General features: G+C 67.9%; 53 protein-coding genes (2 of these 53 only partly in view). 27 read left to right on the forward strand and 26 right to left on the reverse strand.

Annotation, left to right across the window (positions count from 1 at the left end):
- Both G3I17_RS33555 and G3I17_RS33560 read right to left on the reverse strand, forming a co-directional pair.
- Nucleotides 1-371 carry the 5' portion of a dihydrofolate reductase family protein gene (locus tag G3I17_RS33555; protein WP_164602226.1) on the reverse strand. 190 nt of this gene lie to the left of the window's left edge, so 371 of the gene's 561 nt are visible here — the first part of the coding sequence; the start codon lies at nt 369-371; its stop codon lies off the left edge, out of view.
- A gap of 620 nt (nt 372-991) precedes the next feature.
- Nucleotides 992-1384, reverse strand: a complete 393-nt coding sequence (locus tag G3I17_RS33560; protein WP_343238506.1) for a MerR family DNA-binding transcriptional regulator — start codon at nt 1382-1384, stop codon at nt 992-994.
- A 74-nt stretch (nt 1385-1458) separates the two neighbouring features.
- Here G3I17_RS33560 and G3I17_RS33565 point away from each other — a divergent pair, with 74 nt between their 5' ends.
- The 3 genes from G3I17_RS33565 (at nt 1459) to G3I17_RS33575 (ending at nt 5060) form a co-directional block, all read left to right on the forward strand.
- A complete protein-coding gene (locus G3I17_RS33565; protein ID WP_164602230.1) occupies nt 1459-2625 on the forward strand; it encodes an acyl-CoA dehydrogenase family protein in 1167 nt (388 codons plus the stop codon).
- 73 nt (nt 2626-2698) lie between these two features.
- Nucleotides 2699-4228: an acyl-CoA carboxylase subunit beta gene (locus G3I17_RS33570; RefSeq protein ID WP_164602232.1), complete on the forward strand. Its 1530-nt coding sequence runs from the start codon at nt 2699-2701 to the stop codon at nt 4226-4228.
- A 67-nt stretch (nt 4229-4295) separates the two neighbouring features.
- Nucleotides 4296-5060 carry an aldolase/citrate lyase family protein gene (locus G3I17_RS33575; protein ID WP_164602234.1) on the forward strand — a complete coding sequence of 255 codons (765 nt, stop codon included), beginning with the start codon at nt 4296-4298 and terminating at the stop codon, nt 5058-5060.
- Nucleotides 5061-5172: 112 nt separating this feature from the next.
- On the opposite strand, the gene G3I17_RS33580 is transcribed toward G3I17_RS33575, so the two are convergent.
- From G3I17_RS33580 to G3I17_RS33600, 5 genes are all read right to left on the reverse strand, one after another.
- Nucleotides 5173-6246 (reverse strand): GTP-binding protein, encoded by a 1074-nt coding sequence (locus G3I17_RS33580; protein ID WP_164602236.1) that lies wholly within the window; start codon nt 6244-6246, stop codon nt 5173-5175.
- A 155-nt stretch (nt 6247-6401) separates the two neighbouring features.
- Nucleotides 6402-7556 carry a serine hydrolase domain-containing protein gene (locus tag G3I17_RS33585; RefSeq protein ID WP_164602237.1) on the reverse strand — a complete coding sequence of 385 codons (1155 nt, stop codon included), beginning with the start codon at nt 7554-7556 and terminating at the stop codon, nt 6402-6404.
- A gap of 39 nt (nt 7557-7595) precedes the next feature.
- Nucleotides 7596-8381, reverse strand: coding sequence for an ABC-2 family transporter protein (locus G3I17_RS33590; protein ID WP_164602239.1), 786 nt, complete (start codon nt 8379-8381; stop codon nt 7596-7598).
- Between the two features lies 1 nt (nt 8382).
- Entirely contained in the window at nt 8383-9165 is a 783-nt protein-coding gene (locus G3I17_RS33595) for an ABC-2 family transporter protein (RefSeq protein ID WP_164602241.1), read from the reverse strand.
- Nucleotides 9162-9896: an ATP-binding cassette domain-containing protein gene (locus G3I17_RS33600; RefSeq protein WP_203591122.1), complete on the reverse strand. Its 735-nt coding sequence runs from the start codon at nt 9894-9896 to the stop codon at nt 9162-9164. The genes G3I17_RS33595 and G3I17_RS33600 overlap by 4 nt, the downstream gene beginning before the upstream one ends.
- Before the next feature lie 71 nt (nt 9897-9967).
- Between G3I17_RS33600 and G3I17_RS33605 the strand changes: the two genes are divergently transcribed.
- Nucleotides 9968-10756 carry a MerR family transcriptional regulator gene (locus G3I17_RS33605; protein ID WP_164602245.1) on the forward strand — a complete coding sequence of 263 codons (789 nt, stop codon included), beginning with the start codon at nt 9968-9970 and terminating at the stop codon, nt 10754-10756.
- Here G3I17_RS33605 and G3I17_RS33610 read toward each other — a convergent pair.
- Nucleotides 10734-11732, reverse strand: a complete 999-nt coding sequence (locus tag G3I17_RS33610) for an aldo/keto reductase (RefSeq protein WP_164602247.1) — start codon at nt 11730-11732, stop codon at nt 10734-10736. The two genes, G3I17_RS33605 and G3I17_RS33610, sit on opposite strands and share 23 nt — an antisense overlap.
- A 114-nt stretch (nt 11733-11846) precedes the next feature.
- Between G3I17_RS33610 and G3I17_RS33615 the strand changes: the two genes are divergently transcribed.
- From G3I17_RS33615 to G3I17_RS33655, 9 genes are all read left to right on the forward strand, one after another.
- Nucleotides 11847-12725 (forward strand): AraC family transcriptional regulator, encoded by an 879-nt coding sequence (locus tag G3I17_RS33615; RefSeq protein WP_164602249.1) that lies wholly within the window; start codon nt 11847-11849, stop codon nt 12723-12725.
- Nucleotides 12726-12780: 55 nt separating this feature from the next.
- Entirely contained in the window at nt 12781-13695 is a 915-nt protein-coding gene (locus G3I17_RS33620) for a hypothetical protein (protein WP_203591123.1), read from the forward strand.
- A gap of 111 nt (nt 13696-13806) precedes the next feature.
- The gene (locus tag G3I17_RS33625; RefSeq protein ID WP_203591124.1) at nt 13807-15567 is read left to right on the forward strand and encodes a proprotein convertase P-domain-containing protein; all 1761 of its coding nucleotides are present in this window, start codon (nt 13807-13809) and stop codon (nt 15565-15567) included.
- A gap of 272 nt (nt 15568-15839) precedes the next feature.
- Nucleotides 15840-17048, forward strand: a complete 1209-nt coding sequence (locus G3I17_RS33630) for a GNAT family N-acetyltransferase (protein WP_164602251.1) — start codon at nt 15840-15842, stop codon at nt 17046-17048.
- A 25-nt stretch (nt 17049-17073) separates the two neighbouring features.
- Nucleotides 17074-17823, forward strand: coding sequence for a DUF4129 domain-containing protein (locus G3I17_RS33635; protein WP_203591125.1), 750 nt, complete (start codon nt 17074-17076; stop codon nt 17821-17823).
- A complete protein-coding gene (locus tag G3I17_RS33640; protein WP_164602253.1) occupies nt 17820-18353 on the forward strand; it encodes a hypothetical protein in 534 nt (177 codons plus the stop codon). Before G3I17_RS33635 ends, G3I17_RS33640 begins: the two co-directional genes overlap by 4 nt.
- 8 nt (nt 18354-18361) lie before the next feature.
- A complete protein-coding gene (locus tag G3I17_RS33645; protein ID WP_164602255.1) occupies nt 18362-19339 on the forward strand; it encodes a MoxR family ATPase in 978 nt (325 codons plus the stop codon).
- A gap of 52 nt (nt 19340-19391) precedes the next feature.
- Nucleotides 19392-20651, forward strand: coding sequence for a DUF58 domain-containing protein (locus tag G3I17_RS33650; RefSeq protein WP_203591126.1), 1260 nt, complete (start codon nt 19392-19394; stop codon nt 20649-20651).
- Nucleotides 20648-21214, forward strand: a complete 567-nt coding sequence (locus tag G3I17_RS33655) for a hypothetical protein (RefSeq protein WP_164602260.1) — start codon at nt 20648-20650, stop codon at nt 21212-21214. The genes G3I17_RS33650 and G3I17_RS33655 overlap by 4 nt, the downstream gene beginning before the upstream one ends.
- On the opposite strand, the gene G3I17_RS33660 is transcribed toward G3I17_RS33655, so the two are convergent.
- Nucleotides 21194-21730 (reverse strand): TetR/AcrR family transcriptional regulator, encoded by a 537-nt coding sequence (locus tag G3I17_RS33660; RefSeq protein ID WP_164602261.1) that lies wholly within the window; start codon nt 21728-21730, stop codon nt 21194-21196. The genes G3I17_RS33655 and G3I17_RS33660 overlap by 21 nt on opposite strands.
- A 93-nt stretch (nt 21731-21823) precedes the next feature.
- Here G3I17_RS33660 and G3I17_RS33665 point away from each other — a divergent pair, with 93 nt between their 5' ends.
- Together G3I17_RS33665 and G3I17_RS33670 are read left to right on the forward strand one after the other, a co-directional pair.
- The gene (locus G3I17_RS33665; RefSeq protein ID WP_164602263.1) at nt 21824-23242 is read left to right on the forward strand and encodes a DHA2 family efflux MFS transporter permease subunit; all 1419 of its coding nucleotides are present in this window, start codon (nt 21824-21826) and stop codon (nt 23240-23242) included.
- A gap of 56 nt (nt 23243-23298) precedes the next feature.
- Nucleotides 23299-23634, forward strand: coding sequence for an MmcQ/YjbR family DNA-binding protein (locus G3I17_RS33670; RefSeq protein ID WP_164602265.1), 336 nt, complete (start codon nt 23299-23301; stop codon nt 23632-23634).
- Here the strand turns inward: G3I17_RS33670 and G3I17_RS42335 are convergent.
- Both G3I17_RS42335 and G3I17_RS33680 read right to left on the reverse strand, forming a co-directional pair.
- Complete coding sequence (locus G3I17_RS42335) at nt 23627-24817, reverse strand: Maf family nucleotide pyrophosphatase (protein WP_343238507.1); 1191 nt, start codon at nt 24815-24817, stop codon at nt 23627-23629. The genes G3I17_RS33670 and G3I17_RS42335 overlap by 8 nt on opposite strands.
- Nucleotides 24818-24837: 20 nt before the next feature.
- Nucleotides 24838-26529, reverse strand: a complete 1692-nt coding sequence (locus G3I17_RS33680) for a DUF885 domain-containing protein (RefSeq protein WP_203591128.1) — start codon at nt 26527-26529, stop codon at nt 24838-24840.
- Between the two features lie 114 nt (nt 26530-26643).
- On the opposite strand from G3I17_RS33680, the gene G3I17_RS42340 reads away from it, so the two are divergent.
- Nucleotides 26644-27864, forward strand: coding sequence for a neutral zinc metallopeptidase (locus G3I17_RS42340; RefSeq protein ID WP_164602269.1), 1221 nt, complete (start codon nt 26644-26646; stop codon nt 27862-27864).
- Between the two features lie 85 nt (nt 27865-27949).
- On the opposite strand, the gene G3I17_RS33690 is transcribed toward G3I17_RS42340, so the two are convergent.
- From G3I17_RS33690 to G3I17_RS33705, 4 genes are all read right to left on the reverse strand, one after another.
- A complete protein-coding gene (locus tag G3I17_RS33690; RefSeq protein WP_164602271.1) occupies nt 27950-28300 on the reverse strand; it encodes a hypothetical protein in 351 nt (116 codons plus the stop codon).
- A gap of 52 nt (nt 28301-28352) precedes the next feature.
- Entirely contained in the window at nt 28353-28562 is a 210-nt protein-coding gene (locus G3I17_RS33695; RefSeq protein ID WP_164602273.1) for an acyl-CoA carboxylase subunit epsilon, read from the reverse strand.
- A gap of 26 nt (nt 28563-28588) precedes the next feature.
- On the reverse strand, nt 28589-30178 hold the full coding sequence (locus tag G3I17_RS33700; RefSeq protein ID WP_164602275.1) for an acyl-CoA carboxylase subunit beta: 1590 nt from the start codon (nt 30176-30178) through the stop codon (nt 28589-28591).
- Nucleotides 30179-30253: 75 nt separating this feature from the next.
- Nucleotides 30254-30724: an SCP2 sterol-binding domain-containing protein gene (locus tag G3I17_RS33705; protein WP_164602277.1), complete on the reverse strand. Its 471-nt coding sequence runs from the start codon at nt 30722-30724 to the stop codon at nt 30254-30256.
- Between the two features lie 68 nt (nt 30725-30792).
- Here G3I17_RS33705 and G3I17_RS33710 point away from each other — a divergent pair, with 68 nt between their 5' ends.
- The 3 genes from G3I17_RS33710 to G3I17_RS33720 all read left to right on the forward strand — a co-directional run bounded on the left by G3I17_RS33710 (nt 30793) and on the right by G3I17_RS33720 (nt 34969).
- Nucleotides 30793-31431 (forward strand): TetR/AcrR family transcriptional regulator, encoded by a 639-nt coding sequence (locus G3I17_RS33710; RefSeq protein WP_164602279.1) that lies wholly within the window; start codon nt 30793-30795, stop codon nt 31429-31431.
- A gap of 89 nt (nt 31432-31520) precedes the next feature.
- Complete coding sequence (locus tag G3I17_RS33715; protein ID WP_164602281.1) at nt 31521-34160, forward strand: phosphoenolpyruvate carboxylase; 2640 nt, start codon at nt 31521-31523, stop codon at nt 34158-34160.
- Nucleotides 34160-34969: a biotin--[acetyl-CoA-carboxylase] ligase gene (locus G3I17_RS33720; protein ID WP_164602283.1), complete on the forward strand. Its 810-nt coding sequence runs from the start codon at nt 34160-34162 to the stop codon at nt 34967-34969. Before G3I17_RS33715 ends, G3I17_RS33720 begins: the two co-directional genes overlap by 1 nt.
- Nucleotides 34970-35065: 96 nt before the next feature.
- On the opposite strand, the gene G3I17_RS33725 is transcribed toward G3I17_RS33720, so the two are convergent.
- Nucleotides 35066-36466 carry an OFA family MFS transporter gene (locus G3I17_RS33725; protein WP_203591129.1) on the reverse strand — a complete coding sequence of 467 codons (1401 nt, stop codon included), beginning with the start codon at nt 36464-36466 and terminating at the stop codon, nt 35066-35068.
- A gap of 144 nt (nt 36467-36610) precedes the next feature.
- Between G3I17_RS33725 and G3I17_RS33730 the strand changes: the two genes are divergently transcribed.
- A complete protein-coding gene (locus G3I17_RS33730) occupies nt 36611-37231 on the forward strand; it encodes a PH domain-containing protein (protein ID WP_164602284.1) in 621 nt (206 codons plus the stop codon).
- A gap of 9 nt (nt 37232-37240) precedes the next feature.
- Here G3I17_RS33730 and G3I17_RS33735 read toward each other — a convergent pair whose 3' ends face one another.
- Both G3I17_RS33735 and G3I17_RS33740 read right to left on the reverse strand, forming a co-directional pair.
- Nucleotides 37241-38449 (reverse strand): GNAT family N-acetyltransferase, encoded by a 1209-nt coding sequence (locus G3I17_RS33735; protein ID WP_164602286.1) that lies wholly within the window; start codon nt 38447-38449, stop codon nt 37241-37243.
- Between the two features lie 69 nt (nt 38450-38518).
- Nucleotides 38519-39085: a GtrA family protein gene (locus G3I17_RS33740; protein ID WP_164602288.1), complete on the reverse strand. Its 567-nt coding sequence runs from the start codon at nt 39083-39085 to the stop codon at nt 38519-38521.
- A 162-nt stretch (nt 39086-39247) separates the two neighbouring features.
- On the opposite strand from G3I17_RS33740, the gene G3I17_RS33745 reads away from it, so the two are divergent.
- The 3 genes from G3I17_RS33745 to G3I17_RS33755 all read left to right on the forward strand — a co-directional run bounded on the left by G3I17_RS33745 (nt 39248) and on the right by G3I17_RS33755 (nt 42228).
- Nucleotides 39248-40420, forward strand: coding sequence for a 5-(carboxyamino)imidazole ribonucleotide synthase (locus G3I17_RS33745; RefSeq protein ID WP_343238508.1), 1173 nt, complete (start codon nt 39248-39250; stop codon nt 40418-40420).
- A 9-nt stretch (nt 40421-40429) separates the two neighbouring features.
- A complete protein-coding gene (gene purE / locus G3I17_RS33750) occupies nt 40430-40927 on the forward strand; it encodes a 5-(carboxyamino)imidazole ribonucleotide mutase (protein WP_164602290.1) in 498 nt (165 codons plus the stop codon).
- Between the two features lie 80 nt (nt 40928-41007).
- Nucleotides 41008-42228 carry an MFS transporter gene (locus G3I17_RS33755; RefSeq protein ID WP_164602292.1) on the forward strand — a complete coding sequence of 407 codons (1221 nt, stop codon included), beginning with the start codon at nt 41008-41010 and terminating at the stop codon, nt 42226-42228.
- Here the strand turns inward: G3I17_RS33755 and G3I17_RS33760 are convergent.
- On the reverse strand, nt 42225-43571 hold the full coding sequence (locus G3I17_RS33760; RefSeq protein WP_239063173.1) for a UDP-glucose/GDP-mannose dehydrogenase family protein: 1347 nt from the start codon (nt 43569-43571) through the stop codon (nt 42225-42227). The two genes, G3I17_RS33755 and G3I17_RS33760, sit on opposite strands and share 4 nt — an antisense overlap.
- Before the next feature lie 33 nt (nt 43572-43604).
- On the opposite strand from G3I17_RS33760, the gene G3I17_RS33765 reads away from it, so the two are divergent.
- Both G3I17_RS33765 and G3I17_RS33770 read left to right on the forward strand, forming a co-directional pair.
- A complete protein-coding gene (locus tag G3I17_RS33765) occupies nt 43605-44798 on the forward strand; it encodes an acyl-CoA dehydrogenase family protein (RefSeq protein ID WP_164602294.1) in 1194 nt (397 codons plus the stop codon).
- A 1175-nt stretch (nt 44799-45973) separates the two neighbouring features.
- On the forward strand, nt 45974-46525 hold the full coding sequence (locus G3I17_RS33770; RefSeq protein WP_164602296.1) for a hypothetical protein: 552 nt from the start codon (nt 45974-45976) through the stop codon (nt 46523-46525).
- A 27-nt stretch (nt 46526-46552) separates the two neighbouring features.
- Here the strand turns inward: G3I17_RS33770 and G3I17_RS33775 are convergent, their stop codons facing one another.
- From G3I17_RS33775 to G3I17_RS33790, 4 genes are all read right to left on the reverse strand, one after another.
- Nucleotides 46553-47059 carry a hypothetical protein gene (locus G3I17_RS33775; protein ID WP_203591130.1) on the reverse strand — a complete coding sequence of 169 codons (507 nt, stop codon included), beginning with the start codon at nt 47057-47059 and terminating at the stop codon, nt 46553-46555.
- A 186-nt stretch (nt 47060-47245) separates the two neighbouring features.
- Nucleotides 47246-47776, reverse strand: a complete 531-nt coding sequence (locus tag G3I17_RS33780; protein WP_343238509.1) for a GNAT family protein — start codon at nt 47774-47776, stop codon at nt 47246-47248.
- Between the two features lie 118 nt (nt 47777-47894).
- Entirely contained in the window at nt 47895-48620 is a 726-nt protein-coding gene (locus G3I17_RS33785) for a DUF998 domain-containing protein (RefSeq protein WP_164602300.1), read from the reverse strand.
- Nucleotides 48621-48723: 103 nt separating this feature from the next.
- Nucleotides 48724-49848: a hypothetical protein gene (locus G3I17_RS33790; RefSeq protein WP_164602301.1), complete on the reverse strand. Its 1125-nt coding sequence runs from the start codon at nt 49846-49848 to the stop codon at nt 48724-48726.
- Nucleotides 49849-50498: 650 nt separating this feature from the next.
- Between G3I17_RS33790 and G3I17_RS33795 the strand changes: the two genes are divergently transcribed.
- Nucleotides 50499-51260 carry an NAD(P)H-binding protein gene (locus G3I17_RS33795; protein WP_164602303.1) on the forward strand — a complete coding sequence of 254 codons (762 nt, stop codon included), beginning with the start codon at nt 50499-50501 and terminating at the stop codon, nt 51258-51260.
- A 303-nt stretch (nt 51261-51563) separates the two neighbouring features.
- On the opposite strand, the gene G3I17_RS33800 is transcribed toward G3I17_RS33795, so the two are convergent.
- From G3I17_RS33800 to G3I17_RS33810, 3 genes are all read right to left on the reverse strand, one after another.
- Nucleotides 51564-52475, reverse strand: a complete 912-nt coding sequence (locus G3I17_RS33800) for a DUF5937 family protein (RefSeq protein WP_164602305.1) — start codon at nt 52473-52475, stop codon at nt 51564-51566.
- Between the two features lie 71 nt (nt 52476-52546).
- On the reverse strand, nt 52547-53572 hold the full coding sequence (locus tag G3I17_RS33805) for a DUF5937 family protein (RefSeq protein WP_343238515.1): 1026 nt from the start codon (nt 53570-53572) through the stop codon (nt 52547-52549).
- A gap of 261 nt (nt 53573-53833) precedes the next feature.
- On the reverse strand, nt 53834-55960 hold the full coding sequence (locus G3I17_RS33810; protein WP_203591131.1) for a phospholipase C, phosphocholine-specific: 2127 nt from the start codon (nt 55958-55960) through the stop codon (nt 53834-53836).
- 116 nt (nt 55961-56076) lie between these two features.
- Between G3I17_RS33810 and G3I17_RS33815 the strand changes: the two genes are divergently transcribed.
- Nucleotides 56077-56755: the 5' portion of a hypothetical protein gene (locus G3I17_RS33815; RefSeq protein ID WP_164602309.1), read on the forward strand. Its footprint extends 11 nt past the window's final position; 679 of the gene's 690 nt are visible here — the first part of the coding sequence; it begins with the start codon at nt 56077-56079; the stop codon falls past the right edge of the window.

Raw genomic sequence — 56755 nt, forward strand, 5'->3', positions numbered from 1 at the left:
ATCAGCAGGTTCTGCTCCTGCTTGAGCTTGGCGACGTCCTCCACCCCGACAACGGTCGAATTGGCCCAGGACAGCGGCTCGGCGAGCGTCGACGACACGACGTACTTCCGCTGCCGATCGAGCGCCTCGGTATAGGGATTCGGCGGCTGCTTAGGCCAGAACTCCGCAAAGTCCTCGAAGGTAACCCGCCCAAGCAACAAGGCCGCCGGCTCCGCGCCGTCATCAGCCAGCACCCTCCCCATCGCGTCCTGGCTATAGGGAGTAGCCCACCCGCCATACCGAAACCCGTCCCGCGTGTCCTCATCGACCCGCCCCGGCGCCTGCATCACACCATCCAGCGTCACATTACAAAGAACCACAACCCTGCCCATAACCAGCTCCTCCGCTCGTCGACCTCTCACCACCTACACGAACGGCATGAGCTCAGATCGACAACCAACGACCCCACGCCTGCACGGCGGCGCCGGAACACGGCATTCGCGGTCGTTGGTGTGTGGTGCAGGTCCGGGGCGCTGGACAACCGGCTCCGCAGTCGCCCGGAACTCGCCAGAGTTAAGCCATCCCGGTAGCGATCGAGGTGCTATGGGAGCGAGGCTGGAGCTCGGCCGCCGGTCCGCATCCGGCTCATGAGGCTGGGCGTCACCGTCGCGGACTGGACGCGAGACGGGCGAAAGCCCCCATCGGAGAGGGGCCCTTGGGCCTCCCGGCCGGCGCGCGACCGGCTCGTGACGCTGGGCGTCACCTCGTGAACGGGACGCGGGACGGAGGAGAAAGAACCCCGCACCGTGGAGAGGTACGGCTAGGTGTCCGGGCCAACCTAGGTGCGGCTGACGCCGTCAGCCCGTCGTGCTGCTACTGATCGGCAGGTCATGGTGCCGGCCTCGGACCGCCATCACACACTAACCTCGCCGCCGTCTGGTCGGGCAGGCTCACGGTGGCGCGGGAATGCGGCGCTCGCGGGCGTTGGTGTGTGGTGGCGGTCCGGGAGTTCTTACTTGGTGCGGAGGGTGTTGAGGTCGGCTTGGCAGCGGGCTTCTACCTCGGCTAGTTCGGCGAGGGTTTCGTCGATGTCGCGGCGGCGTTGTTCGAGTTCTGCGCGGCGGGTGGTGATCTGGTTGAGGAGGTAGGCCAACTGGCCCGCTTCGCCTGGTTCGGCGTCGTACATGTCGACGATGGTGGCGATCTCGTCGAGGCTGAAGCCGAGGCGTTTGCCGCGCAGGATGAGGCCCAGGCGGACCTTGTCGCGGGCGTGGTAGACGCGGACCGTGCCGCGGCGTTCGGGGGTGAGCAGGCCGCGGTCCTCGTAGAAGCGGATCGTGCGCAGGGTGACGTCGTACTCGGCGGCCAGTTCGGCGATGGTCCAAGTAGCTGATTCGACGGGCACCGGAATATTGTGCACACAGGCCATCGTGCTTTACGTTTACGTAAGCGTCAATCACAAGAGGCCTGGGAGCTGGCATGTCGTACGAGCTGTCCGAAGAGCACCGCGAGTTCGCCCACAGCGTGCGGGACTTCGCCCAGGCCGAGATCGCGCCGCATGCCGCGGAGTGGGACCGCAAGCACTACTTCCCGGTCGAGGTGGTCCACAAGATGGGCGCGCTCGGCCTGTTCGGGCTGACCGCGCCGGAGGAGTTCGGCGGGTCCGGTGGCGACTTCACCAGCCTGTGCGTCGCGATCGAGGAGATCTCCAAGGTCGACCAGTCGATGGGCATCACGCTCGAGGCGGCGGTCGGGCTCGGGATCAACCCAATCCTGACCTTCGGTACCGACGAGCAGAAGAAGCAGTGGCTGCCCGACCTGATCGCCGGGCAGAAGCTGGCCGGTTTCGGCCTCACCGAGCCCGAGTCGGGGTCCGACGCGGGCGCGACCAAGACCAAGGCCGTACTCGACAACGGCGACTGGGTGATCGACGGCTCGAAGCAGTTCATCACCAACTCCGGCTCCAGCATCACGTCGCTCGTCACCGTGACGGCCCGGACGGGTGAAAAGGCGGATGGGCGCCCCGAGATCTCCACGATCATCGTCCCGACCGGTACGCCGGGATTCGTGGCGGAGGCGTCGTACGACAAGCTCGGCTGGCACGCCTCCGACACCCACCCGCTCTCGTTCGCGGGCTGCCGGGTCCCCGAGGCGAACCTGCTCGGTCAGCGCGGCAAGGGGTTCGGCCAGTTCCTCGCCACCCTCGACGACGGCCGGGTCGCGATCGGCGCGGTGGCGCTCGGCTGCATCAAGGCGTGTCTGGAGATGTCGGTCCAGTACGCCGCTGAGCGCAAGACGTTCGGCGTACCGATCGGTCAGAAGCAGGGGGTCGCGTTCCAGATCTCCGACCTCAAGGTGATGGCCGACGCGGCCGAGCTGCTCGTGTACCGGGCCGCGGCGCTCAAGGACGCCGGCGCTCCGATGAAGGAGTTCAAGCAGGCCGCCGCGGTCGCGAAGCTCTACTCGACCGAGGCCGCCGTCACCGCGACCCGGATCGCCACCCAGGTCTTCGGCGGCTACGGCTTCATGGAGGAGTACCCGGTCACCCGGTTCTACCGCGACGCCAAGATCCTCGAGATCGGCGAGGGCACCTCCGAGGTCCAGCGCATGCTGATCGCCCGCGGCCTCGGCCTCCCCGTCGAGTGACAGGCTTACGTCCGAAGAACTGTTGTAGACGTCCCTCCGCTTCTTCGGACGTAAGCAAGGTAGAAAGGGCGTTATGAGCAGGGATCACTGGACCGAGTTCAAGGTCGCGCGCGAGGCGACGCTGGCACCGCCCGAGAAGGCGGCCGCGAAACTCGAGAAACAGAACAAGCTGTACGTCCGGGACCGGATCGCGCTGCTCATCGACGAGGGCAGCTTCGTCGAGGACGCCCAGCTCGCCAACGCGCTCAACCCCGGCCTGCCCGCGGACGGTGTCGTCACCGGCCGTGCGCTGGTCGACGGCCGGCCCGCGCTGCTGGTCGCGAACGACCCGACCGTCAAGGCCGGCTCGTGGGGGGCCCGCACGGTCGAGAAGATCGTCCGGATCACCGAGGTCGCGTTGCGTGACGAGCTGCCGATCTTCTGGCTGATCGACTCCGCCGGCGCCCGGATCACCGACCAGGTCGACCTCTTCCCCGGCCGACGTGGCGCGGGCCGGATCTTCCACAACCAGGTCGCGCTGTCCGGCAAGGTGCCGCAGATCTGCTGCCTGTTCGGCCCGTCGGCCGCGGGTGGCGCGTACATCCCGGCCTTCTGCGACCTGGTGATCATGGTCGACGGCAACGCCTCGATGTACCTCGGATCGCCGCGGATGGCCGAGATGGTGGTCGGCGAGAAGGTGACGCTGGAGGAGATGGGCGGCGCCCGGATGCACACCAGCGTCTCCGGTTGCGGCGACCTGCTCGCCAGCGACGACGCCGAGGCGATCGAGCTGGCCAAGCAGTACTTCTCCTACCTGCCCGGATCGTGGCAGGCCCAGCCGCCGTCGTACGACGCCTCGCCGGCCGGCCGCGATTTCACCAGGGATCTGGTGCCGGTCGAGGAGAGCGTCGGGTTCGACATCCACGACGTGATCGACGCGATCTCGGACGCGGACACCTTCTTCGAGATCAAGCCCGCGTACGCGCCCGAGCTGGTCGTCGGGTTCGCGCTGCTGGCCGGTCAGGTGGTCGGCTTCGTCGCGAACCAGCCGGCCGTCAAGGGTGGCGTGCTGTTCGTCGACTCGGCGGACAAGGCCGCCCGGTTCATCTGGTTGTGCGACGCGTTCAACGTGCCGCTGATCTATCTGTGCGACGTACCGGGCTTCATGATCGGCTCGGAGGTCGAGCGGGCCGGCATCATCCGGCATGGCGCGAAGATGATCACCGCGGTGTCGGAGGCGACCGTTCCGACGGTGTCGGTGATCGTCCGGAAGGCTTATGGCGCGGGGCTCTACGCGATGTGCGGGCCGGGCTTCTCGCCCGACGCGTGTATCGCGTTGCCGACGGCCAAGATCGCCGTGATGGGTCCGGAGGCCGCGATCAACGCGGTCTATTACAACAAGATCCAGGAGATCGCCGACGAGGTCGAGCGGGTCGAGTACGTCTCCAAGCTCCGCGAGGAGTACGAGACCGATATCGACATCCTCCGGCTCGCCGCCGATCTGGTGATCGACGCGATCGTCGAGCCGGAGAACCTGCGCGACGACCTGATCGCCCGGCTCGCCGCGGCCCAGACGAAGAACCGTCACTTCAGCACCAAGCGGCACGGAGTACCGCCGGTATAACCGCCGGCTGCCCGAACTCTGGACGCGCTGTTCGGTCCGGGGGCGGGCGATGTGATCCAGTGGGCAAATGACTTCGAAGGATTTTGCCGATCGGCTCCGCAGCCGCGAGGCCACTCTCGGGTACTGGGTGATGCTGGACGCGCCCGCGGCGACCGAGCGGATCGCGCTGACCGGGTACGACTACGTGGTACTGGACGGTCAGCACGGGCTGATCGACCAGCGGGGGTTGCTGGACGGGCTGATGGCGATCGATGCCGCAGGCAACGGTACTGCGGGGCTGGTGCGCGTCGAGGCGAACAACGAGACGCCGATCGGGCGAGCGCTGGACGCCGGGGCGGCGGGGGTGATCGTGCCGCTGATCGACACGGCCGAGGATGCGTTGCGGGCTGTGCGGGCGGCGCGCTATCCACCGGTCGGCGTACGGTCGTACGGGCCGGCGCGGTCGGGGTTGCGGATCGGCCCGGTTCCCGCCGAGGCCGACGCGGCGACCGTCGTACTGGCGATGATCGAGACTCGGCAGGGGCTGGAGAACGTCGCCGGGATCTGCGCGACGCCCGGGCTGGACGGGATCTACATCGGGCCGTCTGACCTGCGGCTGGCGATCGGTGGCAAGTATCCGGGGGATCCGGACGTTGCCGAGACGTTCGACGCCGCGGTGGCGTTGATCGCCCGCACTGCGGCCGCGGCGGGAGTTGCCGCGGGCATGCACACGCACAGCGGCGCCGAGGCACGCCGCTTGCTGAGCGAAGGCTTCACCTTCGCCTCAGTCTCCTCCGACCTGGACCACCTCCAAGCAGCAGCCGCTGCCCATTTGGCGGCGGCGCGCGCCTGATGGCCGGGGCTGCAGCACACACCAATGCGCGAATCTGGTGTATCCAGTGGGCGAGCTGAGCGTGCGCCGGTCGGCCAACGCAAGGTTGGTGTGTGGTGGCGGTCCGGGGTGCTCAGAGGACTCCGGCGAAGGGGTCGTCTAGGGACTGCCAGTCGAGGGTGGCTAGTTCGGATTCGGTGAGTAGGCAGTTGTCCAGGATTGTTTGCAGGCGGGCGGGGTCCAGGCCGACGCCGGTTGCGACGACTGTGCACTCGGCTAGGTGTTCGGTCTCTGACCACTCGCCGAGTGTGCCGAGGGAGGCGCTGTAGCCGGCTGACTCCCAGCGCACTCGCTGGGTCGGTCGGTTGGCCAGCCAGACGATGCCCCGGCTGCGGACGACGCCGTCGACGATGTCTTCCAGAGCTTCGTTGAGGCGCGCGGGGTGTAGCGGGCGACTTGAGCGCCAGAGGACCGTGGTGACTCCATCGCCACTTGGTTGCAGCCGGGAGTCGGCCGCCAGTTCGCCGGCCCACGCCTCCGCCGCCTTGAAGTCGAAAAACCCGAGCCGCGCGACCGCCGCGACCGGTACGCCGCTGGGGTCGGCGTTGACGACCATGGTCCGCGGGTTCAGGTGCTGGAGCAGGTGGTGCAGCCGCTCCGGCGCCTTGCCGCGATGCGCGTTCGCGAGCACGCAGACATCCGCGTACTCGATCTGCCGTGCGGTCAGCTCAGCCACGTTTCGCCGGTCGGGAAGCCCGAGCGCGAGCCCACGCTCGGCCAGCAACTCGTCGCCGGACAACTGCTCGACCAAGAGCACGGCGTCGACCACACAGGTCACCGTGTCGACCCGGACTTCGGGCATCGTCGCGACCAGAGCACTCGCGAGTGACCGCGCCTCCATCGCCGGCGGAGCGGCCAGTACTACGTGTTGCCAGTGCCTGCGCGCGACCAGCGTCTCCAGGAGTGGCAGGAGCGACTCGATCAGCTGGCAGGCGCCGCAGTCGTCGTCGGCGCCGAACTCGCCCGCGTCGATCTGACCGCTCTGGTCGAACACCCTCCAGGTCAGCACTCCACGACCGAGGAGCTCGTCCTGATCCACCACGACGGCCACTGTGGTGGCGTCGACCATGGCGTCCAGTACGGGCTCCCGAAGCGTCGTCGAGAGTCCGGTCAGCAGGGTCAACGGGGTCTTCCGAGGGGCGGCCATACCCCCACTATATGAAAACCGTTTTCATCAGTAAAGAGCTGGGGGTGCACCACTTCTTCGTCCGGACCGGGAGATTTCCGCGCAGTGCCGGGGATTAGTTGCTCTAAATCCATAGTGCGCCCCGGCGGACACTCTCGCTCGCCTTCCGCGCGTCGTCAGGCGGCCCCGAGCAGCTCGTCGAGCGTGCGCCAGAAGTGCAGGATCGGCTCGGCCAGCGGCGGCAGGTGCTGCGTCAGCAGGACGGCGGTCACGCCGTGGTCGGGGAAGTTGTACCAAGTCGTGCCCAGCCCGCCTCCCCAGCCGTAGCGACGCGGGAGGCCAGGGTCGAGGCGGACCTGTACGCCGTGCCCCCAGCCCTCGCCGTCGAGGAAGATCGCCGCAGACGGGCCGTTGCGTTGCTCCTCAGTCAGCTGGTCAGTGCTCAACTCGGCGATGGCTTCCTCGGTGAGCAGCCCCGCGCCGCCATCCAGCAGCAGCCGCCCGAACCGCAGATAGTCCGTTGCCGTCGACACCAGGCCGCCAGCCGCGTGGGGGAACACCGGCGGCGCCAGCCAGTCGCTGTCGTCAGTACCGTCGAACAGGACCGGCCCGTCGTCACCGCTCATGAAGCACGGGATCAGCCGGTCGCGCGCGTGCTCCGGTACTGCGAAACCCGTGTCGGTCATACCCAGCGGTTGGAGCAGGCGCTCAGCCATCAACCTGGGCAGCGGCATCGCGGCGGCACGCGCGAGCAGGACCCCGAGGACCGGGTACGCGAGCTCGTACCGCCAATGACGACCGGGTTGCTCCATCAGCGGGAGAGTGGCGAACTGCTCGATCCACTCGTCTGGGGTGTGCCGCACCCCCGACGGCAAGGGCGGACCCATTCCGAGACCGCGGGCGACGGCAAGCTCGGCGACCGGGCAGGAGTCCACCTCGAAGGCGAACCCGAACCCGAGCCGCATGGTCAGCAGATCCTCGACCGTGATCTCCTGCTCGGCCGGAACGGTGTCGTCGACCGGACCGTCCAGCCGACGGACCACCCGGCGATCGGCGAGCTCGGGAAGCCAACGGGTAATCGGATCGGTCAGCGCCAGCACGCCGTCCGCGGCAAGTTGGTGCGTGAGGGCGGCTGTGATCGGCTTGGTCATCGAGCTGATCCGGACGACCGCGTCCGGCCGCAAAGGCCCGCCATCCGGTCCGGTGCGCCCGACCGCCTCGACCCAGTCGCCCGCCGTGGAGCTGATCGCCATCACGGCACCGGGCAACGCACCGGACGCGACGAACCCGGCCATCGCCTTGCTGAGAACCAACTGCTGATCAGGCGTCATGGTGCCAAGGTAGCCGAGGCTCCGGACACTTTCGCCTGGCTAGCTGGTCGCGCTCGTGTAGCGGCGGAGGCCCGCTCGCCAAGCCAATCCGGTCACCGCGCAGGCAGCGCCGGCGACGCCGAGAGCAACCGGTACTGCGACCAGCCCGCCTCCGCGCGCCAGCACGTCGACGGGCACGGTTGCGATCAGGGCGACCGGGAAGACGTACGTGAAGATCAGCTGCAGCGGGGCCCCATACACCTGGACCGGATACCGGGCGAACTGCCAGATCGCCTCGTAGACAACGTCGAAGCTGAGGCCGAGAGCCCAGAAGACGACGGAGGCGAAGAGCACCCGGGTCGCCCACATCGTGACCGTGGCCGCGAGCAACAGGGCCAACCAGGCCAGCGTTCCCACCAGTGTGATGGCGATCGCGGCGTGGGTGAGGCCGAAGACGACTATCCCGAGGCCGAGGGCGACCTGGATCAGGGCGAGCGGTGCGGAGGTACCGAGGCTGGCCAGCAGGATCGTCGGTGCGGGCTGGAGCAGCAGCGCGTCGAAGCGGCCGTTCTTGATCTGCTCGCCGAACCACTGGAGATTCGGTTCGACCAAGGCTGCCCGGAGTCCGTTGATGGTCTGGAAAGTGCCGAGCAGGGCGATCGCCTCGCCTGCGGACCAGCCGCCGAGCGAGTCCGTCCGGGTGTAGACGACACCCAGCGCGGCCAGCGAGGCCGCCGCCGCGACGATGGTCACCACGAGCTCGAAGAGCAGGTCGGCGCGGAACGTCACGCTGCGCCGGACGGACAGCGAGAACAGCGTCCCGAAGAGTTTGACGGTCTTGAGCATCTCAACCTCCGACAGCAGTGAAACGACGGACACCCAATCGCCAGACGAGCGTCGCCAGCGCAGTCAGAACGACCAGCCAAGCGACCTGTACGCCGTACGTGGCCGAGACGCTCGAGAGGTTGCCGGCGGCAATCTCGGCCGGGGCGCCGAGCATCGACCAGAAGGGGAGGAGTCGGCCGACCTCCTGCAGCGGCTCTGGCAGGAAGGTCAGCGGCGCGGCCGTACCGCCGAGCAGGAAGATCAGCGTCTCGCCCATGCCCACGGCGCCGTGCGCTCGCTGGGTCCAGATGGCCGACAGCGCGAGCGTGTACGTGAAGGCGAAGCGAATCGCGGCCGCGAGCAGGATGGCTGGGATTGCCAGGAGAAGGTCCGTGGCCGTCAGGTGCACGTCCGCGAGGAGCCCGACGATCAGGATCAGGGGGAGTCCGAACAGCAGGTGCCAGAGTCTGATGGCGAGGTTGGTCGCGAGTAGGTCGATCACGACCGGCCGCGGCTTCACCAACTCGGCCGCGAACTCGCCGCCGTAGATGTCGTTGGCCAGCGTGTGGTGCTCGTACGAGACGGTGAGTAGTTGCACGGCGAGCAGGACTACGTAGTACGAGGTGATTCCGGAGTCGCCGGGCAACGCTGATGACCAGACGAGGAGGCCGAGCAGCGGGGTGACCGCCTGCCCGACCACGAGCGTGATCACGAAGGAGCGCAGGCTCCACCACTGCACTGAGCTACGCCAGATGCCCAGTCCGAGGAGGCGGATGATCCGGTCCGCCTGTGCGACCGCGGTCACCGGTTCCCGTCCCGGTCGAAGTAGTCGAGTGACGCGAAGTCGCCGTCGTAGCGGACGCGGCTGTGCTCGATCAGGATCACTCGCCGGCACAAGGCTTCCACATCGGCCAGGTAGTGGCTGGTCAGCAGGACGGTCGCGCCGCTCTGGACGGCGTACTCGGCGATGAATCGGCGGAGCGAGGCCGACGCCGTGACGTCGAGGCCGATCGTCGGCTCGTCCAGGAAGAGCACTTTTGGCCGGTACACCAGGGTGATGGCGAGTCCGGCGCGCATCCGTTCGCCCAGGCTCAATGCGCGGACCTGCCGGTCGAGCAAGGAGCTGAGGTCGAGCAGCTCGACCAGCTCGTCGAGGTTGGCGCGGAACTCGGGTTTCGGTACCTCGTACAGGAGCTGTTGGTAGCGCAGGGAGTCCATGACGGTGAGCTCGGCCGGGCCGCCGATGGGTTGGCTGCCGCGGACCAGCGCGATCTGCTTGAGGTATTCGTGCTGCCGGCGCCAGGGGACGTGGCCGAGCACGCGAGCCTCGCCGACGGTCGGGTGCAGGATGCCGGACAGGATCTTCATCGTGGTGGTCTTGCCTGCTCCGTTGGGCCCGATGAAGCCGACGACCTCACCGGCCTGGAGGTCGAAGGACAACTCGCTCACGGCCTCGATGTGCCGGTACTGCCGGTGGACGACGGAGCGCAGGGCGGCTCGGAGTCCTGCCTCGCGGACGGGGGCTCGGTAGGTCATACCCAGGCCTTTGACAGATACAGCTGGTCTCATGCACCTCAAACTAGGAGGTTGATGCAAGATGAAGGGTTATGGAGGAGATCACGCAGGAGGATGCTCTCGAGGGGGATGAAACCCTGCGTTGGCGGTTCAAGCAGCAGGACTACCTGAGGCCCGTCGACCTGGCCCGGATGGCCGGTTTGGGGGTCACCCAGATCCGGACGTACGAGCGGGTGGGCTTCCTCCCGCCGGCCGAGCGGGGCGAGAACGGCTATCGCCGCTACACGCCCGACCACGTCGAGGCGCTGCGCGTCGCGAGGATCCTGATCGCGGGCTATGGCTGGCAGAACGCGCTCGACGTGATGCGGGCCGTGCACTCCGCTGACAGGCTTCAGGTGTTCGCCCTGGTCAACGCCCGGCATACGGCGCTCGATGGGCAACGCGCCCGGATCATGGTCGCGCTGGAGACCACTGAGGCCGTACTACGCCGCCCGGCTGAGGCCAAGCCGGCCCGCGACCGGCCGTTCGTGCAGATCCAGGAGGCGGCGCGGACCGTCGGCGTACGGGCATCCGCCGTGCGGTTTTGGGAGCGGGAAGGGTTGTTGCAACCACTGCGGCAGGCGTCGACCGGGTATCGCCTGTATGACGCGGAACAGTTGGGGCGGCTCAACGTCGTCGCGTTGCTCAGGGACGTCGACTATCGCTTCGACGCGATCCGCGAAGTACTCGATGAGCTTGCCGTCGGCCGCCCCGACCAGATCCGGCGTGCGCTCGAAGGGCGGCTCGAGACGCTGAATCGCACGTCCTGGGATTGCATCGCCGCGACGGCCGCACTACACGGTTATCTGGCGAGCGGGGCTACTCGCGGCCGGACGAGATGAAGGACGGATCGTGCCAGCGGGCGCCGGTGACCTCGGCGGCGATCGGCTCCAGTACTGCGAGCTCGGAGTCGTCGAGGGTGAGGTCGAGGGCCTTGAGGTTCTCCTCGACGCGGGTGCGGCTACGAGTGCCGGGGATCGGTACGACGGAGGTCTGCCAGACCGCCGTGCGCTGGTGCACCCAGGCGAGCGCGACCTGCGCCACCGTGGTGTTGCGGACCGCGGCGATCTTCCGTAGCGGCTCGAGCAGTGCCTGGTTGGCCTCGCCGTTGGCGCCCTGGAAGCGGGCCATCGTGTTGCGGACGTCGTTGGCGGCGTTCGGGTCCACCTGGTTGACGCCGGTCAGCAGGCCGCGGCCGAGCGGCGAGTAGGGCACCATCGCGATGCCTAGCCGGGCGGCGGTCGGTACGACCTGGTTCTCGATGTCGCGGCTGAACAGCGACCACTCGGACTGGACGGCCGCGATCGGGTGGATCGCGTGGGCGGCGGCGAGCTCGTCGCCGGTGACCTCGCTCAGGCCGAGGTGCTTGACCTTGCCCGCGGCAACGAGCTCGGCCATCGCACCGACCATGTCCTCGAGCGGTACTTCGGGATCGCGGCGATGCATGTAGTACAGGTCGATCTCGTCGACGCCGAGCCGTTGCAGGCTGGCGTCCGCGGAGGTACGGACGTAGTCGGGGTCGTTGCGGATGTCCAGCGTTCCGTCCTCCAGGCGGCGAAGCCCGAACTTGGTGGCGATCACCAGCTCGTCGCGATGCGCTGCGAAGAACGGGGCGAGGAAGCGTTCGTTGTCGCCGAATCCGTAGGCGTCGGCGGTGTCGAAGAGGGTGACGCCGAGCTCGAAGGCGTGCTCGAGCGTCGCCCGGGCCTCGGTCAGGTCCGTATCGCCGTAGGCGACGCTGATGCCCATGGCGCCGAATCCCTGGGCGCTGACGACCGGGCCGTCGGTGCCGAGCTGAAGTTTGCGAAGTGTGCTCATGTCTTCAATCCGACCATCGGCGGGCGGCCGACCGTTAGAACGATGGTCGCGCATCCTTGCCTGATTCTGCTTCTGGTGAGACTCGGGGTGCGAAGGGGTGTTTCAATCGGAGGCATGGCCCGACTGGATGAGTTGCGTGCGCTGATGGCGCGGCACGCGCGGGCGGACTGGGGTTCGGAGATCGACGGTGTGATGATCTCGCACTCGGACCACCCGACCCCGCCGACGGCGTCGATGACCGGGACCGTGCTCGCGGTGATGGCGCAGGGGCGCAAGACGCTGGCGCTGGGCGACAAGGTGTTCGACTACCAGGCCGGCCAGTTCCTGATCTGCTCGGTGGACATGCCGATCACCGGCCGGTTCACCGTGGCCAGCCCGGATGAGCCGGCGCTGAGCTTCGGATTGCAGTTGGAGCCGGCCGAGATCGCCGAGTTGTTGCTGCGGGCGGGGTTGGCGGATCTGCCGCCTTGCACGAAGGGCCCCTTGCCGGGGCTCGCCGTGTCCGAAGCGCCTGACGAGTTGCTGGACGCCGTAGTACGGCTGCTGCGGTTGCTGGATCATCCGCGCGACCGCGAAGTACTGCTGCCGTTGGTCAAGCGGGAGATCCTCTGGCGCCTCATCACCGGCGAGCAGGGCGCGATCGTCCGCCAGCTCGGTCTCGCCGACAGCAGCCTCAACCAGGTCTCCCGGGCGGTCAGGTGGATCCGCGACCACTACCGGGAGTCGTTCAAGGTCCAGGATCTCGCCAGTACGAGCGGTTTGAGCGTCTCCGCTTTCCACCGCAACTTCCACGCGGTCACAGCGATGAGCCCGATCCAGTTCCAGAAACAGATCCGCCTCCAGGAGGCCCGGCTCCTGCTGGCCACCCAGCCCAACGACGTCACCCGGATCAGTTTTGCGGTCGGCTACGACAGTCCTTCCCAGTTCTCCCGCGAGTACCGCCGCCAATTCGGCACTGCACCCAGCCAGGACGCCGCCCAACTCCGCAGTTAACAGTTAAGGGCCTGGAGGGTTCCGTGGGTTGGGGATGGTAACTAGTGTGCGGACTATGCCGGAGCTGGTGGAGCAGGCGGATAGTGAGTTCGCGCGGGTTCTTCGCGGGGCCATCAGGGCTCGTGGTTTGGGGCTCGAGCGGATTCGGGATCGGCTGCGGGGGCAGGGCGTTTCGGTGAGCCTGGCGACGCTGAGTTATTGGCAGTCGGGGCGCTCGCGGCCGGAGCGACGGGATTCGCTGGCGGCGGTTCAGTTGCTGGAGAGTGTGCTGGAGGTTCCGGCCGGGACGTTGGTGGAGTCGCTGGGGCCGCCGCGGCGGCGGGGGCGCTGGTTGAGCACCGTGCCGGTACCGCCGGAAGTGGCCGCGTACTGGGCTCGGCCGGATGCGGTCGAGGACGCGGTCAGCGGGGTCGACATCAAATGGGACGAGCGGCTGACCAGGATCAGTCAGCACGATCGCGTGTTCGTCGGTCCCGAGGGCGGTGAGCGGTCCTATCACTCTCGCCAGGTACTGCGCGCGGAGGCGGACGGGCCCGATCGCTGGGTGGTGATCATGCATCTCGACGAGCACGATCGCGCGTTGCCCGAGATCCGGCCGTTGCGGCATTGCCGGCTGGGTCGCAAGGTACTTCGTCCCGCGGACGGGTTGCTCGTCGCCGAATTGCTGTTCGATCGCCCGTTGCGCAAAGGCGAGACGGTGATCACCGAACACGAGCTGGTGAATTCCGCGCCTTATCCACCGGCCACGAACTACGAGCGGAAATTCCGGTTGCCGGTCCGGGAGTTCGTGCTGGAGGTCAGTTTCGATCCGGCCGCGTTGCCGATCGACTGCGTGCGCTATTCCCAGCTGGACGACGCGGACGAGGCCGGTGTCCGGATCGAGCCGCGGGAGTCGGTCCATGGCGTGGCGCTGAATTTCGGGCCCGGGCGGTACGGGTTCCGCTGGAGCTGGCCGAATCAAGTAAAGTGAAGTGTTAAGGCTATAGCCTTAACTGTGAAAAGTGTGCAGCGGATATCAGTGGCTTGAATTCGTCCCTAGGGTCGGCCCAACCTCCCCCGGAGAATTCAAGGAGAACCACTGATGAAAATGCGCAGAAAATCGGTCGCAACCGTCGGCGGAGCCGCGGTGCTGACGGCGATCGCGGCACTGGTCACCGTCGGCGGCCCGGCCAGCGCGGACCAGCAGCAGTCCGCGGCAGGCCCGCAAGCCGTTCTGCAGCAGCAAGCCGTGCTGCACCAACTGTCCGGCAAGTTGTCCCCCTCCCCGGCGCAGGCCGGCCGGTGGATCGCCGACGGCAAGTTGAATGTCGCGGTGACGACCGCGCAGGAGGCGGCCAAGGTCAAGCAGGCCGGGGCCACTCCGAAGCTGGTCAGCCGCAGCCAGGCGGACCTCGATGCACTGTTCGCCAAGGTGGACAAGATCGCCACGGCTGACCGTGCGAAGGGCTTGCAGAGCTGGGGGATCGACCCGGTCAGCAACAAGGTCGTGGTGAAGGCGCACGGTGCGTACGGCGCGCTGAGCGGACTCGGTGACGGCGTCCAGGTCGTCCAGGTCAGCACGACCTTCGAGCAGCAGGCCGGCGAAGTCCACCCGGGTGACCCCTGGTGGCCGGGCGGCGAGACGTACTGTTCCGTCGCGTTCCCCGCGACTGATGCCCAGGGCAACAAGCACTTCATCACCGCCGGGCACTGTACGAACGACGCCAACCAGGCGGCGTACGGCGCGATCAACCAGGTCAACAAGCTCGGTACGTCGAACGTCGGCGGCAGTCGCAGCATCAACGCCCGCGAAGGCGACATGGGCGTGGTGGCCGTCACCGAGAGCGGCTGGACGATCTCCCCGAACGTCAACACCTGGGGATCGCCGGCCGTCACGGTGACCGGCTCGGCCGAGGCGATCGTCGGTGACGCGGTCTGCCACTCCGGCAACACCGCGCCGAAGTGGGAGTGCGGAACCGTCACGGCGGTCAACCAGTCGATCAACTACGGCAACGTGACTGTCGACGGGCTGAGCACGACCAATGCCTGCTCCGAAGGCGGCGACTCCGGCGGCGCCTGGCTGCGCGGCAGCGAGGCTGTCGGCCTGCACTCGGGCGGCAACAGCAGTTGCGTCTCGGGCGACGCCGGCAACTCGATCTTCCAGCCGATCAAAGAGGCGCTCACCAAGTGGAACCTCACCCTGCTGACTGGCATCATTGACCCGGACGACGACGAGGCGCCGACCACGCCGGGCAACCCGCGTTCCACCGGTACGACGTCCGACAGTGTCTCGCTGGCCTGGGACGCCTCCACCGACAACATCGCTGTGATCGGGTACGACGTCTACAACGGCGGCACCCTGGCCACGAGCGTCGCCGGTACGACGGCCACGGTCTCTGGTCTGACCGCGGACACCAGCTACTCCTTCACCGTCCAGGCGAAGGATGCCGCAGGCAACAAGTCGAAGGTGAGCCCGGCCGTGACCACACGGACCCAGCCGGGTGGACCGAGCGGTGGCCGGACGTTTGCCAACGGCGCCGACTTCCCGATCCGCGACTTCCAGACCGCCATCAGCCCGATCCGTTCGACCGCGACTGGCAAGGCCGCGAGCCCGTTCAAGGTCACCGTGGAAGGCAACCACACCTGCTTGGAGGACCTGAACATCTCCGTGGTCTCCCCAAGCGGCCGCTGGTACTACCTGCAGCGCACCGGTGGCACGACCTGCCACCCGCTGCCGGCCAGCAAGACCTACACCGTGACGCCGACCGGCGCTGAGAACGCCGCCGGCACCTGGAACCTCCGGATCGGGGACAACGGCCCCGGCGACACCGGAAACCTCACCAACTGGTCGATCACCCTCTGATCACCTCCTAGGTGGAGCGCCGGCCGGCATGGGGACAGCCGGCCGGCGCCTTTCCCGTACCCCCCAACGCGCCTCCTCCATCGCCCCACCCGGCGACGTCTGAGGGGTTAACCCCCGAGATGGCTGGTTGCCCTACCCGGTGCTGAGGGGGCAACCCGCCGTCTGAGGGGTTAACCCCTGAGACGGCGCCGGGGAGCGGGCGATGGGGGAGGTGCGCGGGGAGGAAACTGCCAGCGGGTGGGGTGGGGGTGGGGGTCTGGTAGGGAAGGGGTATGACGATTGAGATCGGGACGTATGGCGGCGAGTGGGATGAGTTGCGGGGGATGATTGAGCTGGCGTTCTCGGCGCCTTGGAGTGAGGCTCAGTTGGAGACTGAGCACAAGGTGTGGGAGCGGGAGCGCAGTGTCGTCGCCACGGCCGGGAAGCAGTTGGTCGGGCATACGGGGGCCTTCTCATTCGAGCTGACCGTGCCTGGTGGGCAGGCGGCGGCGGGTGGGGTGACGATGGTCGGGGTCGTGTCGACGCATCGGCGGCGGGGGATCCTGCGGGACCTGATGCGGCGGCAACTGACCGACCTGTACGAGGCGGGGGAGCCGTTGGCCGTGCTGACCGCGAGTGAGCCGGTCATCTACGGGCGGTTCGGTTATGGCCTGGCCTCCGATCATCAGGAGGTCACCATCAAGAAGTCCTCCCGCGAGCTGCGCAAGGTCGCCGGGGTCGAGGACGTCCAGGTGCGGTTCGCCGATCCGCAGGAGTCCCTCCAGCAGACGACTGCGTTCCACAACGCCGAGGCGCTGACCCGGCCAGGGATGTTCCAGCACAGCGAGAACTTCCAGTACTACGTGACGCACGACAACGTGACGACCAGCCTGCAGGGGGCCTCGCCGCTGCGCTGCGTGCTGGCCGAGCGCGATGACGAACTGGTCGGCTACGCGCACTACCGCACCCGGCGGACCGACAAGGGTTTCGTCGACGTCGTCCGGGTGCACTCGAGCGACCTGGCCGCGCACGCAGCGCTCTGGCAGTTCCTGCTGGATCCGGACCTGCTGAGCCAGACGACATACGAGCAACTCCCGTCCGACGACCCGCTGCTCTATCTCCTCGTCGACCCGCGCGCAGCGAACGCGACGACGCTCGACGGACTGTGGGCCCGCCTGGTCGATGTCCAGAAGGCGCTCACCGCAAGGACCTACGCAGAAGACCTCGATGTCGTCCTGGGCATCGAGGACGACTTCCTCCCCTGGAACGCCGGCTCCTGGCACCTGACCGGAGGCCCAGACGGCGCGACCTGCGAGAAGACCGACCGTACGCCGGACCTCGTGCTCGGCGTACGCGAGTTGGCCACCGTCTACCTCGGCCGCCCGTCACTCGGACTGCTCGGAGCAGCAGGCCTCGTAGAGGAGCGGACCGAAGGGGCACTCGCCCTGACATCGAGGGCATTCCTGTCGGCCAGAGTCCCCTGGCTCGACACCGGGTTCTGATCCAGCCGCGAGCTAGTCTTCCGGGATGCAGCCAAGCCGTCGGAGCGCGTTGGCGGTGGTTGTCGTCCTGATGCTGGGGGTGGCGGCGATCGCGTTGGTCGTGCTGGCTTCCGCGGGCGGCAGCGTCCGGCCGTACAGCGAGAGCACCGCGTCGGCGTCACCGCGGGAGCTCCCGACCATCACGCCTGGCGCCGAGGCCGCGCCGACGGCGCCGACACCGCCGCCCAAGCGTGAGATCAAGCAGGTCGAGACGCCGGCCTGGATCCAGGTCGTCGGGCAGGCCGTCTTCTACACCGTCATGGCGCTCATCGTGCTGTTCCTGATCCGCGCGCTCTACCGGATGCTCAACAAGGTCGAGCTGCCGACCCGTGAGCGCGACGATGCCGAGTGGGAGCGGGTGAAGGTCGACCGGCTCGCCGAAGCGGTCGAGTCAGGCCTGGCCGCAGTCGACTCCGGTACTGCGAGCGACGGCGTGATCGCCTGTTGGGTGGCGCTCGAAGGCGCGGCTGCCTCGGCCGGGGTGGAGCGGCAGGCCTCCGAGACGCCGGCCGAGTTCACTGTCCGGGTGCTCGGAGTCGGTGGCGTCTCCGAACCCGAGTTGCTCCGGTTGGCGCAGCTCTACCGCGAGGCGCGGTACTCGACCCACGGCTCGAGCGAAGCGGCCCGTACGCAGGCCCGGGCGACCCTCGTCCGGCTACGGGACGAGCTAGCGGCGGCGATCGCCCGGCGTACCCCCGTCGAGTCGGTGCAGGACTCCGAGGTGCCCGCACCATGAAGCAGCGACTGGGGTCGTTCAACAGGCTGCTGGTGCAGCATTTGCTGGTCGCTGTGGTTGGCAGCCTGGTACTGGTCGCGGCCTTCGGGCTCGCCGGCACTCAGCCGCGGCCGCTGTGGTTCGTCGCGATGGGCCTGGCGATCGGCTTCGGCTCGCTCGCGCTGCGATTGCTCGCGCCGGAGGTGCTGGAGTCTTCCTGGCCGGCCCGGTACGACGAGAAGCTGACGGCCCGGCGCGGCCGCAACAGCGACAACCGGACCCAGTTCCTCGCGACCTGGGTGCAGGAGTCCGACCGGGAGCGGAGGGCCGGCGAGGGGTCGATGACCTTCATCCGCCGGATCCGCCCGCTGCTGCTCGAGCTCACCGTCGACCGGCTGGTGCACCGGCACGGCATCGACCCGGAGCTGGAGCCCGAGCGCGCCCGCGAGGTCGCCGGTGACCAGCTCTGGAGCCTGATCAGCGGCACCGAGGCACGGACCGCGACGTTCGCGGAGATCGAATCGGCAGTCCAGACCATCGAGAAGTTGTGAGGAACCCCGTGACTGATGAGCTGAGCCTCGGTGAGGTGTCGGCATTGAGCCGGAAGGTGCTGGACCGGGTCGGCGAGGCGGTGGTCGGCAAGGGCGACGCGCTCGAGCTGGTGCTGGCCGGGATCCTGGCCGGCGGGCACGTCCTGCTGGAGGACTACCCGGGCCTGGCCAAGACGCTGGCCGCCCGGTCGTTCGCGCAGGCGCTCGGGCTGGAGTTCCGCCGGGTCCAGTTCACCCCGGACCTGCTGCCCTCCGACGTCACCGGTGCCTTCGTCTACGACCAGCGGGACTCGCAGTTCGTGTTCCGGCCTGGCCCGATCTTCACCGGCCTGCTGCTGGCCGACGAGATCAACCGGACGCCACCGAAGACCCAGGCCGCGCTGCTGGAGTCCATGCAGGAGCACCAGGTCACAGTGGAGGGGGAGACCTTCCCACTGCCCGTACCGTTCCACGTGCTCGCGACGGCGAACCCGGTCGAGTACGAGGGCACCTACCCGCTTCCCGAGGCGCAGCTCGACCGCTTCATGCTCCGGATCGGCTTCGGCTACCCGACTGCCGCCGAGGAGTGGGAGGTCCTGCAGCGCCGGATGAGTCGCCGCTCCGAGGACCAGAAGGTCGAGCCGGTCACGGATGCGGTGGGGCTGCTCGCTGCGCAACAGGCGATCGAGACCGTCACAGTCGACGAGACCGTCGGCCGGTACTGCGTAGAGCTCGCTTCTGCCACCCGTCGCGACTCCCAGGTGCTTGTCGGAGCCTCACCGCGTGGCTCGCTCGCTCTGCTGCTCGCCGCTCGCTCGTACGCCGTCATCCAGGGGCGCGACTACGTCGTACCGGAGGATGTGAAGGCAGTGGCCATCCCTGCGCTGGCTCACCGGATCACCGTGCGGCCCGAGCTGTGGCTGCATGAGGTGACTGGTGCCACTGTCGTCCGTACTGTGCTCGGTTCGGTGCCTGCGCCGCCGACTGTTGCGGGCGCCCGGCAGTGAGTGGGCAGCAGTGAGTTGGCAGCCGACGCACGCGCAGGTCAGGGCGGTCTCTGTGGCGGCCATCCTGCTGCTGGTCGCTGTGCTGGGTCGCCGGCCGGACATGGCGGTGCTCGGCCTGCCGCTGGCGTTCGTGGCCGCGTGGGGACGCTACTTCCGTCCGCATCAGGAGCCGAAGCTCGAGACCGAGCTGGACGCCGACGTGCTGTTCGAAGGACAGGCGACGACGTATCGCCTAAAGGTGGCCGAGGGGCTGGATCCGGACGTCGACCTGGTCGTCATGGCCCTGGTCCGGACGCCCTGGTTCCGCTACGACCCGCCGCAGGCCGCCATAGCCGAGCCTGCGGCGCAGGGCGCGGTGTCTGTCGAGGTGGGCCTGCGCTCTGAGCGTTGGGGCCTGCGGCAACTGGAGCACCCGAATGTGATCGCCACGTCCGTCCTGGGCGCCTACCGGGTGGAGGTGGCGCCTGCCGGCGCTCAGGCCGTCAGTACCTTGCCACTGCGCGACGGGTTCGAGGCAGTCGACGCAGTACCGCGTCCTGCCGGCCTGGTTGGCCTGCACCGCTCCAGGCGGCCCGGTGAGGGCACTGAGCTGGCAGGGGTCAGGCCGTTCCGTACCGGCGACAGGCTGCGCCGGATCAACTGGAAGGTGTCGGCTCGTACGCGCGAGCTGCACGTCACGTCGACCTGGTCCGACCGCGACACCGAGGTCGTCATCCTGCTCGACACGGGCGCCGAGGTCGGCATCAGTGAAGGCATCGACGGCCGGTCGAGCAGCCTGGACACAGCAGTCCGCGCAGCCGCCTCCATCGCAGAGCACTACCTGCGACACGGCGACCGGGTCCGCCTGATCGACACCGGTACTACGGTCGGCGGCGTGCGAGCCGGTAGCGGCCGGGCCCACCTGCGCCGGATCCTCGACGTACTGGTGCACGCGGATCGCAAGGGCCGTCAGCAGGATGAGAAGCAGCTCGCCCAGCGCCACCGGATCCGCTCGGACAGCTTGGTGATCGTGCTGAGCCCGTTGCTGCGCAAGGAGATGCTCGGCTACATCGTCACGCTGGTCCACTCGGGCTGCACGGTGATCGCCGTCGACACACTGCCGCCGGACGTGGCCGACGTGATCGATCTCGAACAGCACGACGCGAAGAGCTGGCCGCTGGCCTGGCGGCTCCGGCTGCTCGAGCGCCGCGCGGAGCTCGACCGGCTGGGCGACCTCGGCGTACCGACTGTCGGTTGGCGTGGAGCCGGGACGCTGGACGAGGTACTGCGGGACGCGGCGCGGGTCGCCTCGGCGCCGAGGATGCGGTCATGAGCGGCGCGGAGAGGATCAGCCAATGGCTGGTGCAACTCCAGGCGACGGGCTCGGCGACCTGGGCCGCGCGGTCGGCGATCGCGGTGGCCGGCCTGGTAGCACTCGTACTGCCCGGGTTGCAGCCGTGGGACCAGATGGACGCGATCCCGGTCGCCGGGTCGTTCCTGCTGGTCGCGTGCGTGTTGTTGCCGGACTCCCTGGCCGCGTTAATGTTCTTGATCGTGGTCTGCGGCGGATGGTTGATGCGGGCACCCAGCGACCTGACGTATGCGGTGGTGCTCACCGGGATCGCCTTGCTGGTAGTGCATCTGGCCTCCGCGTTCGCCGGGCAGATCCCGTCGTATGCTGTCGTCGGCCGGCAGGCGATGCGGAAATGGTTGCTGCCGGCAACGCTCGCGGCCTTGCTCGCGCCGGTCGTCGCGGTGGCCGCCGGGCTGGTGCGCGGCGCCGACGTACCGGGGTCGTTGTTCGTGACGGTGGCGGCGCTGGCGGCCGCGACGGCGGCGGTCTGGTTCGCCTCCGGGCAGCCGATCGGGGGGAACTCAGCTCAGGCTGGTGAGTAGTTCGGTGGCCCACTCGGAGGTGATCGGGTTCCGGCCGGTCACCTGCATCGCAGCCATCACGGTCAGCAACATGCCGGTGGCCAGGAAGTGGGTCACCTCCGGCGGGGTGGCGCCGGTCAGCTCGCCGATCAGGTGGTGGATGCTGCCGAAGCGGGCCCGGACGGTGTCGCCGATGGCGGGGTCCGCGCTGGCGGAGAAGCCGTGCAGCAGGACGACCAGCAGCTCTCGCTCGGGGATCAGCTCCTCGTAGGCGTCGGCCAGGCTGTGCAGCGTGGGCTCCCGGTCGGCGGCCCGGCGGAACGACTCCTCGATCCGGTCGCAGACCCGGTTGGTGGTGGCCAGGAAGAGCTGCTGCTTGGTGCCGAACAGCCGGATCACGTAGGGCTGCGAGACTCCCGCCAGGCGCGCGATCTCGTCGGTCTTCGTGCCTGCGTACCCGTTGGCGCCGAACGCCACCACGGCCGCTTGCAGGACCTCTTCGCTGCGCTCCGCCGCGGTCAGCCTGGTCTTCGTCATGACACCCTCTCCTCGGTCACTTGACATGTTATCAGTCGATGCATACCTTGTGGGAGACGAAGTTATCAGTCAATAACAACAAGGGAGCAGGACATGACCTCGACCGCCCTCGAACCCGCCGCGCCGCCGCCGGCGGTCGACGAGCCCGCCGTACGGCGCTCCCTGGCCACCGTGCTCGCCGTGGTGGGCATCCCGATGTTCATGGTGACGCTGGACAACCTGGTGGTGACGAACGCGCTACCGGTGATCAAGACCGAACTCGGCGCCTCGCTGACCGACCTGCAGTGGTTCATCAACGCCTACACGCTGTCCTTCGCGGCGCTGCTGCTGACCGCCTCGGCGATCGGTGACCGGCTCGGCCGGCGGCGGATCTTCCTGGCCGGCATCGCGCTCTTCACGCTCGCCTCGGCGGCCTGCGCGCTGGCCACCGAGTCGTGGATGCTGATCGGGGCCCGGGCGATCCAGGGGGTCGGTGCGGCGGCGGTGATGCCGTTGTCGCTGACGCTGCTCGCGGCCGCGGTACCGGCTCGTCAGCGCAGCGCGGCGATCGGTATCTGGGGCGGTATCTCCGGCCTCGGTGTCGCGGTCGGCCCGGTCGTCGGTGGAGTGGTCGTCGACGGCATCAACTGGAAGTGGATCTTCTGGCTGAACGTGCCGATCGGGCTGATCGCACTCCCGCTGGCGGCTCGCGTGCTGACCGAATCCCGCGGGCGCCGGCAGAAGCTCGACCTGCTCGGCCTGGTGCTGTCCGCGAGCAGCGTGTTCGCCATCGTCTGGGGTGTGGTGCACGGTGCCGATGACGGTTGGTCCTCGGCCAGGATCCTGACCGCGCTGATCGGTGGCGGCGCGTTGCTGGTGGCCTTCCTGGTCTGGGAGCACCGGGCGCCCGCGCCGATGCTGCCGCTGCGGTTGTTCCGTAGCAGAGCCTTCAGCGTCGTCAACGCGACCGCCTTCACCTTCTCCGTCGGCGTCTTCGGGGCGGTCTTCCTGCTGGCGCAGTTCTTCCAGGTCGTCCAGGGCTACACGCCGCTGGAGTCGGGGCTGCGCACGCTGCCCTGGACGATGGCGCCGATGGTGGTCGCGCCGCTGGCCGGCCTCGTCGTCGACCGGGTCGGGCCGCGCGTGCTGATCGCGACCGGACAGGTCTTCCTGGCCACCGCGCTGGCCTGGATCGCGCTCGTCACCAGCATCGAGGTCACCTACGGCTCGTTCGTCGTTCCTTTCGTGCTCGCCGGGATCGGGATGGGCCTCACCTTCGCCCCTTCGGCGAGCATCGTGATGGCGAGCTTCTCAGACGCCGACCGGGGGGTCGCGTCGGGCACCAACAACACGATCCGCGAGGTCGGCGTCGCGATGGGCGTCGCAGTCCTGGCCTCGGTCTTCGCCTCCGCCGGGTCGTACGCCAGCCCCACGGAGTACGTCGACGGCCTGGTACCCGCGGTCTGGGTCGGCGCCGCGGTCGTGGCCGTGGGCGCAGTACTGGCCCTGCTCCTCCCGGGCCGCCGCCGCTGACCGTCGTTATTGATGGCCGGGACCGCACTGCCGGTCCCGGCCATTACTGTTTGGATGTGCTCGACGCAGATGACGTACGCCGGATCGCCCTGTCCCTCCCGCAAGTGGTGGAGAAGGAACGCTGGCGCCATCCGACCTTCGACGTCGCCGGCCGGATGTTCCTCACCATCCCCGACGACCAGACCTCCTTCGCCGTCCGCTGCCCCCAGCTGGAACGCTCCGAACTCATCGCCGCCGAACCGGACAAGTTCTGGGTCCCCAACCACGAGGCCGGCTCCAGCTGGGTCCGCGCCCGCCTGGCAGCCCTGGAAGACGCCGACGAACTCCACGACATCCTCCTGGACTCCTGGCACCAAGCCGCGCCGGAAAGCCTGACCGCCGAGCTCAGCTAGCTGAACGGCGGAATCTGATCAGGGGGTAGATCGGCACTGCGGTGTTGCCGCGGGCCGGGCCGGGGAAGGTTGTGGCGCCGTCCAGGTAGAGGCCGTACTGCGCGGCGCGGGCGACCAGGAGGGGGAGGGCGTCCTCGGATCGGTGCTCGTTCGGGGTGCGGCCGGCGGCGTAGCGGGAGGACTCTGGCTTCTCGGTGGTGGTGATGAAGACGCCGTCGGGGCGTAGTACCCGGGAGGCCTCGGCCAGGACCTGGGTGCTGTCGTCGAGTAGATGCAGGAGCCAGATGGCCAGTACTGCGTCGCAGCGGCGGTCGGCGATCGGGAGGCGGGTCGCATCGGCGGCAGCGACGTGGCCGGGAAGGCGGACGCGAGCGTGGTGGAGCATCGCAGGGGACAGGTCGAGGCCGTGCATCAAGTTGCCGTGGGCAACCAGTTCGGCGGCGACCAGGCCGGTGCCGACGGCGAGTTCGAGCACCCGGCCGCCCTTGGGCAGCAACTCCATGACCGCCTCGGCCGCTGCCTGGGCGCGCTCGGTACCACCTCGGGTCTCGTCGTACCGGGCGGCCTCGGCTTCGTCGTACCGGAGCTTGCGCGGCACGGCCCACAGCGAGGGCCAGGCGATGCCGACCTCGGCGAGCATCCGGCGGACCAAGGGCAACGAGATGCCGACGACGTTGTGGTAATCGCCCTCGATGCCGGCCACGAACGGGCCGCCGAGACCGTCGACGGTGAACGAGCCCGCGACGACCAACGGCTCGCCGGTCGCGACATACGCGTCGATCTCGGCGTCGGTGAGGTCGGCGAAGCGCACAGTTGTCGAGGCGAGCTCGCGGAGCTCCTGCCGGGTCCTGGTGTCGAACAGGCAATGGCCGGTATGCAGGATGCCGGTGCCGCCGCTCATCATCCGCAGCCGCTCGCGGGCGACCTCCGGCGTACCGGGTTTGCCGTAGGCGACGCCGTCGATCTCCAGCACCGAGTCGCAGCCGAGCACGGTCGCGTGGTCGGTCAGCGTGGAGACGACCGCGCGCGCCTTCAGGGTCGCGAGCGCACGGGCCAGCTCGCCGGGGCTCTCCGCGGTGACGTTGTCCTCGTCGACGCCGGAGACGATCACCTCGGGCTCGACTCCCGCGTTGCGCAGGGTCTTCAGCCGAGCGGGCGACTGCGAGGCAAGCACAAATCTCACCGGGGCGCTCATCGGGGCGCTCACAGTTTTGCGAGGGCGCGACGGAGCGGGTCCAGGCCGATCGAGCCCAGGTTCAGCGCGTCGGAGTGGAAGGTCCGCAGGTCGAACGCGGAACCCTGACGCTGCTTGGCCTCCTCGCGCGCCTGCAGCCAGATCCGCTCGCCGACCTTGTAGGACGGCGCCTGCCCGGGCCAGCCGAGGTAGCGGTTGAGCTCGGCGCGGAGGAACTCGGTCTCCATCCGCGAGTGCGCCCGGAGGAACTCGAACCCGAGCTCGGCGTTCCAGGTCTCGCCCGGCCGCCAGCCGAACGGGTTGTCGCGCGGGACGGCCAGCTGCAGGTGCATACCGATGTCGACGACGACCCGGGCCGCGCGGAAACCCTGCGCGTCCAGCATGCCGAGCCGGGCGCCGGGCTCTTCGAGGTATCCGAGTTCTTCCATCAGCCGTTCGGAGTACAGGGCCCAGCCCTCGCCGTGGCCGGAGACCCAGCAGCCGACGCGCTGCCAGCGGTTGAGCAGGTCGGTGCGCAGCATCGTCTGAGCGACCTGGAGGTGATGCCCGGGCACGCCTTCGTGGTAGACGGTGGTGATCTCACGCCAGGTGGTGAAGTCCTCGAGGCCGGCCGGCACGGCCCACCACATCCGGCCCGGCCGGGTGGTCAGGTCCTCGCTCGGCGGGGTGTAGTAGATCGAGCCGTCCGTGGTCGGCGCGATCATGCACTCGATCCGCTTGATCGAGTCGGGGATGTCGAAGTGGGTCCCGGCCAGCTCCTCGACGGCGGCGTCGGCGAGCTGCTGCATCCAGTCGCGGAGCGCCTCCTTGCCGTGGATCTTGCGGGCCGGGTCGTTGTCGAGCAGCTCCGCGACCGCCTCGATACTGCGGTCGCCGCCGTTCAGCGAGGCCGCGATGGACTGCATCTCGCCCTCGATCCGGGCCAGCTCCTGCCAGCCCCAGGCATAGGTCTCCTCGAGGTCGACGGCCGCGCCGAGGAACTTGCGCGAGGCGAGCTCGTAGACCTCGCGGCCACACGCGTCCCGGCTCGGGGCCTGCGGCAGCAGATCGGTCGTCAGCCACTGGCCGAACTGGTCGTAGGCCTTCCGCGCGGAAGCAGCGGCCGCTTCGACGGTCGTCTTGATCGCGGTGTCCGGAGCCTGCGCGGCGAGACCGGCGAAGAAGTCGTCACCGTCGGCACCGGTCCAGCTGGCGATCCGCTCGGCCAGTACTTCGACCTGACGCCGGGCGGACACCCGGCCGGCGGCGGCCTGCTCGGTCAGGGTGTCGCGGAAGCCGTCGAGCGTCGTACCGACCAGGTTCAGCCGGATCGCGATTGTCTCCCAGTCGTCCTGCGTCGCCGTCGGCATCAGGTCGAAGACCTGGCGGATGTCGACCGCCACACAGGAGATCGCGTTCAGCTGATGCTGCTGTACGCCGGCCTCGTAGCTCTCGACCTCGAGCCCGAGCCGCTCCAGCAGCGCGTCCCTGGCGACCTCTTCACGCGGAGACGTGGCCTGTACTGCGGACGCCTCGGCGACCGTCTGGCGGTGCAGCTCGATCAGCGCCTCGAACCCGGCCGGTGAGTAGTCCGGCAGCTCGTGGTCGTGGCCCTGGATCCCCATGAAGGTCGACTCGGTCGGGTCCAGCGCGGCATACGCCTCGAGGAACCGCTCGGAGATCTGGTCGATCGGGCCATTGGGTGTGGTCGCATCGGTCACCAGACCGACACTACCGCGCGCCTGAGCCCAGCGGCCGGTACTGTGTCGCTCGCTCGCCGGTGGGAGTTACGCCGCAGCCAGTAGTCAGTGAGTGGTCGATGAAGGAGATACGGCGTGACGCAGCCGCCTTACGGTCAGCAGCCGTACCAGCAGCAGCCCTACCAGCAGCAACCGCCGTACCAGCAGCCGCCGTACCAGTACGGGCCGCCGTCGGTCGCGCCGCAGCAGGGCCAGGGGCTCGGGTGGGGGCCGCAGTTCGCTCCGCCACCCGGTCCGCCGGGCTACCCGCGGCAGGGGTTCCAGCCGGGCTGGCAGCAGCAGTTGCCGCCGCGGAAGAAGTCCAAGGCGCCGCTGTTCGCGATCCTGGGCGTCGTCCTGTTCGCGGTCGCCGGGCTGTGGATCTTCGGCGTGATCAAGAAGAACGCCGACAACCAGTACACCCAGCCGACGTACTCGGCGCCGACCTACCGGTCGACCCAGGGACCGGTCCCCACCACGACAGCCGAGCCGACCGAGCAGCCGACCGCCAGCAAGCCGACTACCACCAGGCCGACGACGACCCGGCCGACCAGGAAGGCGACGTCCAAGGCGACACCGCCGCCGCCGTCGAACCTGGACATCGTGGCCAGGAACTCGCTCTACCAGACCGGCCCGATGCGTACGGTGAACTGCAAGGAACCGAACATCAAGCCGAACACGGCGGCGAACGCGGCGAAGTACTGGGCCCGGATCAAGCCCTGCCTGGATCTCTCGTGGGCGCGCCAGATCGCCTTGGCGGGGTACAAGTTCGAGGCGCCGTCGATGCTCTACTGGTCCGGGACCAGCGTGAGCAACCCCTGTGGCAGCGGCGCGGTCGCCGTGCCGTTCTACTGCAGCGCGAACCACATGATGTACATGAAGGTCGACAACTTCGTGAAGACCTACAACCAGTACCCGAGCGCGGAGGACAAGGCCTACGCCCGGATGTGGTACTCGCGGTCGATCGCCCACGAGTACGGCCACGCCATGCAGTCCGTGACCGGCATCCTCGAAGCGTCGTACGACCTCCAGTACGAGCTGAACAGCTCGGCCGACCGGCTGCGGCAGACCCGGCGGATGGAGCTGCAGGCCAACTGTTTCGCCGGCGTCTTCCTGGCCGCCAACAAGCGCAGCTACCCGGTCAACGGCCTGATGCTGAAGGTCTGGAACCAGTGGGTCGTCACAGCCGGTGACAAGCCCGAGCAGGGCGACCACGGCAGCGTCGCCAGCCAGGCCCGCTTCATGGGCCGCTCATTCATCACCGGCAACCCAGCCAGCTGCAACACCTTCGCCGCCTCTCCCCGCAGCGTCACCTGATCCTGAGTCGTCCCAACTGCCCGGTACGTCGTACAGTGCCCCGGTGTGTTGCTGCTGCGGCACCGGAATACGCAGCAGCAACACCTCAACCCGCCTTGGCGTCCAGCAACTGCAGTAGTTCGTGGGCAGCCAGCTCGATCTCCTTGTGGCGCCACTCGGCGGCCCGGTAGACGCAGGCGATCAGCCCGGTCCGATGCAAGCGCCGCAGGTCGCCGTACCCGAAGCCGAACCTGGCCTTGGTCTCGTCGCCGGCGCCGACGGTCAGCCCTAGGTGCCACCGCCCGTACTCCTCCCACGAGTGCGACTCGAGGAACTTGTTCTGCGCCTCCGCACCCGGCTGGGCCGCGCCCCAGTCGCTGTCCAGCACATACTGCCGGCCCTCGATCAGCCGCTTCGCGTACTCCACCGCCTGCTCATTGACCTCGTACTTCGCCATACGAGCCCTAGTGCCCAGAAACGGCTCGGCGTAGCCGTTCCCGCGGGGGCTGTTACGGGTGGGCGCTGGTGCGCCAGGCGTTGGGGCCTGGGTGGAGGGGGCGGGTGTGGTTGCGCCAGTAGGTAGCCCAGTTGCTCGCTCGGTCGGGCTCGGGGGCGGCGGCTGGGGTGGCTGCTGCGCGCGCTGAGACGACGGCTAGCAGGGCGGCCAGTTCCTCGGGTGTTGGGTCGCCCTTGGCGATACGTAGTACGGGGTCAGTCATGGGGGACTCCGATCACAGGGCAGCCATTACAGGGGGATGTTGCCGTGCTTCTTGGGCGGGAGGGTGTCGCGCTTGGTGCGGAGCAGGCGCAGGGCGCGGATGATCTCGGCGCGGGTCTCGCTGGGCCTGATCACCGCGTCGATGTAGCCGCGCTCGGCCGCGATGTACGGGTTGGCGAGATGGTCCTCGTACTCCGTGATGAACTGCCGGCGTTGCGCCTCGATGTCCTCGCCGGCTTCGGCGGCCGCGGCCAGCTCGCGCCGGTGCAGGATGTTGACCGCGCCCTGGGCGCCCATCACGGCGATCTGCGCGGTCGGCCAGGCCAGGTTGATATCCGCGCCGAGGTGCTTGGAGCCCATCACGTCGTACGCGCCGCCGTAGGCCTTGCGGGTGATCGTGGTGATCATCGGCACGGTCGCCTCGGCGTAGGCGTAGATCAGCTTGGCGCCGCGGCGGATGATGCCGTTCCACTCCTGGTCGGTGCCCGGCAGGAAGCCCGGCACGTCGACGAAGGTCAGGATCGGCACGTTGAACGCGTCGCAGGTGCGGACGAACCGGGCCGCCTTCTCGGAGGCGTCGATGTCGAGGGTGCCGGCGAACTGCATCGGCTGGTTCGCGACCACGCCGACCGGGCGGCCCTCGACCCGGCCGAAGCCGACGATCAGGTTCGGCGCGAAGAGCGTCTGGACCTCGAGGAACTCGGCCTCGTCGACGACCGCCTCGATCACCGCGTGCATGTCGTAGGGCTGGTTCGGCGAGTCGGGGATCAGCGTGTCGAGCGCGAGATCGGTCTCGCCGACCTCCAGGTCGGCGTCGAAGTCGTACGCCGGCGGGTCCTCGAGGTTGTTCTGCGGGAGGTGCGAGACGAGGGCCTTGACCCAGTCGATCGCGTCCTCCTCGTCGCTGCCCAGGTAGTGCGCGTTACCCGACTTGGTGTTGTGCGTCCGGGCGCCGCCGAGCTCTTCCTGGGTGACGTCCTCGCCGGTGACGGTCTTGATCACGTCCGGGCCGGTGATGAACATGTACGACGACTCGTCGACCATCACGGTGAAGTCGGTGACCGCGGGGGAGTAGACGGCGCCGCCCGCGCACGGGCCCATGATCAGCGAGATCTGCGGGATCACACCCGATGCGCGCACGTTGCGGCGGAAGATCTCGCCGTACAGGCCGAGGCTGACGACGCCTTCCTGGATCCGGGCGCCGCCGGAGTCGTTGATGCCGATCAGCGGGCAGCCGATCTTCATCGCCAGATCCATCACCTTGACGATCTTCTCGCCGAAGACCTCACCCAGGCTGCCGCCGAAGATGGTGAAGTCCTGGGCGAACACGCAGACCTGGCGGCCGTCGATGGTGCCGAAACCGGTCACCACGCCGTCGCCGTACGGGCGGGTGGCGTCCATCCCGAAGGAGCTCGACCGGTGCCGGGCGAACTCGTCCAGCTCGGAGAAGGAGCCCTCGTCCAGCAGCAGCGCGATCCGCTCCCGGGCGGTCTTCTTGCCCCGGGCGTGCTGCTTCTCCACCGCGCGCTCGGACCCGGCGTGCACGGCTTCGTCCAGCCGGTGCGCCAGGTCCGCGAGCTTCCCGGCGGTGGTGTGGATGTTCACGGTCTCTCCCATAACCGGGCAGCCTAACTTCCCTGAGCCGGTTCGTGTGCTGTGACGTCTACCGCAACGTTACTAAGCAGTACATCGTTAGCGAGGGCCCACCACGAAGAGTTTGGTGAGGCGGGCGGCGAGGGCGAGGTCGCCGCGGACCGAGAGGCGTTGTTTCAGCACGGCGAGGACCGGGTCCTCGTTGCCGGTGACGATCTTCAGCAGGGTGGCCGGGTCGGTACGGACCGAGATGGCCGGTGGGTCGGAGTGGCCGGTGAGCACCTCGCAGGCGCCGTCGCTGACCCGGATCCGGTACTCGTCGACGCCACCGCCACCCGCGCCGGTGATCTGCCAGGCGATCACCGCGTCGAAACCCTCCGCCCGGGCCGGGCGGAGGTACTCCGGCATCCGGCGAAAGATCTCGCGCAACGCGATCTCTCGCACGCCCCCGATGAGCCGATGCCGGAGCTCTCGCTCCGAGGTCCGGTCGACCAGGCGGGCCAGCTCACCGACATCGAGCTCGGTGAAATCCTTCGACTCCAACCACACCGCGCTACCGCGTTCGGCCACTCAACACGACCTCCCCGGCAGTTCCTACCAGACCGTAGGAATTTCCTATGAGCTGATAGCTTTGTCAAGTGGTCAGCCCTGAAGACCCGGTTGCGGAACCTCGCCGCCGTGCCGCGCACCTGGGTCCGGAGCGCCGGCGCCCGCTGATCCTGGACGCGGCCCTCGAGGTGTTCTCCGAGCGCGGCTACGCCGGTACGACGATGCAGTCGGTGGCGGATGCGGCCGGCGTCACCAAACCCGTCGTCTACGACTCCTTCGCCAACCGCGACGACCTGCTGCTCGCCCTGCTGGCTCGAGAGGAGCAGTACCTGGTCCTCTCGATCATGGCCGCGCTGCCGGCCGACCCGACCGTCGGTACGCCGCAGGAGCACGTGCTCGAGGGCCTGACCGCATTCCTGGAGACGGCGGCCAAGTCGCCGCAGTCGTGGCGGATCGTCTTCGGAGCTCAGTACGGCGCCGCCCCGGCGGTGGCCGACCGCGTCCGGGCGGCGCGCGCGTTCCTGGTCGAGGGCTTGCGGCTGACCCTGGTGCAATCGTTGCCGGGCGTCACCGACCCGGACGCCAACCTCCCGGTCCTGGCCGAGATGCTCGCCTCGATGACCGAGAGCTGCGCCCGGATGCTCGTCGTCGACGGCACCGACCGCACCCCGGCCCAACTCGCCCAGACCGTCTCCCAGCTCGTCGGCGGCGGTTTCAGCAACATCTAGTGCTCTGAGCCGTCACGGTTGGTCACGATCGGCGCTCACTAGTCGGACTGGGAGGCGAGAGAGCGCGGCCACAGATATCGTGGGCGAACGTGACCGAGACCGGCAGTCAGGCGAGCGCCCGCACCCGTACCCGCGCACGTTTCGAAGTCCCCGAGGAACTGCGTGCCGACGTGCGCCTGCTGGGCGAGCTGCTCGGCCGGGTGCTGGTCGAGTACGCGGGTCAGCCGCTGCTCGACGACGTCGAGAAGCTGCGTGAGCTGACCATCGCCGGTGACGGCGCGGGGGCCGAGGCGCTGGTCGCCTCCTGGCCGCACGAGCGCGCCGAGGACGTCGCCCGTGCCTTCACCTGCTACTTCCACCTGACCAACCTGAGCGAGGAGCTGCACCGCGCCCGCGTACTGCGCGAGCGTGACCGCTCGGGTGACGCTCCGGCGGTCTCCGAGCTGGCCCAGGCGGTCGAGAAGATCAGCGCGGACGCCGGTGAGCAGCAGGCGCGTGCCCTGCTCAATGGGCTGGAGTTCCGTCCGGTACTGACCGCCCACCCGACCGAGGCACGCCGTCGCGCAGCACTGGCGACCATCCGGCGGATCTCGGCCCTGCTGGAGGAGCGCAGCGACCCGCGGGCCGGTGACAGCGAGCTGGCCGAGAACAAGCGCCGCCTGATCGAGCAGGTCGACATCCTCTGGCGTACGTCGCAGCTGCGGACCAGCCGGCCGACCCCGCTGGACGAGGTCCGCTCGGCGATGGCGGTCTTCGAGGAGACCCTGTTCGACGTCGTCGCCAACGTCTACCGGCGGCTCGACGACGCGCTGGCGGGGGAGTCCGCCGGGGTCAAGCAGCCGGTGGTGGCACCGTTCGTCCGGCTGGGCTCCTGGATCGGCGGCGACCGCGACGGCAACCCGAACGTCACCGCGGCGATCACCCGCGAGGCCATGCAGATCCAGGCCGACCACGTACTGCGGGCGCTCGAGCTGGCGACCGACCGCCTCGGCCGGGCGCTCACCCTGGACGCGGCGACGACCCCGCCCTCCGCGCCGGTCCGCCGGATCCTGGAGGACGCCCGGGCGGTCAACCCCGACCTGATCAGCGACATCGAGACCCGCTCGCCCGCCGAGCCGCATCGCCAGCTACTGCTGCTCGCAGCGCGCCGGCTGGCCGCTACTCGAAGCCGGGACGCCGACTTCGGCTACCCGCGAGCAGCTGACTTCCTGCACGAGCTGAAGGTGCTGCAGGACTCCCTGGTCAGCGCAGGCGCTCTGCGGCAGGCATATGGCGAGCTGCAGCAGCTCATCTGGCAGGTGACCTCGTTCGGCTTCCACCTGGCCGAGCTGGAGGTCCGGCAGCACTCCTCGGTGCACACGAAGGCCCTGGAAGAGGTGCTGAGTGGTGGCGAGCTCTCCGACCAGACCGAGGAGGTGCTGGCCACCCTGCGAGTGATCGGACAGATCCAGCAGCGCTTCGGCCCAGACGCCTGCCGCCGGTACGTCGTGTCCTTCACCCGCAACGCAGGCGACCTGGCTGCCGTCTACGAGCTTGCCGACGCAGCCCTGGACGGCCGGCCGATCGAGCTGGACGTAGTACCCCTGTTCGAGACCGGTGAGGACCTGCAGAACTCGGTGGAGGTGTTGGACAACGCGATCCAGCTCACCCGGGTCCGGCACCGCCTGACGGCCAACGACCGGCGCTTCGAGGTCATGCTCGGCTACTCCGACTCCGCCAAGGACGTCGGACCCGTCTCGGCCACCCTGGCCCTGTACGACGCACAGGCGCGGATCACTGCCTGGGCACAGCGCAACGCGATCCGCCTGACCCTGTTCCACGGCCGAGGTGGAGCACTGGGCCGTGGTGGAGGCCCCGCGAACCGCGCAGTACTGGCTCAGGCGCCCGGGTCGGTCTCTGGCCGCTTCAAGCTCACTGAGCAGGGCGAGGCGATCCCGGCCCGGTACGGCAACGCGGCGATCGCCCAGCGCCACATCGAGCAGGTCACCGCTGCCACGCTGCTCGCGTCGACTCCTGGTATCGAGGAGCGGGCGGTCCACGCGGCCGATCGCTTCGCCGTGGTGGAGAAGACCATGGACGCGGCTTCGCGGACGACGTACCACCGACTGGTGAAGGCGGACGGGTTCGCCGAGTGGTTCGGCCGGGTGACGCCGCTCGAGGAGCTCGGGCAGCTGCCATTGGGCTCCCGCCCGGCTCGCCGTGGTGTTGCCGTGTCGTCCCTGGAGGACCTGCGGGCGATCCCGTGGGTGTTCGCCTGGTCGCAGGCCCGCGTGAACGCACCGGGCTGGTACGGCCTGGGTTCCGCGCTGTCGGCCGTTGGCGACGTCGCAGTACTGCAGGACGCGAACCAGAACTGGCCGCTGTTCCAGGTGATGCTCGAGAACGCCGAGATGTCGCTGGCGAAGACCGACCGCCGGATCCTCGGCCGCTACCTGGAGCTGGGCGACCGGGCCGACCTGACCCAGCAGATGCTGGACGAGCACGAGCTGACCACCGAGTGGGTGCTCAAGGTGCTCGGGGGCGACCGGCTGCTCAGCGGCCGCCGGGTGCTCGGCCGAGCCGTCGAGCTGCGCAACCCGTACGTCGATGCGCTGAGCTACCTGCAGTTGCGAGCCCTCCGGAGTCTGCGGACGGATGACTCGCTCAACGAGGAGCAGATCGTCAGGACCAGGCGGCTGCTCCTGCTGACCGTGTCGGGCGTTGCGGCCGGCCTGCAGAACACCGGCTGATGTTCGAAGATCTGGAGCGGCCGCCCCTCGACGAGAAGTACCTGCAGGGGCGGCTGGTACGACCTGGCTCGCTGTGGAGCCAGGTCGACGTACTGACCGAGACTGAGTCGACCAATGCCGTAGTGGCCGCCGCAGCGCGCTCTGGAGCGCCTGAGGGCCTGGTGGTGACGGCGGAGTACCAGTCGTCGGGCCGTGGGCGGCTGGGGCGTACGTGGACGACTCCGGCGCGCTCTGCGGTGCTCATGTCCGCTCTGCTGCGCCCGACGGGCATCCCTGCGCATCGGTGGCCGTGGCTGGGGCTGCTGGTCCCGCTGGCCGTTGCGTCCGCAGTACGGCGAGTGGGGGAGATCCCTGCGCAGGTGAAGTGGCCTAACGACGTACTGGTCGAGGACCGGAAGCTGGCGGGCATCCTGCTGGAGCGGGTGGACGGGCCTGCGGCCATCGTCGGCATCGGGCTGAACGTGACGCTGAAGGCGACCGAGCGGCCGACCGAGGTGGCGACGTCGCTGGCGCTGGAAGGTGCGGCGACGACTGACCGGGCCACTGTGCTGACCGCGGTACTACGGGAGCTGGCCACGCGCTACCAGGACTGGGTGCGGGCCGATGGCGACCCGGAGGTCATCCTGCCGGACTACCGCGAGCTGTCGGCGACTTTCGGGCAGCAAGTGAGAGTAGAACTACCCGGAGGGGTATTCATCGAGGGCACCGCGTCAGAGCTGGATTCAGACGGTCGCCTGGTCGTGCTCACCGCCGACGGCCCGCACGCACTGGCCGCCGGCGATGTCACACACTTGCGTAGTACTAGCTAGTAAAGAGTTTCGCTGCAGTGATCAAGGTCTGGACGATGCCGTAGCCGAGTAGTACCGCCACTAGTGCCCAGGAGATGACTAGGCGAGGGGTCTGGTTCATTTGGCTGCCTCCGTTGCCCTGGTCTCGGACTTCTCGTGGAACCGCTCCGCGACCGGCCGGATCAGCAGGTTCGCGACGAAGCCGACCGCCAGCACGCCGACCATGGTGAAGAACGCGGGCCGGTAGGCCTCGGCCGTCAGCGTGCCCGGCTTGCCCTCGCGGTCGAGGAACCCGTTGATGATGAGCGGCCCGGCCACACCGGCGACCGACCACGCGGTCAGCAGCCGGCCGTGGATCGCGCCGACCTGGTAGCCCCCGAAGAGATCCCGCAGGTACGCCGGTACGGTCGCGAAACCGCCGCCGTAGAAGGACAGGATGACCGCGGCGAGCAGGACGAAGAGCGCGGTGCCGTTGTGGCCGACCGTGGCCAGCAGGAAGTACAGCACCATGCCGACGCCGAGGTAGATCGCGTAGATCGGCTTGCGGCCGATCAGGTCCGACGTGGACGACCAGGCGAATCGCCCGGCCATGTTGAAGATCGAGAGCAGTCCGACGAACCCGGCGGCCGCGCCGACCGCAACGGTCGACTTGCCGCCGACGTCACCGCGGAAGAAGTCCTGGATCATCGGGCTGGCCTGCTCCAGGATGCCGATCCCGGCGGTGACGTTGCAGAGCAGGACAACCCACAACAGCCAGAACTGCGGGGTCTTGATCGCGTTCGCGGCCGACACGTTCGACGTGGTGACGAGGGCTTTCTTCTTCACCTGCGAGGGATCGAACCCGGCCGGCTTCCAGTCCGCGGCGGGGACCCGGATGTTGACCACGCCGAACATCATCACCACGAAGTAGCCGATGCCCAGCGTCAGGAACAGCGCGACCAGGGCGCCGCCACCGGCCACCGAGGTGGAGACGTTGGAGTCGTAGCCGTCGTCGTACAGGCTGAGCAGTTGCCGCGACAGCGGGCTGGCGACCAGCGCGCCGCCGCCGAAGCCCATGATCGCCAGGCCGGTGGCCAGGCCCGGGCGGTCGGGGAACCACTTGATCAGCGTGGAGACCGGGGAGATGTAGCCGATCCCCAGCCCGACACCGCCGATCACGCCGTAGCCCAGGTAGACCAGCCAGAGCTGGCTCGTACCGATGCCCAGGGCCCCTACCAGGAAGCCGCTGGCCCAGAAGCAGGCCGAGACGAACATCGACTTGCGCGGGCCGTTGCGCTCGACCCAGGTGCCGCCGATCGCGGCGGACAGGCCGAGCATCACGATCGCGATGCTGAAGATCACCCCGATCTGCGTCTGGCTGGCGTCGAAGTGCTTGATCATCGACGTCTTGTAGACGCTGGTCGCGTACGCCTGACCGATACACAGATGCACGGCCAGCGCGGCCGGCGGGATCAGCCAGCGGCTGTACCCCGGTGGCGCGATGGTGTGCTCGCGATCGAGTACGGACAAGATGCCCATCCAGACTCCTCAGGTAATAGCCCCCAGCAAATACCCCCTGGGCATCTTGGCCGACAGTATCCAATTTGTGAAGTCTAATTGTGTAGGGCTCAATCATCGTGTCGCCCGCAGACAAGCGGACCCCGGAACTGTGAGACTGGGGGCATGGCGATCTCGGCGAAGTTGTTGGGTGAGGACGAGTACGTCGTCGTCAGCACCCGGACGCACTGGAAGGCACTGATCTTCCCGGTGTTCCTGCTGCTGGTGGTGGCGGCCGGTGGCGGGTTCCTCGCCGCGGTGGTCCCGGACGGCAACCTGCAGACCCCGGCCCGGATCGCGATCGGCGTGGTCGGGCTGCTGGTCCTGGTGGTGTTCGGTGCGAAGCCGTTCCTGAACTGGTTCTTCTCGACCTACACGCTGACCAACCGGCGGCTCATCACCCGGCACGGCATCCTGACCCGGACCGGTCGCGACATCCCGCTGATGCGGATCAACGACGTCTCCTACGAGCACGGCTTGATCGACCGGATGCTGGGCTGCGGGACGCTGGCGATCGAGTCCGCCGGCGAACGCGGCCAGGTCATCCTGCCGGACGTCCCGCACGTCGAGCACATGCACCTGCAGATGTCGGACCTGCTCTTCGGCGGCCCCGAAGGCAAACCCGGCGACGGCATCCTCGACGACGAGGCCCCACCGGAACCCCAGCGCCGCCGCGACCCCCGCCCCACCACCGACGAGCCCGACGCCGAAACCCTCTTCAGCTCAGACGACAACGACCGCCGCTGACCGTTCTGGTCAGAAGATCTCCAGGCTGACCGGAGCGACCGGCCAGCTGAACGCTGCGCCGGCTTGGCGGAGCGCTCCGGGGGTGTGTTCGGTGACCCGGCCGGTGGTGGCGAACTCGGCTAGGTGGCGGCCGCCCAGGTAGGTCGCGCCGAGTTCGGCTATCGACAGGCTCAGGTCGGCCGGGGCATCCGTGAGTTCGCAGCGGACGGTCTCGCCCGCGGTCAGGCGGAAGCGGCCGGTGTTGGCCGGGATCAGTTCGTCGGTCACGTCGAGAACGAGGTCTACGGCGACGGCGTACCGGCGTTGTTCGAGGGCGCGGGGAACGTCCGTCACCCGCAGCCAGAGGGACTCGTTCAGCCGCCGGTTCAGCGCGGTGGGAGTGGTGATGAGCTGCTGTAGCGGCTCGTCGACGGCCGCGAACCCGAACTCGAGAGTGCCGGCCAGATCCAGCGTGAGCAGATGCTGCCACAGTGCCCGGTACGCCGCTGGGTCGATCGCGACGAGCTCTTCGAGGTGGACCTCGTTGGCCGGGCCGGTCGCGATCCAGTGCATCTTGCCGCGCCAGAGGGCGTACCCGTCCACGGCGCCGCTCTCGTCGCGGTGCACCAGGATCTGGCGGGCGGTCTTGCCACCGCGATCATCCGGCTTGTCCTCCAGCCGCTGCTGCCATTGGAGGTCCGATCGGCCGGATATACCTGGTCGCCGCTCTTGCAGGGCCCGCAGCAGCGGTGCGAGTTCCTTGACGGCGCCGTCGGCCGGCAGCTCGCTGACCTCGCCAGGACGGGTCCGTACGTTCGGTGGCCCGACCCGGTGCAGGTCGATCTCGTACGACATCCCATACGCGGCTGCGCCGTACCCGAAGCGTCCGTAGATGCCGGACTCGCTGGCCCAGAGCACCGCAATCGCCTCCGGCACCTCACGCAGCTGCCGGGTGATCAGCTCCGACATGATCCCGCGCCGCCGATGCGTCGCTTTTACCCCAACACCGGTCACATGCGCAGCCGGTACCAGTGCACCCGGCACAGACAGCTCACCCGTCAACGCCTGCGTAGTACCGACGATGTCCGGACCATCGGCAACCACCAACGTCCGCTCAGGCTCGAACATCCGCCGCCCCAGCTCGGTCGGCGACGAGTCGAACATCATCGCCCCCGCGAACAAGGCACGCACTTCGTCATAGTCCCCGGCCGCAGCCGCCCGAACGCTGAGCTCATTCACCCCCGCATCTTCACACGCCCCACCGACAATGGTCAGCAGCCAGCGGGGAGCCGGCGTGGGTGCTGGGGGTCAGCGGATGACGGGGAGGTCGCCGGTGTTGTCGGCGTCCAGGCCGGCTGCGGTGTCCGGGGCCTTGGGGTGCTGGTGGTCTGCCTCGTCCAGGGCGAGTTCATCTTTGAAGACGAATTTGCGGTAGGACCAGAAGCGGAAGAGGGTGCCCAGGCCCAGGCCGACGAAGTTGGCGGCGATGTTGTCGGCCAGCCAGCTGTGCTGGTCCAGGACGTAGCGGGAGAAGCTGAGGCAGCCGGCCGCGATCAGCAGGCCGATGCCGTTCAGGACGAAGAAGAGCACGTACTCGCGGTGCAGGCCGGTGCGCTCACGGTGCCGCCAGGTCCAGTGCCGGTTGCCCAGGTACGTCACGACGGTGGCGACCGTCACCGAGATGAACTTCGCGGTGACGGGCTTGTCGTGCAACATGCCGTCGCCCGACGCGCCGAACACGAGCGGGTTGTCGAAGACCAGCCAGTTGTAGATCGGCAGGTCGACCACCAGGCCGAGCAGTCCGACCAGACCGAACTTGGCCACTTCGTGCAACAGGTGCTCCACCTGGCGGTACAGCGTTGTGACGATCTTCAACGGTCCAGGAACTCTCTGTGAACACGGACTACTCGGTGAGGGCAGTTTCCAAGGTACCCGGCGAGGAGTCCGACGCTGAAATCCAGCGCGAAATGTCATCCCTAAGAGTGACCCGTTCGGCCCGTGGCGAGCGGGAGCAGGTCAGCACATTAGGCTCCACCCGTGAAGTTCGAGCGGAAAGATCTGCCGGTGGGCACCCCGGTCGTGGGTATGGTCGGCGGCGGCCAGCTGGCCAGGATGACCCAGGAAGCGGCAGTTGCCCTGGGCATCCAGCTGCGGGTGCTCGCCGAAGGGCCCACGGTCTCTGCGGCCCAAGCTGTCGCCGACGCCCCCGTGGGCGACTACCGCGACCCCGAGACCGTACGCCGGTTCGCCGCCGAGACCGACGTGGTGACCTTCGACCACGAGCACGTCCCGACCGAGCTGCTCCGCGCCCTGGAGTCCGAGGGGGTGAAGGTCCGCCCCGGCCCCGACGCCCTCGTGCACGCGCAGGACAAGGCGGTGATGCGGCAGCGGCTGGACACCATCGACGCGCCCGCACCGGCCCACCAGGTGGTCGCGTCCAAGCCGGACGTCGAGGACTTCGCCAAGCGCATCGGCGGTTTCCCGATCATCTTGAAGACCACCCGCGGCGGGTACGACGGCAAGGGCGTCTGGGTCTGCACCGGAGTCGACGATCCGGTGGTCGACGAGGCATTCGCAGCGAAGGTGCCGATCCTCGCCGAGGAGAAGGTCGACTTCGTCCGCGAGCTGTCCGCGATCGTCGCGCGCTCCCCGCACGGCCAGGCGGTCGCGTACCCGATCGTGGAGTCCGTCCAGCGCGACGGGATCTGCGTCGAGGTGACCGCCCCCGCGCCGGACCTCGATCCCGGCAAGGCTGCTCAGGCTCAGCAGACGGCCCTCAAGATCGCCGGCGAGCTCGGCGTCGTCGGCATCCTCGCGGTCGAGATGTTCGAGGCCCGCGACGGCCGGTTGCTGGTCAACGAGCTGGCGATGCGGCCGCACAACACCGGGCACTGGTCGATCGAGGGCGCGGTCACCAGCCAGTTCGAGAACCATCTCCGCGCAGTACTGGATCTGCCGCTCGGGTCACCCGCGGCGCGGACGCCGTACACGGTGATGGTCAATGTGCTGGGCGGCGATGTCGAGGACATGCATCTCGGGCTGCTGCATTGCATGGCCCGCGATCCGGGGCTGAAGGTCCACTTCTACGGCAAGTCCGTGAAGCCCGGCCGCAAGGTCGGCCACGTCACGGCGTACGGCGACGACCTGGCCGAGGTCCGCGAGCGCGCCCGGCATGCGGCGGCGTACCTGACCGGCACCATCGACGAATAGGGCGACAAGATGACCGTGGGAATCCTGATGGGGTCGGACTCGGACTGGCCGACGATGAAGGCGGCCGCCGAGGTCTGCGTCGAGTTCGACGTGCCCTTCGAGGCAGACGTTCTGTCGGCGCACCGGATGCCGGTCGAGATGATCGACTACGGAAAGTCGGCACACGAGCGAGGGCTGAAGGTGCTGATCGCGGGCGCCGGCGGAGCCGCGCACCTGCCCGGCATGCTCGCGTCCGTCACGCCGCTGCCGGTGATCGGCGTACCGGTGCCGCTGAAGTACCTCGACGGGATGGACTCGCTGCTGTCGATCGTGCAGATGCCGGCGGGCGTTCCGGTCGCGACGGTGTCGATCGGGAACGCGCGCAACGCGGGCCTGCTGGCGATCCGGATCCTCGCGGCGTACGACGAGAAGCTGCTGACAAAGATGGTCGCGTTCCAGCAGAACCTGGCCGAGATCGCGCGGGCGAAGGGCAGTACTGTGCGTGATGGCGCGGCAGAGCTGCGTTAAAGCGACGCTCGTACGGTTTTCCACAGGTCTGGGGCGGGTAGCCGTGAGATTCCAACCATTGTCGTCTAAGGTCGTCGATCGTGACTCCGCCCGCAGAACCAGATACGCAGCGCATCCCGGTCCGTTACTGGATCTGGCTGTTCGGTGCTGCCGTGTCCCTGCTCGGCGATCTGACGATGACATTCGCGATCGGCTGGTCGGCCAGTAGGCACGGTGGCCAGACGGCCGGCCTGGTGCTGCTGGTGGCTGCAGCGCCCCGCGCGGCGCTGCTCCTGGTCGGTGGCGCGGTAGGCGACCGGTACGGCGCCCCCAAGGTCCTGCTGGCCAGCTGTATCGCGATGTTCGCGGTCACGACGGCGCTGGTGCCGACGACTTTGGCGGTCGGTGAGCCGATCAGCCTGCTGGTGATCACAGCGCTGGTCGTCGGAATCATCGACGCGTTCTTCCTGCCGGCGTCGCGATCGATGCCCCGGCTGCTGGTGTCGCCGGAGCTGATCCCGCGGGCACTGGCCAGCTTCCAGGTCACCGGGGTCGTCTTCGCCGTCACCGGTACTGCGGTCGGCGGCCTGCTGGTGAGTTGGTCAGGGCTGGCCGCCGCCTCCGGGTTCGATGCGCTGACCTTCGCCGTCATGATCATCGTCCTGGTGTCCCTGCGGAACACGCCGGCCGGTGTCACCGGGCCACGCACCGGGATGATCCGGTCGATCGTGGACGGCGTGAAGGTCGCGTTCGGCCGCCCGCTGACTCGCGCGCTGCTGATCACGATGACGGTCGCGGCCGGCCTGCTGATGCCGCTCGACGCGCTGCTGCTGCCCCTGCTGGCCAGGGATCACGGCTGGAACGCGTCGACTGCCGGTCTGCTGGTCGCCAGCCGCAGCCTGGGCGTCGGCATCATCGCGCTGCGGATCCTGACCCGGGGCGCGTTCGACCGCCCCGGTATCTTCGCCGGGCTCGGTCTGGTGCTGGCCGGCGTCGGCCTGCTCGGTCTTTCGGTGCTCGACCCGCTGCCGCTGGCCTTCGCGGCCGGGATGGTCAGCGGGGTCGGCGTGGGCACCTTCACCGGGCACGTGCTGCCCCTGCTGATGAACTCGGTCGAGCGCGAGTACCAGTCCCGCCTGCAGTCCGTGGTCGTGCTCTGCCAGACCCTCGCGCTGGTCGTGATGAACCCGGTGCTGGGCACCTTCGCGGATCTGGACGGGGTGGGCATCACTGGCGTCTGCCTCGGCATCGGCGTGCTGTCGGCGCTGATCGGCCTGTTCGCCCTCACCCGCCCCATCCTGCGGAAAGCGACTGTTTCCTAAGGCCTGCCGGGCGCCCGGTAGATCCAGCCCGCGTCACGCCATTTCTGTGCGTCCAGGGTCAGCCGCGCGTCGACCACGATCGGCGCCTCGACGACCCCGCGCAGCTCCGCCGGGTCGAGCTCGCGGAACTCCGGCCACTCGGTCAGGTGCAACACGAGATGCGCGCCCTCGCAGGCCTCGGCGGCCGAAGCGGCGTACCGGAAGGTCGGCCGGACCTTGCGCGCGTTCTCCATCGCCTCGGGGTCGAAGACGGTGACGGTCGCGCCGTGCAACTGGATCCGGCCGGCGATGTCGAGCGCCGGCGAGTCCCGGACGTCGTCCGTACCGGCCTTGAAAGCCGCGCCGAGCACGGTCACGTTCTTGCCGACCCAGTCGGCGCCGAGCTGTTCGTGCACGACGTCCACGATCCGCGCGCGCACGTGCTGGTTGATGTCGTCGACCTCGCGCAGCAGCGTGATGATCTCTTCCACGCCGAGCTCACCGGCCCGGGCCATGAACGAGCGCAGGTCCTTCGGCAGGCAACCGCCGCCGTACCCGGGGCCGGCGTTGAGCATCCCGCGGCCGATCCGCTTGTCGTAGCCGAGCGCGTCGGCGAGCAGGGTGACGTCCGCGCCGGTCGCGTCGGCGAGCCCGGCGAGCGCGTTGATGAAGGAGATCTTCGTGGCCAGGAAGGCGTTCGCGCCCCCCTTGACGATCTCGGCGGTCGGCAGGTTGCAGACCACCACCGGCGAGCCGGCCGCGATCGGCTGCGCGAAGACCTCACGCAGCTTGGCCTCCGCGGCCGCGGACTGGACGCCGAACACCAGCCGGTCCGGGTTGATCGTGTCGTCCACGCCGTGCGCCTCACGCAGGAACTCGGGCTGCCACGCGATCTCGATCTGCGCGCCGGCCGGGGCCTCGGCGTGGAAGCGGGCCTCCACCACCTTCGACGTACCGACCGGGACGGTGGAACGGCCGACCACCAGAGCGGGCCGGGTCAGCAGCGGGGCGAGCATGTTGATGACCGAGTGGACCTGGGCCAGATCCGCGGAATCGCTGCCCTCGAGCTGCGGCGTACCGACGCAGATGAAGTGCACGTCGGCCCAGTCGGCGATCTCGGTGTAGTCGTCGGTGAACCGCAGCCGGCCGGAGTCCGTGTGCTTCTTCAGCAACGGGTCCAGCCCCGGTTCGTACAGCGGGGCCTTGCCGTCGCTGAGCAGTTTCAGCCGGTGTTCGTCGATCTCGACACCGATCACGTCGAAGCCGAACTCGGCCATTCCCGCGGCGGTGTTGGCGCCGAGGTAGTTGGTGCCGATCACCGCGATCCGCAGTGGGGCTGCGCTGGTGGGCATGCCTTCAGTCATGCGGGGGACTCTACCGACCGCGGTTATCAGCCGATGACGGGCTCATGGCGTACATTGATACTCGTGAGTAACTCATTCGATCTGTACGCCCTGTCGGAGGAGCACCAGGCGATCCGGGAGGCCGTTCGCGCCGTCTGCGACGCGAAGGTGGCCCCGAACGCCGGTGACGTGGACGAGCTCGCCGAGTTCCCGAAGGCGTCGTACGACGCGCTGAAGGCATCGGACTTCCACGCGCCGCACATCCCCGAGCAGTACGGCGGCGCCGGGGCGGATGCGCTAGCCACGGTGATCGTGATCGAGGAGGTCGCCCGCGCCTGCGCGTCCACCTCGCTGATCCCCGCAGTGAACAAGCTCGGCTCGCTGCCGCTCCTGCTGTCCGGGTCGGACGAGGTGAAGGACCGCTACCTGCCACCGGTAGCGGCGGGCGACGCGATGTTCTCGTACTGCCTGTCGGAGCCCGAGGCGGGCTCGGACGCGGTGTCGATGAAGACGCGCGCAGTCGCGGACGGCGACGACTATGTGCTGAACGGCGTCAAGCGCTGGATCACCAACGCCGGCGTGAGCGACTACTACACGGTCTTCGCGGTGACGGACCCGACGACGCGGTCCAAGGGCATCAGCGCCTTCGTGGTCGAGAAGGCCGACGACGGCGTCTCCTTCGGCGCCCCGGAGAAGAAGCTCGGCATCAAGGGCTCACCGACCCGCGAGGTGTACTTCGACAACGTCCGGATCCCCGCCTCGCGGCTGATCGGCGACCTCGGTACCGGCTTCGGTACTGCGATGTCGACCCTCGACCACACCCGCGTGACGATCGCCGCCCAGGCACTCGGTATCGCGCAGGGCGCACTCGACTACGCGCTGGGCTACGTCAAGGAGCGCAAGCAGTTCGGCAAGGCGCTCGCAGAGTTCCAGGGCCTCCAGTTCATGCTCGCCGACATGGGCATGAAGATCGAGGCAGCCCGGCAACTCACCTACGCCGCCGCAGCCCGCTCCGAACGCAACGACACCGACCTCACGTACTTCGGTGCCGCCGCCAAGTGCTTCGCCTCCGACGTGGCCATGGCCGTAACCACCGACGCAGTACAACTCCTCGGCGGCTACGGCTACACCCACGACTACCCGGTCGAACGCATGATGCGCGACGCCAAAATCACCCAGATCTACGAAGGCACCAACCAGGTCCAGCGCATCGTGATGGCCCGCCAACTCCTCAAGGGCCTGGGCTGAGGACAAGCCCTGACGGCAGGCGTGCTCCACCCGCCCCAACCTGTCGATACGTAGTACTTCATCCTGGATACTGATCTCGGGATGAAGGTCGGCCAGCATGGCGGTGACATGCTCTCACCCAGCCAGACGGCTTCGCACTTTCGGCGGAGATGTTCCGGGGGCACAGCGGCTACGAGCGCAAGCTGTTGCTCAATGCTCGTTTGAGGCGACACTGCGTCGCCTCGGCGACCTCGGCGAGCGGCGAGTAGGCGAACCGCAGCTGACCGAGATCTATCACAGTCAGACGAAGGCGGGTGGCTCAGGTTGGCCGGAGCCCGGCGGGCGGCTTTCAAGGTGCCGAAATGCTGGCAGCGGCGCAGGTCTGGACAGATGCTCATCTACGAGCGCCGTGGATCCGGCTGGGTTTGCATCTCGGCCTGTGTCTGGCCGCTCGCTGTTGTTGAACGGCCGATCTGCAGGAACAAGCGATAGAAGCGTGATGACAACCGGCCTGGCGGATTAGGAACCGGCGGCCGCCAGGCGGTGTAGAGGGAGCAGGGATATCGAAAGGAAAGGCAATGCTCCGAAAGGTCGCTCTGCTCGCGCTGACAGTGTGCCTGGCCGGCTGCTCCACCACGGGCACCCCGGCAGCCAGGCCCTCGGCCGAAATTGCTCTGTCCCCCGCTCCGTTGAGCCCCGGTGGCGGTGCTGAACCTTCGGGTCCGCAAGACTTCATGGCTCCTCTTCACGGGACGCCACTGGCCGGTCCGACCGGACTGCGGTTCCTCGTGTCGGCTGCGTCGCCGATTGTCCTTGACGTAGACCGCGGGTCGATTCAGCAACTCACCGGCCTCCCCGTGGCTGCCAATCGGGCTGCCTCCTCGGTGATCCGCGTCGACGACGCGGCCGTGGTGAACACCGACCGGATCTGCGGCGACTGTCCACCCGACCCCGCGGTCTACGTAGCGCGACGCGGCTCTACAGTGGCCAGGCGCATCAGCTCCGGTGTCGCTGTCGCGCCAGCGCTCGATCGGCGAGGTATCTGGCTGCGGACCGAGCAGGGCGGCCGCTGTGCGTTGAGCCTGGTCGGACTCGATGGCCGGGTTCGGATACGCCCTCGGGCAATCGACTGTGCGATCACTCCCAGGGATGAGACATCGCTCGGCCTGCTCGTGTCGGTCGAGAGAAAAGGAGCCGTGCCGAAAGATGCGATCCTGGCACCTCACGACCTGCACACGGTCCTGAGCGCGAACCGGATCCTTCAGGTCATCGGCACACGGGTTCTCATCGACAACGGCTCACAAGTTGTCACTGACGGCATCGCCGGGGTCTTCACCCTCACCGATACCAAGACCGGCAGTTCGACGAATATCACGCCACCGACCCCGATCGGTGGGGCCTCGGATGGCAAGGTTGCGCCGGACGGCCGCTCGGTCGCGATCTCCTTCGAGGATCACTCTTGGCCCGGTCCACGACAGCGAATGGATCTCTGGCTGCTGCACCTCGCGACCCTCCGATGGGAGCACGTTCCGTCGATGCCGGTGCCACTCACCCTGAAGGGGTCCGGCTTCAACTGGATGCCGGACGGCCGCCTCGCGCTACTTGGCAGGTTCGACGCTGTCGGTGACAGCAAGCTCGACAAGATGATGGACGCGGTAGCGGTCTGGCGCCCGGGCGAGCCCCAGTTGAAGGTCCGCCGGCTCCAGCTCCTCGGCGAAGCCTCGGCCGACAACTTCACCGCCTGGTGACAGCCTGTCCGGCTCAGCGAAGATCGATCATGCGCGATGCATCGACTGGAGATCCGCCGGCGTGATCAGTTGCTCGAGTTGCTCGTCAGTGAGTTTGTTGATCAGGGCTTTGGCACGCTGCGCCTCGGCGGTCGTCAGCATCTCGCCGGCGAGCAGATCCGGCAGCCCGAGCTCGTAACCACACCGCGCCCTGGGGGTGTAGCGATGCCTGGTCCGCGCCACTGCCGAGGCCACCCGGATTGCGTGCTCGTTGCCTGGAGCCACATTCGGACGATCCACTTCGCGGGCGGCGAAGCGGAAGCCGTTCGCTAGGTCACACTTCGCGCACCCGATCGGACCGGCGCCGAGTCCAGAGCCGCACTTGTCACAGCTGAGCTGCTTGAGTGCCCCGTCGACCACGCGCCAGTCGAACTCGGCCGGATCCTGCAGGACGATCTCGGCTAAGCCGCGCGCATCCGTAGTGCCGGCCTCTCGGCAGAGCCCTTGCCACGCTTCGTCGATGCTGTCCTCGACCTCCTGCAGCGCGGCTTTCATCCGCGGATGATCGCACCTTCGCATAGCGCGATTCTAGGCCGCACGCGGTGGCTTGACCTTGGGTGTCAGCAGAATGTGATCGATTGCAGGTGGTCTACAACGACGAACTGTCTGGTGGAACGCCACCAGTCCCACCGTCCAGTGTGCAAGGGCGTTCTCGCGTCACGAACCACCCGCTGACCTCCGTCAAGCCGTGGCGATCGGTGTATCCGAGGTCAGATCGTCGGCAAGCAGGTCCATCAGCAGTCCGTCGTGCCAGCCGCCACCGTCCGGATCCCGTTCGTAGCGACGCATAACCCCGACAGGTTGGAAGCCGACGGCTGAATAGCACCTGATTGCCGGCTCATTATCGACCGCCGGGTCGATCACCAAGCGGTGATGGTTCAGCTCGAACACGAGATAGTGAGCCAGTACGCCTACGGCGTCACGACCAATGCCTCGACCGTGCACCGCTGGATCAAGGAAGATGTCGATGGAGGCGTGCCTGTACATGGGATCCTCCTCCTCGCCGTACTGCACAAGGCCGCACAGCGTTCCTTCGTGTATCACACTGAACCGAGTGACCTCCGGATCATCGAACGGCCACTCCGGCGAGGAGTCCTCATCGCCCCAACGCGCCCGGATCTCAGGCAATCTGACGATTCGCCGCAAAGCCTCCACATGATCAGTTGAGACCGGGACCAGCAGCACGCGCTCTCCCCGCAGCTCGCCTGTCACAGCTGCATCCTCCTCATCGTCACGGTGTGCCGGTCGGTGATTATCTCACCGGAACCCGTCGCCATCGGGGTGATCTCGCCGCGATAGGCACCCCGACCGAACTGCAGCGGCGATTCGGTCATATGTCGCCGGCCTCCCGTGCAAGTTGCAGGGAGGTTGACCGCAGCCGGGCTGCGACGAGTGCCGCCCAGCCCCAGCCGAGAACGACTGCCAGGGCGACGATCCGCCAGTCGCCAAGCCCTGCGCCGAGTCCGCCGAGCGCGACGAACGCGATCCCCGTGAATGTGCTGTAGCGCGACCAGCCCCGGTCTCCACTCGCGGCGAACGCACGTGCGATGACGAAGCAGACGGTGATCAGCGCGATCATCCCGATCGCGAAGGCGAGCCCGTGCACCGTGCTGTGCCAGCTGACGGACTCCGGCGCACCGTCTCCCGTGCCGGCCGGGAAACCGAGTGCGGGATCGGCGACGAACACGCCTCCGCCGATCTGTGCTACCCCGAACGTTCCGATCAGCAGCGGCCCCCAGGTGCCGCCGCGATGTCCGCGCAGAACCCGGCGTATCCCGATCGCGCAGGTGAGGAAGAGCAGACCTGACACTACGAAGTTGACGATCTGAACCCAGCCGAGGTCTCCGAGGCTGAGCATGCTGAACGGGTGGCGGCGCAGGTCGAAGCCATCGCGGGTGAAGGCCTGGATCAGGGCGACCACGACGAACAGCGGGCCGGCGACCGTGCCGCAGCTGAGTAGCGCTCGAGTCGCCTTGGTTGTTGCCGCGGCTGGGGCGGTCGGCCGCGCGTAGATCGTCCGAGGTGCCTGCGGGTCGATGTTGTGGGTACTGGACATGGTCCACTCCGTTCGACGGGTTATCTGGGCCTGTTGCGGGCTCTGCCAATGCGTCGACCGAAGGCCCCGCGAATCGACAGCTGACAGCAATCTCTGGCAGCACTCAGCTGACCGCGCCGATCAGCTCGAGCACTGGGCCTTCGTGGAGGGCTGTGTAGACCTGGTCGCGGAGTTGGTTGGCCTCGGCGTCGGTCAGAGTGCGGTCCAGCGGCCGGAGGACCAGTCTGACCAGCACGTTTCGTTGTCCGGGCGCGAGCCGAAGCCTCATTCGCGCCGCCTCGGTCAGGTCGTCGTACGATGTTTCGCCGCGAACCTCGACGGACTCCGCGACCTCGGCGTCGGCGCCTAGGGCCCGGCGGACGCGGTCGCCGAGGAGCTCGTCTGACATGTCGGTGTCTGGGCCGACCACGAGCGACAGGTCGCGGCGTACTGCGGGCATCGCGGAGACCGGCTTGTACGGCGAGAGGTCCAGCATCTGCTCGGCTACTCGGGGATCCGTTGACCTGAGCAACCGGATGTCGCGGACTCCCTTGCGCAGCATGAGAAGCCGGTCGAGGCCGGGGCCTATCGCGAGTCCTGTCCAGGTCTCGTCCAGCCCGGCCTTGCGTAGTACAGCGGGGGCAGCGACTCCGCATTCGCCGATCTCGATCCACTGGTCGGCCAGCAGCACGTCGATCTGGCGGCCGTGGATCGTGTACGGGTGCACAGCCGGGACGGTTCGGTAGACCTGCCCGGGCAGCACGGTGGTGACGAGCCGGTCGATCATCTCCAGCAGCTCGAGCTCCCCGAGCGTGACGTTGCGGCTGATCCGCCACAGATCGATCATGTGCGGGGTGCCGGTGTGCTGCCAGTCGACTGAGTCGCGCCGATAGCAGATCCCGGCGCACACCATCAGCACGTCGGTCGACCCGGACGCGGCCAGCTCGCGAAGCGCCGGCGGGATCATCGCGGAGGTATGACTTCGTAGTACTTCCGCGGCCGAGATATACCGGGTATATCTCGCCTCGCGGGTGACCGCGTCGGTGGCGTACCCGAGGTCGTCGTAGTTGTCGGCCAGCGAGACGCCGCGATGATCACGTCTGGTCCAGATCTCGGTATCCGGCCAGGCGCGGCCGAGAGCGGTCCGGATCGAGTCGACGATCAGCTGGATCGCGTGCGAACCCTGCCTCGGATCCGTGAGATCACGCAGAGCACGGGCATCGTGCAACTCGTCAGCACTGATGAACATGAAGTTCTCTCCAATGTGAGCAGCTATCCGAGGGATAGCGGCACCCACTGGCCGCGGTCACCTCAGAAGGGAGCCGATTCCGCTCGGCCACCATGCCCCAGCCTTTGTCGCGCACCGGGCCGGCTAGCTATCGTGCACACCTCCTTCATGACTTCTTCTGGGGCTCCAGGTATGGCCGTCGAGATTAAGCGGCCCCAACCCATGGAGTGTTGGACTCCATGGTTGAGTCGACCGTTGCGACGGTCAATGATTCGTTCCTGTGCGAAGACACGGGCGTGGAGGTACGGCGCGGATGGATGCCTGCTAACGCCGGACAAGGGCAGCATTTCGCTGGTGCCGAATCGTTGGTGAGATGACGAACTCTTGCCAGCATTGGAGATGTGGCGCCGATTGCGCGCGGCCGGGTATCCGTGCAATCGCCACTGCAAGCCGAGGCGCTCCCCCGAGTCTCGGATCGGTGACGGGCACGGCCTCCTTGAGCCGTGCCCGTCGGCCACTGGGCTTGATTGTGACTACCGCAAGTGCCCTGTCAGCCACGGCTGTCGTTGTATGTCACATTCTCCTCCCGCGGGGAGTCATCGATTCAGATCCGCGAAACCTCGCTGATGGTTCGGAAATCAACGCTCGGTCATGACCGGTTTGGAGACATCATGAAGTCAACCATCCTGCTCACCGGGGGCACTGGCAATCTTGGACGCCATGTCACGCCGCTGCTGCTGAATGCCAACTTCAAGGTTCGGGTGCTCAGCCGAAGCAGTCGTGAATCGACGGACGGTGTCGACTACGTGACCGGAGACCTGCTCAAGGGCGAGGGGGTCGAGCCCGCGGTCGACGGCGCCGACATCATTTTGCACCTGGCCGGTGGACCCAAGGGCGACGATGAGTCAACCCGGAATTTGGTGCGAGCTGCATCCCGAGCCGGAGTTGAACATTTGGTTTACATCTCGGTGATCGGGGCGGATCGGGTGCCGCTGGCTTGGCTCAGGTCCAAGCTCGGCGCAGAGCGGGCTGTGGCCGAATCCGGCGTGCCATGGACGACGTTGCGCGCCGCTCAGTTCCACGGCTTGATCCTGACCATGGTGGAGAAGATGGCGAAGCTGCCGGTAGTGCCTGCCCCGGGCGGGCTCCGGTTCCAGCCGGTCGATCCGGGCGAGGTGGCGGCCAGGCTCGTGGAACTGACTCTCGACAAGCCAGCCGGTCTGGTGCCCGACCTCGCCGGCCCGAAGGTGTATGAGATGGGCGATTTGATCCGCGGATACCTACAGGCGCGCGGCATGCGCCGGCTGATCTTGCCGGTCCGGATCCCAGGAAAGGCCGGCCGCGCATACCGAGCCGGCGAAAATCTCTCCCTCGACGGTGCCACAGTGGGTCAGCGGACCTGGGAAGACTTCCTGGCCGACTCTCTGCGCTAGCGGGGCTCTTGCTGCACCTCGGCACCCGCGGCGCGGATGCGCTCGAATCGTCGCGGCGAGCTGGAAGCGGGGCGCGTCAGCTTTACCTGGCGGAGTGCTCGTTTGGGGCTGCGGAGCAAGTCGAGGAAGGTCTGCCGGAAGGGCGATGGTCGCTGGCCGGCTTTGTCGTAGAGGACTTCCTACGCGTGCCCCGAACCGGCCGGCAACAAGACCAGGCGAGACGCCTGAGTGGCCTTGTTCAGTGCGCAGGCCGGGCAACCATTCCAGCTGGCTGGAATGGCACGGGGGTTGCGACTCTCCAGATCAATCGGGGAGGTTGATGTCGTTGGCGATTGTTGTGCCCAGTGGGGTGCGTTGGTAGAGCACACGGCGCCCTGACCGCCAGGACATGACCAGGCCGCTTTGGCGAAGGACGCTCAGGTGCTGGCTGACGGCGGGTGAGCTCTGTCCGAGCCGGAGCGATAGTTCGAGGGTGCATAGTGGATTGTCGAGTGCTGCGAGGATCGAGGCGCGGCTGCGGCCGAGTAGTGCGCCCAGGTATCCGTTCGGAGCGTCTCGCGATTGGCTGTCCCACAGTTTGCCGACCCCACGGGCCGGATAGGTCAGGCTGCCGGCGGCATCGCCGACCGGCTGCGCGAAGATGACCTTTGGCCAGACGAACACCGACGGGACGAGGGTCAACCCGTGCTTGAGGCTGATTTCGTCGTCCACGCGTTTGTCCAGATACAGGACTCCGCCCTGCAGGCTGACCTCGGTGTTCATGCTCGCGAACAGGGCCTGCACGCCTGCCTCGGTAAGCAGGGACGCTCGGTGCGCTATGTCGTCGTCGAGAACTGATCTCATCGCTGTCCAATAGGGTTCGATCGCGACCGCCCAATAGATTCCGAACGCGTCAGCAAGGTGTTCGGCCGCTCTCGGACTGGCAAGGAAGCCCCTGAGCACCGCCGGCATCGGAGCGGATTGCCAGGTCTCGCCGAGCTGATGGCGCAGCACCTCGACCGGTAGTTGGGCAAGGACCTGCAGCTGGTGCTCCAAAGAGGTGTTTGTGGATTCGATGGCACCGAACAGGCAATCGGCGATCGAGGGATGTGGTGGTACGACCACAGCCAACAGTGAAAGGTCGGCCCGTTCCAACCGGGTTGCCGCAATGGCGAACCAGGCGCGGTGTACCGGCCTGATCCGGGCGGCGCCAAGATGCCACAAACTCGCGGTCATCTCACCGAGCGGGGAGCAACCGAACCTCAGCCGGCTGAGCCCGGGCGACCCGAGATCGAGCTTGATCATCGTTACACGCTACGTGGATACCGGTCGGAGCCGGAGCGATTCGGCTGTGTATGAATCCCATCGGGGACGGCCCCTGAGGTCGGCTCGGGTCTGGCTCCGCCCGCTGCGCTCAGTCCCGAAGGCTCGACCGCGGCGAGCAGCGAGTCGCCCTTCGCGCTGCGCTGATAGTGGACCCAACGACCGGACCGGCGCGCAGTCAGCAGACCGGACCGTCGGAGCAGGGACAGGTGCTGATTCACCGCGGCCGGGCTCTGGCCCAGCAGCGCTGCCAGCTCTGTGGTCGACTGAGGCAGTTCGAGGTAGGAAAGGATCGTCGCGCGGCTCCGCCCAATGAGCGCCGCCAGGGCAGGCTCAACGTCCGGCAGGGCGAGCACCAGCCAGGGACGGGGCAGGCGGCGGACACCGTAGATGAGAGAGATCTGGTGGGGATCCTCCTGCGCAACGACAAGATGAGGCCAGACGAACACCGACGGCACCAGCAAGACGCCCCGGCCGCGGGCAGCGATCGGGGCGTCAGTCGCCGGCTTGGAAATATGCAGCGATTCCCCCTTCACCCGCAGATCACGATGCAGGCTGTCGATCACGTCGGCCAGCCCCGCCTTGACCAGCAACTCTGACCGGTAGGCGATGTCGTCATCCAGCAAGGCGCGAATGTGGAGCCAGAATGGTGCGATCACCAGGCGCCAGTACTCCGCTATGGCATCGGCCAGCAGACCCGGGCCGGCTTCCCCACTCCCGACCAGGCCCCGCGCCGCTGCCGGCATCTGACCACCCGCCCACGTCCGCTCCAGCGCCTCCGCGAGTTGCCCGGCCGGCAACGCCCTCACCAGCTCAAGCTGACCACCGATCTTCGTACCTGTGCCCACTGAACCCGTCAGTAGAAAGTCCGGAAGATGATGACGACACGGCATCACCGCGGACAACAGCGCCATATCAACCCGGCAAAGCAACGGGCGAACAGCATCGAACCAACCCCGATGCGCCTGCGGCACATCACCACACGACAACAACCGCACACTCGACGTCACCTCGGCCAACGGCGAATACCCAAACGCAGTCCGGCCGACATCCTCAGCGCTAAGTGGAATCCCGATCACCCTCGCATCGTACGAAGCGGAAGGGTCTGCGTGGCCAATCTCGTGAATTGTTGTAACCCTGTTGGCAACCGCTTTCTCCTGGTTACCAGCCGCTCGCTGAGTGCGTTGTCCGATCCGTTCTGCGCCTGATCGCGATTGCTTTAGACATTAATTAATCCACCCGTGAAGATTTGCGCGCCGCAAGGGCATCAGCTAGCCACGAGAGCGCGAGCCCATCGTGGGATCGCTGGTGCTGGCCAGGCCGTCTTCCAGGTGGCCGGCGAATCGGCGGGTGAAGCCGTCGGTGGTGTCGGCGGTCGCGGTCAGGTCGTACCAGCCGTTGGTGCTGTTCGTGCTCCACCAGTCCTCGGTGCTGGCGCCTGCGGCGAGCTGGTAGCTCCAGGGGCCGCCGGCCCGGTTGTTGACCCGGATGGTGAGCACGCAGGGCTTGGTACCGGTGTTCGTCATCTTCAGCCAGACCAGCTTGTCGGACGGCGCGTAGCGCAAGGTGACCTCGGGGTTGGCGTTGCCGGGCTTGGTGGCGGTGACTCTGTTGCCGGCGAAGCGGCGGACGAATCCGTTCGGGCCGGTGACGGTCAGGTCGTAGGCGCCCTCCGGTGTGCCCGCCATCCAGTAGTCCGAGACGGAGTTCCCGGCGCCCACGGTGTAGCGCCACGGGCCGTCGGTGCGGAAGGCATTGGCACGTACGTAGAAGTGGGCGCCGGCCGTCCCGGTGTTGGTGAAGTCGAGCCAGAGCTTGTCGCTGGCGACGCGGCCGGAAACGGTGAGGGTGTAGGGCAGCGGCCGCGCGGGACGGGTGCCGGATTCCTGTGCTGGTAGCGCTTGCGTGCTCGGCGGCGCGGGATAGGTCGTGTCCCAGCCGGGCGTCGGGGGCGTGGTGGGAAGAGCTGGGTAGGTGACGTTGGTGGTGCTCAGGTCGAGTGCGGTGGTCAGGTCGCCGCAGACCGCGCGTCGCCAGGGGGAGATGTTGGGCTCGGCGATGCCGCTCCACTTCTCGAGGAACTGCAGTACCGAGGTGTGGTCGAAGACCTGGGAGCACACGTTTCCGCCGCGGGACCAGGGCGAGACGACGAGCATCGGGACTCGGGCGCCCAGACCGATGGGTTCGGCGCCGACGAGCTCGTCGGTGATGGCGACTGTGGACTGCCCCTCGTCGGCGTTCACCGGCGGTGCGGGCGGCGGTACATGGTCGAAGTAGCCGTCGTTCTCGTCGTAGGTGATCAGGACGAGAGTCTTGTTCCACGTCTGCGGGCTGGAGGCGAGTTTGTCGAGGATGTCCTTGGTGAAGTTGGCGCCTTCGGCCGGGCCCCAGGCCGGGTGTTCACACTTCGGCTCCGGAGCCACGATCCAGGAGACCGCGGGGAGCCGGCCGGCCGCGATGTCGTCACCGAACGCGGTGACGAGCTGGTCAGCGCCGACTCGTTGCAGGCCGCGGTCGTACAGGCTGCGTTCGGCGGCAGTGAGAGTGCCGACCCCGGCGGCGAGCTGGGACAGGAGGGTCGCCCGCTGGGTGGCGGATGCCTTGCGCACTCCGTCGTCGTAGAAGAATTCGAGCTTGCTGTACGACGTTCTGGCGAGTGCCTTCTTGCCGATGTCGAGGAATTTCTTGAAGAAGTCCAGGGAGTTGTCGCCGTAGTTGTCCCACTCCTGGTAGACCTGCCAGCTCTTGTTCGCCGCTTCGAGCCGCTCGGCGTACGTGGTCCAGGTGTAGCCGGTATGGCCCGGGTTCCGCCACGAGTCGTTGCCGATGGCCCGCTTGCTGGTGCCCGGCTCGAAACCGAGTTTGCCGGTGAACAGGTAGAACCGGTTCGGGTTGGTCGGTCCGAGTTCGGAGCAGTGGTACGAGTCGCAGATCGTGAACGCGTCGGCGAGCGCGTAGTAGAACGGCAGCGCGGACCGCAGATGCGTCGCCATGCTGTATTTGGTCTTCTGCGGGACCCATTGGTCATACCGGCCGTGGTTCCAGGCGGCGTGACCGCTGCCCCAGTCGTGCGGGGTTCCGGTCATGTACTGGCTTGCCACCGGGTACGGCAGCACGTAGCCGGCCCCGTCAGGCTGGTAGAAGACCGACCGGCCGGTGGACAGGGTTGGCGCGGTGGGGTCGTTGAACCCGCGGACGCCGCGGAGCGATCCGAAGTAGTGGTCGAAGGAGCGATTCTCCTGCATCAGGATCACGACATGCTCGATCATTTCCAGGCCGCCGGTAGGGGCGGGCGCCGCCAGGGCGCGTTGCACACTGGCGGGCAGTGCCGCGAAGGCGCCGGTGGCCGCCGCGGTCAATCCCGCTGATCGAAGAAAGTCTCGCCTGTCCATCGTCATCGGTCGTCACCTGTTCTGTCAGTGGGCGGGCAGCAGGGGAGCGCAGGACCACGTCCAGCATTCCCCGCCCGCGCCAACCCACGCGTCGACGCGCCGACGCCTTAAGCTCACGACTCATGAACGACGCGCAGGTGCACCCGGGTGAGCCGCGACTGCCGGCCGCGATCGGGGTGCTCGCCGCGATCGTCCTGTACGCCGCACTGCCGAGCGCCTTGCAAGTAGGACCCCGGTACGTCGTACCGGTCCTGGAGCTCGCTCTCTTCATCCCTTTGGTGCTGGCCAATCCGCGCCGGATGAGCCGGGAGAACAGGCTCCTGCGCCGGTTGTCGATCTCCCTGGTGCTGTTGATCGCCGCCACGAACCTTGCCGCTCTCGTGCAACTCATCCACTCGCTGGTGTCCGGCGAGGCGACGGCGGGCGGGCAACTGCTGGCGGCCGCCGGGCAGGTCTGGCTGACCAATGTGCTCGTCTTCGCGCTCGCGTTCTGGGAGCTCGATCGCGGTGGCCCGGTGACCCGCTTCCGGGTCAAGCGCCCGAAGCTGCCGGACGCCGACTTCAGGTTCCCGCAGGACGAGGACCAGGACGCCATCACCGAGGTCGCCCGCCGCTCCTCGGCCAGGGCGGGCTGGGTCCCTGGCTTCGTCGACTACCTCTACATCTCGATCACCAACTCATCGGCCTTCAGCCCCACTGACACCATGCCGCTGACCCCGCGAGCCAAGCTCCTGATGGCCGCCGAGTCGGTGTCCGCGCTGATGATCTCCGTACTGGTCGTCTCCTTCGGCGTCGGTCTCC

The organism is Streptomyces sp. SID13031 (assembly GCF_010548305.1).
Taxonomy (GTDB): domain Bacteria; phylum Actinomycetota; class Actinomycetes; order Propionibacteriales; family Kribbellaceae; genus Kribbella.

What these genes read in the sequence shown, in the direction of transcription:
- G3I17_RS33640 (WP_164602253.1), top strand. Translation starts at nt 17,820, where the DNA reads ATGAAGCAGCGACTGGGGTCGTTCAACAGGCTGCTGGTGCAGCATTTG.
- G3I17_RS33725 (WP_203591129.1), bottom strand. Translation starts at nt 36,466, where the DNA reads ATGGGCATCTTGTCCGTACTCGATCGCGAGCACACCATCGCGCCACCG.
- G3I17_RS33580 (WP_164602236.1), bottom strand. Translation starts at nt 6,246, where the DNA reads ATGGCCGCCCCTCGGAAGACCCCGTTGACCCTGCTGACCGGACTCTCG.
- G3I17_RS33800 (WP_164602305.1), bottom strand. Translation starts at nt 52,475, where the DNA reads ATGACCGCGAGTTTGTGGCATCTTGGCGCCGCCCGGATCAGGCCGGTA.
- G3I17_RS33570 (WP_164602232.1), top strand. Translation starts at nt 2,699, where the DNA reads ATGAGCAGGGATCACTGGACCGAGTTCAAGGTCGCGCGCGAGGCGACG.
- G3I17_RS33665 (WP_164602263.1), top strand. Translation starts at nt 21,824, where the DNA reads ATGACCTCGACCGCCCTCGAACCCGCCGCGCCGCCGCCGGCGGTCGAC.
- G3I17_RS33810 (WP_203591131.1), bottom strand. Translation starts at nt 55,960, where the DNA reads ATGACGATGGACAGGCGAGACTTTCTTCGATCAGCGGGATTGACCGCG.
- purE (WP_164602290.1), top strand. Translation starts at nt 40,430, where the DNA reads ATGACCGTGGGAATCCTGATGGGGTCGGACTCGGACTGGCCGACGATG.
- G3I17_RS33660 (WP_164602261.1), bottom strand. Translation starts at nt 21,730, where the DNA reads ATGACGAAGACCAGGCTGACCGCGGCGGAGCGCAGCGAAGAGGTCCTG.
- G3I17_RS33615 (WP_164602249.1), top strand. Translation starts at nt 11,847, where the DNA reads ATGGCCCGACTGGATGAGTTGCGTGCGCTGATGGCGCGGCACGCGCGG.
- G3I17_RS33625 (WP_203591124.1), top strand. Translation starts at nt 13,807, where the DNA reads ATGAAAATGCGCAGAAAATCGGTCGCAACCGTCGGCGGAGCCGCGGTG.
- G3I17_RS33605 (WP_164602245.1), top strand. Translation starts at nt 9,968, where the DNA reads ATGGAGGAGATCACGCAGGAGGATGCTCTCGAGGGGGATGAAACCCTG.
- G3I17_RS33690 (WP_164602271.1), bottom strand. Translation starts at nt 28,300, where the DNA reads ATGGCGAAGTACGAGGTCAATGAGCAGGCGGTGGAGTACGCGAAGCGG.
- G3I17_RS33655 (WP_164602260.1), top strand. Translation starts at nt 20,648, where the DNA reads ATGAGCGGCGCGGAGAGGATCAGCCAATGGCTGGTGCAACTCCAGGCG.
- G3I17_RS33720 (WP_164602283.1), top strand. Translation starts at nt 34,160, where the DNA reads ATGTTCGAAGATCTGGAGCGGCCGCCCCTCGACGAGAAGTACCTGCAG.
- G3I17_RS33760 (WP_239063173.1), bottom strand. Translation starts at nt 43,571, where the DNA reads ATGACTGAAGGCATGCCCACCAGCGCAGCCCCACTGCGGATCGCGGTG.
- G3I17_RS33775 (WP_203591130.1), bottom strand. Translation starts at nt 47,059, where the DNA reads ATGAAAGCCGCGCTGCAGGAGGTCGAGGACAGCATCGACGAAGCGTGG.
- G3I17_RS33765 (WP_164602294.1), top strand. Translation starts at nt 43,605, where the DNA reads ATGACGGGCTCATGGCGTACATTGATACTCGTGAGTAACTCATTCGAT.
- G3I17_RS33790 (WP_164602301.1), bottom strand. Translation starts at nt 49,848, where the DNA reads ATGTTCATCAGTGCTGACGAGTTGCACGATGCCCGTGCTCTGCGTGAT.
- G3I17_RS33585 (WP_164602237.1), bottom strand. Translation starts at nt 7,556, where the DNA reads ATGACGCCTGATCAGCAGTTGGTTCTCAGCAAGGCGATGGCCGGGTTC.
- G3I17_RS33700 (WP_164602275.1), bottom strand. Translation starts at nt 30,178, where the DNA reads ATGGGAGAGACCGTGAACATCCACACCACCGCCGGGAAGCTCGCGGAC.
- G3I17_RS33620 (WP_203591123.1), top strand. Translation starts at nt 12,781, where the DNA reads ATGCCGGAGCTGGTGGAGCAGGCGGATAGTGAGTTCGCGCGGGTTCTT.
- G3I17_RS33575 (WP_164602234.1), top strand. Translation starts at nt 4,296, where the DNA reads ATGACTTCGAAGGATTTTGCCGATCGGCTCCGCAGCCGCGAGGCCACT.
- G3I17_RS33635 (WP_203591125.1), top strand. Translation starts at nt 17,074, where the DNA reads ATGCAGCCAAGCCGTCGGAGCGCGTTGGCGGTGGTTGTCGTCCTGATG.
- G3I17_RS33730 (WP_164602284.1), top strand. Translation starts at nt 36,611, where the DNA reads ATGGCGATCTCGGCGAAGTTGTTGGGTGAGGACGAGTACGTCGTCGTC.
- G3I17_RS33630 (WP_164602251.1), top strand. Translation starts at nt 15,840, where the DNA reads ATGACGATTGAGATCGGGACGTATGGCGGCGAGTGGGATGAGTTGCGG.
- G3I17_RS33565 (WP_164602230.1), top strand. Translation starts at nt 1,459, where the DNA reads ATGTCGTACGAGCTGTCCGAAGAGCACCGCGAGTTCGCCCACAGCGTG.
- G3I17_RS33795 (WP_164602303.1), top strand. Translation starts at nt 50,499, where the DNA reads ATGAAGTCAACCATCCTGCTCACCGGGGGCACTGGCAATCTTGGACGC.
- G3I17_RS33590 (WP_164602239.1), bottom strand. Translation starts at nt 8,381, where the DNA reads ATGCTCAAGACCGTCAAACTCTTCGGGACGCTGTTCTCGCTGTCCGTC.
- G3I17_RS33610 (WP_164602247.1), bottom strand. Translation starts at nt 11,732, where the DNA reads ATGAGCACACTTCGCAAACTTCAGCTCGGCACCGACGGCCCGGTCGTC.
- G3I17_RS33600 (WP_203591122.1), bottom strand. Translation starts at nt 9,896, where the DNA reads ATGACCTACCGAGCCCCCGTCCGCGAGGCAGGACTCCGAGCCGCCCTG.
- G3I17_RS33785 (WP_164602300.1), bottom strand. Translation starts at nt 48,620, where the DNA reads ATGTCCAGTACCCACAACATCGACCCGCAGGCACCTCGGACGATCTAC.
- G3I17_RS33695 (WP_164602273.1), bottom strand. Translation starts at nt 28,562, where the DNA reads ATGACTGACCCCGTACTACGTATCGCCAAGGGCGACCCAACACCCGAG.